Genomic DNA, 46,752 nt, shown 5'->3' with positions numbered 1-46,752 from the left:
TGCAACGGACGGGCCAGTCGAAGCCGGTCGATGTCCGCGTCCAGGGGCCGGACCCGGGCGGGGACGGCCGCCGCCCCGATGTGCAGGACGGGTTCCCGGGGAAGGGCGCCCTCGGGGGCGTCCGTGCGCAGCGACACGTCGATCTCGGCCGCGATCAGCCAGCGGCCCGGGCTGAGCAGGGCGTCCCCCCGGTCGATCGCGGCGCGTTCGACGCCACGCAGGTTGACCGCCACCCGGGCCACCGCGGGCACCGCGTCGACGGTCTCGCCCAGTACCTGCAGGCCGCGTACGCGCACCGGCGTGGTCGCGGGGGTGGGCGTCGGCGTCCCGGCGGAGACCGCGGCCAGTTCGTCGCCCACCCGCAGGGTGCCGGCCGCCAGCGTGCCGGTCACCACCGTGCCGGCCCCGGCGATGGTGAACGACCGGTCCACCCACAGCCGTACGTCCGCCCCGGGCTCGGCCGGAGGCAGGGCCGCGGCCAGCCGCACCAGGGCGGCGCGCAGCCGGTCCGTCCCCTCGCCGGTCCGCCCGCTGACCGTCACCGAGTCGACCGCGCCCAGGCTGGTGGCCGCGAGCCGGGCCAGCGCATCGGCTCTGGCCGGGCCCGGGTCGGCGAGGTCCGACCGGGTGACGGCGAGGAGTCCGTGCTCGACCCCCAGCGCGTCGAGCGCTTCGAGGTGTTCGGTGGACTGCGGCATCCAGCCCTCGTCGGCGGCCACCACGAAGAGAACGGCGGGCACCGGGCCGACACCGGCGAGCATGTTCGGCACGAACCGTTCATGGCCCGGGACGTCGACGAACGCGATCCGCTCGCCCGTGGGCAGGGTCGTCCAGGCGAAGCCGAGGTCGAGGGTGAGGCCGCGGCGGCGCTCCTCGGCCCAGCGGTCGGGCTCCATACCGGTGAGCCGCCGCACGAGGGTCGACTTGCCGTGGTCGACATGTCCCGCCGTGGCGATCACATACATGGCCGGCCGCCACGATCGCTCCCGCCCCGGTCCCTCCCACCGCGGCGCTCTCCGGGTGCCCGCGCCGTACCGGTCGCGCCGTCCCGCCGATGTGTGCCGTGTCCTACGGGTGTGCCCTCGCCTACGGGGGCTCCTTCTTCTACGGCGGCTCCCTCTCTGCCGGGGGCGGCCGGGCCCGGCGGCGTTCCTTCTCGTTGGGGGGCCCCTGCCTCCGGGGGTGTCCCTTCTCGTCCCGGTGCTCCGTCGCGTACGGGGGCCCCTTCCCGCCCCGGCGCGTCCTCGCCCCCGGGTGCCGGGTGCCCCACCGGTCCGGGCGGCCCGGCGCGGCCGCCTCGTGAACCGCCGCCCGTGGACCGGTGCACCGTCAGCACCGCGTCCAGGACGTCCCGCTCCTCGGCGGCGGCGACCGTACGCAGGTCCAGCAAGCACCGTCCGCGCTCCACCCGGCCGATCACCGGGACCGTGGCGGTGCGCAGGGCGGTGGCGTACTCGGCAGGCAGTGCCACGGCCGCGCTCGGCAATCGGACCCCCGGCGCCCCGCCGCCGCCCACGGCCGCTGTCGTGGGCACCACGGTCGCCGGGACGCCCCTGGCCCGCAGTTCCTCGACCAGCAGGGCGGCGCGGCTGCCCAGCTCGCTCTCGTCGGCGGTCAGCGCGGTGACCACCGGCGCTTCCGGCCCGCGCAGGGTCGCCTCCAGCGCGGCCAGCGTGAGCTTGTCCACGCGCAGGGCCCGCGCGGCGGGATGCCGTCGCAACCGTTCCACCAGCCGGCCGTCGCCGAGCAGCAGCCCCGCCTGGGGGCCGCCGAGCAGCTTGTCACCGCTGGCGGTCACCAGAGCGGCGCCGTCCCGTAGGGCTGTGGCGGCGTCCGGCTCGTCGGGAAGCAGGGCGTTCGGGGCCAGCAGCCCGGAGCCGATGTCCACCACCACCGGTGGGCCCAGGGCCGCGAGCTCGGTGACGTCGACGGCCGCGGTGAACCCGGTGACCTGGAAGTTCGATGGGTGGACCTTGAGCAGGAACGCGGTGTCGGGCCCGACGGCCGCGGCGTAGTCCCGCACGGTGGTGCGGTTCGTCGTCCCGACCTCGCGCAGCCGTGCGCCGGCGGCGGCCAGCAGCTCGGGAATGCGGAAACCGTCGCCGATCTCGACCAGCTCACCCCTGCTGATCACGATTTCGCGTCCGTCGCCGGCCATCGCCAGGGCGCACAGCAGCAGCGCGGCCGCGTTGTTGTTCACCACGTGCACCGCGTCCGCGTCGGGCACGGCTTCGGCCAGTGCGGCGAGCGCGCCGCGCCCCCGCCGCGCCCGGCGGCCCTCGGCCAGGTCGTATTCGACGTCGGTCCATCCGGCGGCGGCCAGTACCGCGTCCCGAGCGGCGTCCGACAGCGGTGCCCGGCCGAGGTTCGTGTGGACGAGCACCCCCGTGGCGTTGACCAACGGTCGTAGGCTGCCGACCCGCTCCGGGAGGCCGCGCACCGTCGCCCCGACCACGTCCTCCGGGGCGATCTCCCCGGTCCTGGCCCGGCGTTGGGCCTCGTTGACCGCCTGCTTCACCAGGGGGCGTCCGAGCCTTCGCACCGCCTCGGCCACCCGCGGATCGGCCAGCACCGAGTCGGTCCCGGGAATGCGCCGCCGCGGATCACTCATCACGCCCTCCGGCATCGCGCCCTCCGGCACTGGGCGGCCGTCGCGTCGCACCGCACGGGTCTGCCGGGCGGGCGTGGCGGAGGCGGACGGGAATCGAACCCGCCAACGGCAGCTCCTGCCGTTCAACGGTTTTGAAGACCGCGCCGGTCACCAGGCCGGATACGCCTCCTCGCGCCACGCAGCCATCTTCGCAACGCCGCGGTGGACGTGCGAGCCGCCACGGCGGGGGCATGATGGTGGGCGTGACCGCTGTGAACCCCTCGGAACGGATCCGGCTCACCCAGTACGCCCACGGCGGCGGTTGCGCCTGCAAGATCCCGCCCGGGGAGCTGGAGGACGTACTGCGGGGCCTCGGCCGGGGCGTACGGGTCCGGGACCCCGCCGGTGAACTGCTCGTCGGCCTGGACGACGGCGACGACGCGACGGTCGTCCGGCTCGGCGAGGACCTGGCGGTGCTCGCCACCACCGACTTCTTCACCCCTGTGGTCGACGACCCGTACGACTGGGGCCGGATCGCCGCCGCGAATGCGCTGTCGGATGTGTACGCCACGGGCGGACGTCCGCTGGTGGCCGTGAATCTGCTGGCCTGGCCGCGCGGCGTGCTGCCCTTCGAGCTGGCGCGTGAGGTGCTCCGCGGGGGGCTGGAGCTGGCTGCGGAGGCAGGCTGCCATGTCGCGGGCGGACACAGCGTGGACGACCCGGAGCCCAAGTACGGCATGGCGGTCACCGGTCTGGTCGACCCCGGCCGTGTGCTGCGCAGCGACGCCGGGAAGCCAGGGGTGCCGCTGTCGCTGACGAAACCGCTCGGCATCGGCGTGCTCAACACCAAGCACAAGGCGACCGGAGAGGTGTTCCCGCAGGCCGTGGCGGTGATGACCCGGCTCAACCGGGAAGCTGCCGAGGCGGCGCTCGCCGCCGGTGCGGTCTGCGCGACGGACGTCACCGGGTTCGGGCTGCTCGGCCATGCGTTCAAGCTCGCCCGGGCGAGCGGGGTCACCGCGTCGATCGACTCGGCCGCCGTGCCCTGCCTGGACGGCGCCCGGCAGGCGCTGCGCGAGGGGTACGTGAGCGGGGGCACCCAGCGGAATCTGGAGTGGGTCCGCCCGTACAGCGACCTGTCGGCGGTGACCGAGGAGGAGGCACTGCTGCTGGCCGACGCGCAGACCTCCGGCGGGCTGCTGGTGGCCGGTGAGATTCCCGGCGCGCCGGTCGTGGGGGAGCTCGAGCCCCGGGGGGAGCACGCTCTCGTCGTGCGCTGAGCGGGCCGGGTACGACCAGGGCTTGTTTGCCCAACGGCTTGCTTGCTCAGCGGCCTGCTGTCTCAGCGCATGACCCGGCGGACGTGTGCTGAGCACCGTGCCCGGCCCCGCTGGCCCCGGCACAAGGGGAATCCAGCCGGTGACGGCGGGTGCGGCGCGATGGGCGGACCCTGCCGTGGCACCGGGTGCGGCGCGGGAGCTGCCGGCACCGCCGCGGTGTGCCCGGTCCGTTGCCGCTCGTATCCGGGAACGCGGAGAACCCCGGGCGCACTGCCGGCGTCCGGGGCTCTGGATGGGTGAGCGGTTACGCCTGCGGATGCAGGACAACCTTGGTGTAACCCTCGACGCGCTTGTCGAACTTGTCGTACGCCGTGGGTGCTTCGTCCAGGGGCAGTTCATGGGAGACGACGAAGCTCGGCCGTGCGCGATCTTCGATGATCATGTCGCGCAGCTGCCGGTTGTAGCGCTTCACATTGCACTGCCCGGTGCCCAGGCGCAGCCCCTTCTCGAAGAGCTTGCCGATGGAGACCATCAGCATGCCGCGCTTCGAGTTCTCGTCGGGGCCGCCGGGGTCGGCCGGCACGTAGAGGCCCGGAATGCCCAGCGCTCCGGTCGGCCGTACCGTCCCGACGAGCGAGTTCAGCACGGTCGCCGGTTCCTCGCGATCCTCGGTGTGGGCCTGAGCCTGGTAGCCGACGGCGTCAATGCCCTTGTCCGTGCCTTCGCCGTCGGTCCGCTCCTTGATCTGCTCCACCGGGTTGCCCTCGGCGAAGTTGATCGGAATCGCGCCGATCTCCTCGGCCTTCTGCAGCCGCTCGAGGACCCGGTCGACCACGAACACCTTCTTCGCGCCGCGAATCATGGCGGAGTAGGCCGCCATGAGACCGACCGGCCCGCCGCCGTACACCGCGACGCTCTCGCCCGGCGAGACCTGGGCGAGTTCGTTGCCGTGGTAACCGGTCGGGAAGATGTCGGCGAGCAGAATGAAATCGCTTTCCTTCTCCTTCCCTTCCGGCAGCTTCAGGCAGTTGAAGTCCGCGTAGGGGACCTTGAGATATTCGGCCTGACCACCCGTCCACGGCCCCATGGCGACGTAGCCGTATGCGCCCCCGGCGAAGCCGGGGTTCACGGTGGTGCAGAAACCGGTGAAGCGGGCGACGCAGTTCTTGCAGAACCCGCAGGCGACGTTGAAGGGCATCACGACGCGGTCGCCCCGCTTCAGCGTCGTGACCCCGGCACCGAGCTCCTCGATGACGCCGAGGTTCTCGTGGCCGAAGACGATGCCGGGCTCAGCGGCGGTGCGCCCCTCGTACATGTGCAGGTCGGAGCCGCATATCGCGGTCGATGTCACGCGTACGATCACTTCGTTCGGGTGCTCGATCCGGGGGTTCTCGACCTCTTCGACCGCTACTTCGAACGGTCCTTTGTAGACCACGGCCTTCATTCCCGACCACCTCCGATTCGGCAAGGGAATATGCTGCCGGGAGGCGAACCACGCCATGGCTATGAGGCCTCGTCCGCGCCATCGCGGGCGGGCGGCCACGGGCGATTCGCCTCACGTGACCTATCTCTCATGCTCCACCTGGTTCGGGTTTGAGACAACCCCACTACTGTGGCTCCAAATGTCCGCTTCCGTATGACCTGAGAAGGAGGGCGAGAAAGTGGCGCAGCGCGTCGGGACCCTGCTTGTCTCCGTGCCCGGCTTGTCCGGGACCACGTACCCGCCAGGAACCAAGGTGGCCATCAACGGCCGCGGGGCGTCCGTGGACGCCTTCGTCGACGGTGACTGGCTCCCGCTCGCATGGTGGGAATTCGCCGAAGGGCTCACCGAGGGTGCCGACGGCTGACCGGTCGCGCACAGTGCGCTCGGTTTCATGCGTCATCCGCCGACGGAATGCCTCCTAGGGGTATGCGTTTTCACGGGTACTCCCGCTTTCGGGGGTATTTCGTTCGCCGAACGGTGGTCCGCCGCATCGGCGGCCATCACCGTGAGGGGGGCATGGACGCCCCCCAGAGCTTGATCGCCGACGGGCTGAGCACGCCCGCCGAGCACAGAGGGCACGCCGAGCTGCCGGGAGCGGGCCCGACCCGGGCGCCGGACGGCGTACCGCGGTCCGGCGAGGCCGCACTGCATGACCCGGTGCGCCATCGCGCGAAGGCCCTCGGCGTGATCATCGGCACATCGCTCGGCCTTTCCGCGGCTCTCGCCATCGTCCTCGCCCGCGCACCGGCCTGTGCCCCTGATACGCCCTGACGATGCGGGGGGCGTCCCGCGCACGGGCGTCACGCCGAGGCAGGCAGTCAAGATCGCTCCTGCCGCGTAAAGCCTCTTTCCTTTTCGTCATGGAGATCGCCGGCAACGTCGTCCCGCTCGCCGCCCCCGGCGCCATGGATGCGGGAACGGCCGATGTGCTGGTTCCCGGCCGTCCTCGCCTTCTCCCGTCCATCGCCTTCGTGCTTCACCGTGCCGGTCAACCGCTGAATGATCACTCGCGCCCGAGGCCACGGGGTTCTCCACGCTCGCCACTGACCGCGCTGCCGCACGGCGCAACCCGACGGGCGCCGCCACGGGCCCAGGAGGCTGGGCCGAGCCCCATGCCCGGACCGACACCCCGGCACGATTCCGCAGCCTGGGGCTGTGGCAGCTCCGGTGCTGTCCCCTCCCTTGTCCCCCGCGGAGGTACGGGCTAGTCTCGCCCGAGTCATACCGACTGGTCGGTGTGCACGTGGCCCTGTGACGGGCCGGTGAGGGCGGGCAGGACGTCGGGTCCCGCACCGCTCCGGCACACGGCGCGGCGTCGTCGCTCTCCGCCCGTGTGCCGGGTCCGCTCATGACAGCTGAGGAGTCGTTCACATGTCCAGCACCCAGCACCAGTTCCGTCTGGCGGCCCGCCCCGTGGGGCTGCCCAAGCCCAGTGACTGGGACTACGTCGAGGCGCCCGTCGGCGAGCCGGGCGACGGCGAACTGCTGGTCAAGGTGCTCTATCTCTCGCTCGACCCGGCGATGCGCGGCTGGATGAACGCGGGACGGTCCTACATCCGTCCGGTGGAGATCGGCGAGGTGATGCGCGCGGTGGGCGTGGGCCGGGTCGTGGCCTCCCGGCACCCCGATTTCGCCGTGGGCGACCATGTGTCGGGCATGTTCGGCGTGCAGGAGTACTGCGTCTCCGACGGGCGCGGTGTCACCAAGGCCGATCCGGCGCTGGCGCCGCTCCCGGTCTATCTGGGGACTCTCGGGGGGACGGGGCTGACGGCCTACTTCGGTCTCATCGACATCGGACGCCCCGAGGCCGGACAGACCGTCGTGGTCTCGGGCGCTGCCGGTGCCGTCGGCAGCGTGGTGGGCCAGATCGCGAAGATCCTGGGCTGCCGTGTCGTCGGGATCGCCGGGGGCGAGCGCAAGTGCCGGATGCTCGTGGAGGAGTTCGGCTTCGACGCGGCCATCGACTACCGGGACCAGGACGTCAAGAAGGCGCTGCGCGAGCACGCCCCGGACGGCGTGGACGTCTACTTCGACAACGTCGGCGGAGATGTCCTCGACGCCGTCCTGACCCGGCTGGCGCGGGGCGCCCGCGTCGTCATCTGCGGTGCGATCTCCCAGTACAACAGCGTCGAACCGGCCAAGGGCCCCGCCAACTACATGTCGCTGCTGGTCAACCGCGCCTCGATGACCGGCATGGTGGTCTTCGACTACGTCGACCGCTACGGCGAAGCCATCGAGCAGCTGGCCAAGTGGCTGGCGGACGGGCGGCTCACCTCGAAGGAGGACATCGTCGACGGTGGCGTGAGCGCGTTCCCCGACACCTTGCTGAAGCTCTTCCGCGGCGAGAACACCGGCAAGCTCGTACTGAAGGTCGCCGACGAGTGAACCGGGGAGCCTTCCTCTGAGCCGGGGCGGACGGGACGCAGAGTTCCGTCGGGCCCCCGCGAGAAAGGCAGGGGAGTACCCCTGTGGTGCGGTGGCACGGCGGAGCCAAAGGCTCGGCGCTGCCCGCGCCGGAGGCCGGGGAAGGCCGCTCGGACGCTCCGGCGGACGGAGCAGGGACCGCCCGGCCGAGGTTGTGCGGGTGCATGACTGAGGTCCCCCGGCCATCACCGGGGGACCTCAGCCGGACGGAGTCCGGAAAAAGCGTCGAGGGGCCGGTCCGATTGCGCCGGACCGGCCCCGCGTCGTCATGTCACCTTCACCCAGTCGAGGCTGCGCTCCACGGCCTTCTTCCAGCCGTCATAGCCCTCCTGGCGCTGCCCGGCGCTCCACTGCGGCTGCCAGCGCTTCGACTCGTGCCAGTGCAAGCGCAGTTCGTCCGTGTCCCGCCAGAAGCCCGTGGCCAGCCCCGCCGCGTAGGCGGCGCCGAGTGCGGTGGTCTCGGCGACCACCGGCCGGCTGACCGGTACGCCGAGGATATCGGCCTGGATCTGCATACAGAGGTCGTTCGCGGTCACGCCGCCGTCCACCTTGAGTACGTCGAGGTGGACGCCCGAGTCCTGCTCCATGGCCTCCGCCACGTCGCGGCTCTGATAGCAGATGGCCTCCAGGGTGGCCCGCGCCAGATGCCCGGTGGTGTTGAAGCGGGTGAGGCCCACGATCGCGCCACGGGCGTCGGAGCGCCAGTACGGGGCGAACAGCCCCGAGAACGCCGGCACGAAGTACACCCCGCCGTTGTCCTCGACGGTGAGTGCCAGCCGCTCGCTCTCGGCGGCAGCGCTGATGATCTTCATCTGGTCGCGCAGCCACTGCACGGCGGCGCCGGTGACCGCCATGGAGCCCTCGAGGGCGTAGATCGCGGGGCTGTCACCGAACTGGTACGCCACCGTGGTGAGCAGCCCGTGCTGCGAACGCACCAGCTCCGTCCCGGTGTTGAGGACGAGGAAGTTGCCGGTGCCGTAGGTGTTCTTCGCCTCGCCCGGCGCGAAGCACACCTGTCCCACCGTCGCCGCCTGCTGGTCACCGAGCATGGCGGTGATGGGAATGGGGGCACGCAGTGGCCGGGTGGTCCGGGCCTGGCCGTATGCCTCGGCGTGCGAGGAGGGGTTGATGGTCGGCAGCATCGCGCGCGGGATACCGAAGATCCCCAGCAGCTCGTCGTCCCAGTCCAGCGTCTCCAGGTTCATCAGCATGGTGCGGCTGGCGTTGGTGACATCGGTGGCGTGGATGCCGCCGTCGGGGCCGCCGGTGAGGTTCCACAGGACCCAGCAGTCGGTGTTGCCGAAGATGGCGTGGCCCTGCTCGGCCGCCTCCCGGAGGCCGTCGACGTTCTCCATCAGCCACTTGATCTTGCCGCCGGAGAAGTAGGTGGCGGGCGGGAGGCCCGCCTTGCGGCGGATGACCTCGCCGTGGCCGTCCCGTTCGAGGGCGGCGGCGATGCTGTCGGTGCGGGTGTCCTGCCAGACGATGGCGTTGTAGTAGGGACGGCCCGTACGAGGGTCCCAGACGACTGTCGTCTCGCGCTGGTTGGTGATGCCCACCGCCACCAGATCGGAGGCGGACAGACCGCCCTCGCGGATGGCGTTCTGCATCACCGTGTTGGTGCGCTCCCAGATCTCCACTGGGTCGTGCTCGACCCATCCCGAGCGCGGCAGGATCTGCGCGTGCTCGAGCTGGTGCCTCGCCACTTCGTTGCCGTCGTGGTCGAAGATCATGAAACGGGTACTGGTGGTTCCCTGGTCCACCGCACCGACGAACTCTGGCATCGCTGCCGCCTCTCGTGCTCGTACGGGATGTCCTGTGCTCCGGACGGACGGTCCGGTCAGCCTTCGGGGGTGGGCAGGCGTCCTACTTCCTGCTGTTCCGGTACCGGGAGGAACCGGCCGACGAACAGCTTGTACACAGCCCCGCCGAGCGGACCGCCGAGGAGCGGGCCGACGATGGGGACCCAGAAGTAGAGGTTGCCGTACTGATCTCGCCAGGCGCTGTCGTACCCGGTGATGAAGCTGGCCAGCCGGGGTCCGAAGTCACGGGCGGGGTTGATGGCGTAACCGGCGTCGGTGCCCCACGCCATACCGATCGCCACCACGATGAGGCCGATGATGAACGGGCCCAGGTTGGCCCCCGGCGCCGTGTTCAGCAGGTCGGTGACGGCGAACACCAGCATCACCAGAATCGCGGTGCCGATGATCTGGTCGCGGAAGGCTCCCAGCTCACTCACGGGGAGGCCTCCGTTGCCCGGGAGGGTGGAGAACACCCCCTGCGTCGCGATGGTGTGACCTGGGTCGGCGGCGGCCAGCACCTCGGTGTAGTTCCAGCGCACGAGCAAGGCCGCGACGAACGCACCGGCTGTCTGCGCCAGCATGTAGGGCAGCACCTTGCTCCAGGGGAAGCCCTTGAAGGCCGCCAGGGAGAGGGTGACGGCGGGGTTGATGTGCGCACCGCTGAGCCGTGCGGCGACGTAGATGCCGAGCACCACGCCGAGGCCCCAGGCCCAGGAGATGCTGTCGTGGTCTCCGAGTCCTCCCGGAGGCTCGGTGAGCGCTCCGCCGGCTACGACCTGCGCGACCACGCCGCAACCGAAGAGGATGAGGACCATGGTGCCGGCGAACTCCGAGGATAGTTCTCCGAACAGCCCAGTTCTGTGGAATCTCTCTTTGTTCTCAGCCATGGATTACCCGCTTCCCGGCGGTTCGGCGGACGGCCGTAACGGCCCATATCCCACTCATCGTGTGCGCGGGTCCGGCGAATCCGCCCGCGAAGCGCGTCCGTCCGGAGTACGGGGGCGTGAGGCGCCCGCGGCCCCGGGGGCCGAGAGGGTCGGCGGCGGGGTGTCGGGTGGGCCCGTACGGCGATGGGTGTGGGGTGGGGGGCGAGTCCGTACGGGGATGGGTGTCGGACGGGGGCGAGTCCGTTACGGCGACGGCTGTCGGACGGGGGCGAGTCCGTACAGCGCGGGGTGTCAGGCGGGGGAGAGTCCGTACACCCGGCGCGCGTTGTCCGCCGCCAGCAGAGCCGCGACCCGCTCCGCGTCGGCGGGCGACCAGGCACCGTCGTTCACCCATCCGGTCAGCAGCCGGGTGAGGGCCTCGCGGAAGAGCTGGGCGCCGACGACATAGAGCTCCGGGAGGCCGTAGGCGTCGGTGGAGAAGAGGAGCTTGCCGAAGGGGGCCAGCTCCAGCATCTCCGCGAGAACGGCCTCGGCCCGTGCCCCGGTGTGGGACAGGGCCAGGCCCATGTCGGCGTAGACATGCGGAAAGACATGGGCGAGGTACGCGGCGCCCCGGTGGTACGGATAGCCGTGCAGCAGGACCAGGGAGCAGCCCGTGGGGCGCACGGCTCGTACGAAGTCGGTGAGCAGCAGCGGGTCGCAGCGGTGGAGGCGAAGATCGGGGTCGCCGAAGCCGGTGTGCAGTTGCAGCGGCAGCGCGGTCTCCGCGGCGGACCACAGCAGATGGCGCAGCAGGACCGGGTCGGTCACCCGGTCGCCCGCGGTGCGTCCGGCGAGCCACCGGCCGGTCGCCGTACGGACCTCGCCCGGGTCCGGTGGCTCCGGTGCGAAGTCCAGCCCGTACCGGTACGCGGCCACCGATTTGAAGCCCGCCGCGGTCCGGGCGGCGTCCTGGACCGCGGCGGCCAGGGCGCCGAGGAACGCGTCCGGGCTGTCCGCGCCGTCGGCGGCCCGCTCCGCCAGCCGCTCCAGGCGGACGATCTCGTGCGCGGCGCCGCCGCCGGAGGCCGCCAGCTCCTGGTGGCCCATCAGGTCGCCGGGGAGGCCGGTGTCCACCAGGTACTCCGCGATCCCGGCACCGCGCAGCAGCCGCCGCGTGGTCTCCTGCGGCCCCAGTTCATCCCGCCGTGCGAGGTAACGGGCGGGCGGGCAGTGCGGTTCGAGGTCCAGAAGCGGTGGGCACCAGCGCCGTACGGCGAATCCGAGCTGGGTGTCGAAGAAGGTGGTTCCGGGCGCGGCGGGGGCGTCGGATTCCGTCAGGTACGCCTCGAAGGCGGCGGCGTCGAGACCGGACCGGGCCACACCGTGGCAGTGATGGTCCACCAGGGGTGGCAGCGGCAGCGCCGCCACTCAGTACCGTCCCCGGGTGGCATCCGCGATGGCCTGCGGCTCGGCTCCGTCGAACAGCTCCGCCTCCGCGCGGCGGACGGCGGCGATCGCCTCGAACAGCGGATCGCCGAGCACCTCGCGCAGCAGCGCCGAGCCTTCGAAGTGCTCCAGGGCCTCGGGCAGCGAGGCGGGCAGCCGGGGCTCCTCGCCCGTGGTGGCGGGGTCGCCCGCCACCGGCGGAGGCAGCGACCGCCCCGCGTCGATCCCCGCGAGCCCCGCGGCCGTGACCGCACCCGCGACCAGATAGGGATTGGCCGCCGCGTCAAAGCACTTGACCTCGGCGTTCGCGCCCGAGGGGTCGTCCGGGGCGCCGGTGATGAACCGGAGCGCCGCCTCGCGGTTCTCCAGCCCCCAGCACTGGTAGGCCCCGGCCCAACGCGAGGGACCCAGCCGCAGATAGCTGGCGGGGGAGGGGGCGCCCAGGGCGAGCAGGGCGGGCAGGTGTTCGAGGACTCCGGCGAGGAAGGCCTCGGCGTCCGCCGTCATCCCGTACGGGCCGTCGCCGCCCCGGCACAGGTTCCGGCCGTCCCGCAAGAGGCTGAGATGCAGATGTGCTCCGTTGCCGACACCTCCAGCCTCGATCACGGGTCCGAAGGAGGCGGTGAGTCCGTGCCGCAACGGAGACCGCACGTACCGTCTCCCGGACCAGGACGGCCACATCGGCGGCCCCGACGGGATCCGTGGGGGCGACCGAGACCTCGAACTGCCCCGGTGCGTACTCCGGGTGGAGCTGGAGGACGTCCAGCTGCTGGGCGGTCAGCGCGTCGCAGACATCGCCGAGGTACTCCGACAGCTCGACCAGCCGCGTCATGCCGTAGGCGGGGCCTTCACAGGGGTAGTCCAGCCCCGGGGAGCCGGTCCGGGTGACGACCCATTCAGTCTCGAAGCCCATGCTCAGCTCCAGCCCGCGAGAGGCCGCGCGGTCGGCCATACGGCGGGCGAACTGCCGCTGGCAGCCGGGATACGGGTCGCCATTCTGTTCGTAGCGGTCGACCGGCGCCCAGGCCCAGCCGGGCTGCGCGGCCAGCGGAGTCAGCCGGTCGAGGTCGGGAAAGAGCCGGAGATCCCCGTCGGGCCCGCCGATGTGACTGCTCGTGGTGCTGGAGTCGTCCACGAGATACACATCGAACACCGGGGACATGCCGACGCCCCATCGGGCGGCGCGTGCGAGCCGGGAGGTGGGCACCACCTTGACGCGGGTGATCCCGGCGTTGTCCACCCAGGTGTGGGCGACACCGCGGATACCGTGCGCGGTGAGCTGTGCGGCCTCCTGACGGGCCACCAACTCCGCCTGCTTGCGATCGGGCCTCTCCAACACGCGCTCCTCGCTCGTAGCTTGGAAATCCCACACAAAGGGACTCGGGCGACACGCCTTTCTGTAGCACGCGCCATGAGGAACGGTACAAGGTGGCGTCATGCCGCCGGCCACCGTTGTGAGATCTCCCGGGGCCATACGCCCGGGCGGGGCGTGCTCGTGTGTCGTGATGACGCGCGTTCAGCGCTTGCCGCGCTGGGCCTCGACGATCTGACGCAGCGTCCGGTCTGCCCCAGCCCGTCGCTGGACCCTCGCCGCCAGACCGGGGAACAGCCCGCCGACGGCGCTGCCCAGGCGTAGTTCGAGCGGCGCGACGTTGACCTCCGCCCGGTTGCCCTCGATCGCGCCGATGGTCGCGTCGGCCACCTGGTCGGGGGAGACCGTACGGACGCCTGCGGGCGGTGTCGCGCCGGAGTCGACGAACATCCCCGCGTCACGGACGAACCCGGGCTGCACGATGGAGACGCCGACTCCGGTGCCGTGCAGATCCTGGCGCAGGCCGTGGGCGAACCCCCGGAGTCCGAACTTCGTGGCGTTGTAGAGGGAGGACGCCGGTGAGGCGGTGCGGCCCGATATCGAGCCGATCAGGGCGAGATGGCCGGATCCCGCCGCCACCATGCGGGGTGCGAGCAGCCGCGACAGCATGACCGGCGCGCGGAGGTTCACCTCGAGGGCCCGGTCGAGCTCCTCGGGCGTGTAGTCGAGGACCTCACCGCTGGAGGGAAGCGCGGCATTGGCAATCAGGATGTCCGCGTCGCCCGCCTCCTGGGCCAGCCGCTCGACATCGGCCCGGTCGGCCAGATCGGCGACGATCGGGCGGGCGCCGAGCGTCGCGGCCAGGGACTGGAGCGCCTCTTGGCGCCGCCCGGTGACCAGCAGGGTGGCACCCCTGGCCGCGAGCCGGTGGGCGATGGTGCGTCCGATGCCCCCGGCCGCGCCGGTGAGCAGAACAGTCGAGCCGGCGATACGCATGAGAATCCACCTTGTCGTCGCTGTTTGTTCGTTCGAACGGACACGTTTCTCGAGCGGACCCTAACTGTTCGACAGGCCGGAGTGCACCGCCGGTTCGTAGCTTCGCCGCCAGAGACCTGCTGGACCCGTCCCCACCCGGTGCGGGGGCGACTCGGCGCATGTGCGCGCCAAAATGGACCGCGTTGTCTACGAGGTGGCCGCAGTGACGGCAGGGTGGGTTTCGGGTGGAGGTGGTGTGACGAGGTGGATGTCTCCCGGGTGTGGTCGGCAGGGCTTCTTTGCCCAGACGTAAGCTGTGGGCTGTGCGCGGGCGCAGGTTACGTTGCACTCCACGGGGAGAGGGTTATGACAGGGGAACCGGAAGCGAATCGTCGGCACTTGCGGGGGATTGCGGGGTTTGCCAGAGGGGTGGCCCGCAGCGCGGCCGGCAAGGCTCCAGACGTATGGGCGGAAGCCAAGCGTCAGTGGTCCGGAGCGAGTGCCGACCAGCTGCACCCTCATGTTGGACGGCTTCTTGGGGCGGACGAGCAGTTGCTGTCGCTCCACAGGTTCAGGCCCCATCCTGATGCGCCGGAACCGCCGATGAAGCTCCTTCCCTGGGCGTTTGACGAACGCAAGGGCAATCCACAGAGCAGAGACAGCGCGTTTGCAGTGGCCGCGGTGGCGTCCTACGCGGCCTCGGGCGCGATGGATTGGGTTCCCGATCCGAGCTTTCGCTTCCGTAAGGAGCAGGTGTTTTACGGCGCTTGGGAGAGCCTGGGTGGTCAACTGCTGGTTGCCTTTCATGCGCGGGGAAAGACGAAGCGTGAAACGGTCTTGGTAATCACGGACCGTTCGCTGCTTGTGGTGCGAGTGATGCATGCATACACCAAGCGTGAGTTGGGCCCTTCAGAGGTGGGGTGGGGTGTCCGGCGCGCGGACGTCAAGCAGATCCGTCAAACCGATGAAAAAACGGTGGACTTGCGGTTCGTTGATGATTCGTGGCTGCGCGTATGGGTGGAGGATGGGGACCTGCAGGCCATTTCGGCGAGCTTTCCCTTCGGCAGTGACCAGCGCTGGCCGGGCGAGTAAACCTTTTGCTCCTGCAGGTCTGAAGGGCCTGGGTGACGCCGTTCAATGCGGCCGTAAAGGAAACATCGGTGGGGCGGGGAGGGGCCGTTGTGTTCAATGTTGCCTTCCCCCGAGTAAGTCTGAGTGCTACCCCAATCTTTGGGCAGCCATGTGGCTGCGAAAACGGGAGAACTTGTGGAAAATCAAGGCTTCGATGTACAGAGTGAGGCGCTGCGGCGCTATGCCCAAGCGCTGGGCGACTTCGGAACAGCCCGTCAGATCGAGGAGATCCGACGCCGTACCCAGGGGTACAAGTTGAGCGGTTCCGTGTTCGGCATGCTCCCCGAATCCGACGCGCTGAGGGATGACTACAACGCGCAGTTGGATCGGTCGGGCGAGGACCTCCGCGACGGTGCCGAGTTGCTGCGCAACATTGCTAAGAACTTGAAGGAATCAGCAGACGACTACGATGCCACGGAGGACGGCGCGGCGCATGGTTTCGGGGGAGGCCATTAAATGGGAATGGGAGCTGTCGCCGGCGACGCCCTGAGTCGTGTCAACTACGTGCTGGACTGGAGTAATCCTCTTTCCTCTGTGATCGATGATGCGATCAAGGGGATCATTAGGGAGTTCGAGCTCGACGCCTGGCTGGAGAAAGTCAGCGGTGACAACGAACTGCTTATGCAGAGGGCTGTTGACTGGAAGGCTGCTGCGCGCGACATGCGCTCGGTGGTGGATGACATGGTGGCAGAGCGGCGAATTCTGCAGAGCTCATGGAGCGGGGAGGCTGCTGACGCCTTCGCGAAGCACATGACGGGTGTCGAGGCGGCGCTGCTGGGTGAAGCCGACGATATGGACACCATCGCGGAGTTGCTGGAAGCGGCCGCCGCGGAATGTGCGCTCGCCGAGGAGCTGATGGTCACCCTGATCGTCGAGCTCGTCGAGGCGATCATCGTGTATCTCACGGCGGGAGCGCTGCTGTCGATCCTTACGGCTGGTGCGAGTGCGGCCATCGGTGCAGCCATCTCCGGTGCCAATGTGGCGATGAGGGTCGCGAAGGCGGCGAGGATCACCGCGAAGCTGGCAGACAAGCTCTCCGACTTGGCCAAGAGGATCCAGGCTCTGAAGAAGGCGCGAAAGCTGCAGAAAGAACTCAAGAAGCTGGGTGGCAAGAAGAAGGACCCAGACGCCTACCGGAATGCATTGAATGGCAAGGCGAAGTGGAATGGAAAGGTCAGCGGCCTGCCCAGGACAGCGTTCGATCACTATGTGCGGGATAAGCCATTGGGTTCGGCGGATGAGTACGCGAAGTACGTCGCGTACAAGAAATCGAAGAAGGTGGCCCGGGGCGTCGGCATGGTTGCCGCAGGTGCCGGTGACGTCACAGAGTTGGGCGATCCGCTCTCGGAAGGGGGCGCCAAGGCCACGGAGGAGCGGGTGGAGTACGAGCGACGCCCGGAGAGTCAGAGCCTTGATGAGCGGCTCGGAGAGTCGTCCCAGCATAAGGGCAGGACTGTGGGAGACGTCTTCGGATGAGCCCCACGCCTGACGGTCGTTCCTGATGTCTGCCGTCCCGTGCGTCGCCCGGCGAATAGTCGGAGGACACACGGAAGACGAGTGACCGACAACGTCAAGGATGCTTTCGGATGACGCAGTTTGACATTGCGGCACAGGGCGGGAGCAGCGCACGGAGGCTGGGTGGATGGGTCGCCGTTGTCGGGACTGTGGCTGTTGTGGTGCCGCTGCCGCTCTGGTTGTTTTGGAGCAATGTCGATCAGCGGCGCTGGACGATCGCGGCATGTATGGCCGCAGCCCTGGCCTGCGCTGTGGCGGTCCTGGCCTATCAGAAGAGCGTCGGTCGGCATGGCTTTGCGGCAGCGCTGGCCGCTGTCCGCCCTGCCGGTGGCGGGGCGGATGCCTTCGACGCGGGTATCGAACCGCCCTTGCCCGGACGGCTGCCGTCGAAGCGAACACTGCAAGTACGCGGCGCTGCCGCGGTTTTCTGTGGCGTGACTGCCGTGGTGGCGTTCGTGGCACTGGCAGCAGGAGCTGCCGTACGGCCTGAGCCGGTTGAGAGCATCCATACAGCCGGGGCGGTCATCACGGACGTCGAGGTGACGAAGGTCAGCGGCAGCGTGCGGCACGACCCCAGCCGTGGGCACGATTACTACACGGCGACGTCCGTCGTTGCCTTGCCGAATCAGCGCACAGGGCGGAAGGAATCCGCAACCGTCGCTACGTCGACGGATGCCGAACTGCGACCGGGGTCCCGGGTGACCGTACTGTATGCGCCGTCGGATCCTGGGTTGGGCGCGGTTCAAGGAGACCCTGTGGATCTGCGTAGGTCTCTCAGCGGACTGACTCTGTCCCGGGGACACGCACAGATCGCCCTCATTGCCTGGGTCCTCATCGGAGGCTTCTTGGCGGCCTACAACCTGGTGGAGTCGGGCGGCCTTCGCGGATATGCCGCGTTCAGTCGGCGTGATCGGGCGTTGCGGGGCAGGTGCGTGGGATCCGATACGTCCGGCGCACGTTCCGGCGAGGGCCGGTCGGCGGGCGAGGCGTCTCAGCAGTGCCTGCTGATCGAAACGACCGCCGGGTCAGCCCACTTCCAGGTGGACGTGTCCAGCAAAGCTGTGGCGGAGAACATCGGGGCGGAGCCCGTGTGGCTGGCCTGGGATGCTGAGCGGGGCGAAAAGGCCAGCCGGTTCACCCCCAAGACGACGCCCGCTGTGCTGGTCGGCGACTCGGGGTGGTTGCTGTACGGCCGGATGGTGATCCAGAAGGCGCAACTCCTCAACGAGGCTGCCGCGGTGCCGGGCGGCCCAGCGGCACCGGTGGACGAGAGGCGCAGGACGCGGCTCTGGGACCCGCGGTCTTCCTGGCCGCTACGTACCGGGCCCACGGGCTTGGTTGCTCTCGGGCTGGCGGCGGTCTGCGCTGGTGTCCTGGCGCTGTATGCCGTGGACGGGTGGCGGTGGTGGATTGCCGCCGGCGGCATCGGCTGCATCTTCACCGCAGTGGCGACCTACACCATGGCACTGGCCGGGGACGAGAACAACGAAAAGGCGGTCGCCCCACAGGGATAGTGCTTGCAACCAGGGGCCCGTGGAGCGCAGCCCACGGGCCCCCCTGCATACCCCCGCACCGTGGACAAGTCCCTGCGTCATCCGCCGGACAGCGACCGAAGCGCTGCGAAAGATCGAGCCAGCGGACGTGGCTGTGGTGTTCTCGGTGAGATTTCCGGTCCGGTGGCTTTGTGGCGAACGAATGGTCCGCCTGTGGGAGGCGAGTGCGGACCGGCTCACTTCAACTCAGCGACCACTCGCACCAGACGATCTTGCCGGGGTTGCGCTCGTCGACGCCCCACTTGTCGGCAAGAGCCGACACCAGCGCCAGTCCGCGGCCGTACTCGTCCTCGTCTCGGGCCGTCGTCTCCCGTACGCGGGCCAGTCCGGGCCCGCTGTCGTGTACCTCCACGCGCAGGAGGCCGACGTAGTCCAGAGCCAACTGCAGGCGGTAGCCGCGGCCCGGCGGGACGCCATGGAGGAGCGCATTGGTCGCGAGTTCGCTCACGCACAGGAGCACATCGTCCCTACGGGCCGTCAGGCGCCAGTCGGACAGCACCCGTGTGGTGAATTCCCTGGCAGCGGGCACGGAGCGGCGCTCCCGTCGGAAGAACGCCTCATGGAAGCAGGGGAGTTGGATGTCGTCGTTCATGTGACGACTGTCACAGTGCGTCATTAGGCTTGACCAGTGAGTCAGGCCGTACCGATGCGTCGTACGACGCCGGACCTGCTCACGTACGTCACAGGGCAGGGAACGGAGAAGGTATGCACCCGGCGAAGAAGTCCAAGAAGAACGGCTCCTGGCACCTCATCGGAGCCCAGGTGAGTCATTTCCGCAAGGCCGCGGGCATTACGCAGCCGGAGCTTGCCGAGCGCCTGTGTGTGCACGAGGACACGATCGGCTCGATCGAGCAGGGCCGTCGCCCCCTCAAGCCCGACCTCGCCGAACACCTCGATGCGCTGCTCGACACCAAGGGGGCTCTCGCGGTGGCGGTGTCCAAGGTCCCCGAGCGGGAACGGTTTCCGGCCTTTGCTCAGGACTTCGTGGACTACGAGCGGGAGGCGCTGACGCTCCTCTGGTACGAGAACCAGGTCGTGCCGGGACTCCTCCAGACCGAGGAATACGCTCGGGCGGTCTTCGATTGCCTCTACCCACCGATCACCTTGGAGGAGGCGGAGGAGCGGATCTCGGCGCGGCTCGACCGGCAGCAGCTCATGGAGCGTGAGCCCTGGCCGCCGATGGCGAACTTCCTGCTGGAGGAAGTGATCCTGGACCGTCCCATCGGTGGGCGTGAGGTGCTGCGCGAGCAGATCCGGCATCTGCGGCGCTGTGCCGAACTCCCCTTCATGGGGCTGCAAATCATGCCGACGAACCGCGAGAAGCACGCCGGGCTCGCCGGGCCGATGGTGCTGCTGGAGACCCCGGAGCACGACCACCTCGCCTACCTTGAAGGTCAGCGGGTCAGCTTCCTCGTCGATGACCCAAATGAAGTGAGTATCCTCCAGCAGAAATATGGGATGCTGCGCTCGCAGGCCCTCACCCCCGAGGAGAGCAAGGACCTGCTGGACGATCTTGTAGGAGGGTCATGAACAGCGCAGCGAACTCGCAGCACCCTGACGGCCTCACCTGGTTCAAGTCCAGTTACAGCGCCAGCGAGGGCGGCGCCTGCGTGGAAGTCGCTTTCTTCAAGTCCACTTACAGCAGCGACGAGGGCGGCGCTTGCGTTGAGGTCGGCAGCTGCCCGGATGCCGTCCACGTGCGGGACTCCAAGGACCCCGAGGGTCCCGTTCTCACTGTCACCCCGGCCGCCTGGGCGGACTTCGTCCGCTTCGTCGACAATGGTTCAGTGCAGTGAACCCGCAGCACTCTGACTATCTCGCTTGGTTCAAGTCCAGTTACAGCGGCAGCGAGGGCGGCGACTGCATCGAGGTCGCTTGGTCGAAGTCCAGTTACAGCGGCGATGAGGGCGGCGCTTGCGTTGAGGTCGGTGCCTGCCCGGATGGCGTCCATGTGCGGGATTCCAAGGATCCCGACGGGCCCGTCCTGACCGTCACCCCGGCCGCCTGGGCGGACTTCGTCCGCTTTGTCGACCAGGTGGGCTGACCCCGTACGACCGCCTCTGCGCGCGTGCCTGCCCCCGCCCGCTCGCGGGGGGCGGGCGCCCGGCGGGCGCGGACGGCCGCGGTGCAAGAATGCACGCCATGTCCACAGCGCCCGGCACCCGAGAACGCATCATCCGCGCCGTACTGCGGATCATCGGTGAGCACGGCGTGGCCGGAGTGACCAACCGTCGTATCGCCAGGGAAGCGGGCGTCTCGCTCGGCTCGGTCACCTATCACTTCGCCACCCAGAACGATCTGCTGCGCGAGAGTCTGCGCTCGTTCGTCGCCGAGGAGACGCGCCGGTTCACCGAACTCGCCGCCCGGCACCAGTGCGACGCCATCGATGTGGTGGAGGCGAGCGCGCTGGTCGGGCAGGTGGCCGCGAACACCAGCTTCGACAGCGAGCACATCGCGCCGTTCGAGCTCTATATCCAGGCCGGACGGGACCCCGCCCTCCGTGCCGCGGCCGATGAGTGCTTCGCGGCCTACGACAGGCTCGCCGCCTCGATTCTGAGCGCGCTCGGCGTACCCGACCCCGAGCGGGCGGCCAGGGCGGCGGTGGCGCTGGTCGTCGGCATCCAGCTGCGCCGGCTGGCCACCGGCTCCGCCGTCGACGACCTCGTCGACGCGCTGCTCATGTTCGTCGGCGACAAGCACCGGACGCCGTGACCGGCCGGTTCCCGGCTACCACGAGACGACCAGTCGGCCGCCCTCTTCGACGACATCGGTCCCGAAAGCCTCGCACATCCGGCGGAATCTCCGGGCTGTCCAGCGGTGTTCCTCCCGCTCGGCGAGGCGCGTGTGGCAGTAGTCGAGCGCGAGCGGGAGAGCCTCCAGGCGTACCGGCCGGGGGCCGTCGAAGGTGACGAGGAAGAGCAGGCCCCGGTCGTTGCGGAGCCGGTGGTCGGTGGCGTAGTCGTCGATGAAGTCACCCAGGTCGTACAGGATGTGGTCCTGTACGCCGTGGAAGACATGCGCGGAATGGCCGGCGACGAGTGTGGCCCCCGCATCGCGGAACTGGTGCGCGGCTCCACGGACGTGGGTGACGGGCTTGGCGACCATGTTCGGTCCCCAGTGCGGTGTGACCAGCGTGATGTCGGTGCCGAGGCCGCTGATCTCCTCGAGCAGCCAGTCGGGGGTTCCGGTCTCCAGATCGGCGTAGGCGAGGCCGGGCCGGTCTGGCCCGGCGGCGTAGTCGTGGGGGTGGTCGGTGACCGCGACGATGCCGATGACGGATCCGGCGCGGTCCAGGACGGCCGGTGTGCGCGCGGCTTTCTCGTCGTGTCCGGCACCCGCCCAGGCGATCCCCGCGTCGGACAGATGGCGGATGGTGTCGGTGAGGGCTTGGGCGCCGAAGTCCAGGGCGTGGTTGTTGGCCAGGGTGACGCAGCCGACTCCGAGGTTGCGCAGGACCTCGGTGGCCACGGGCGGGGCGCGGAAGAAGAAACTCTTCCTCGGGTCCGGCCAGGGTTCACCCCGGTCCGAGATGACGCACTCGAGGTTGAGGACGAACAGGTCGGCTTCCCGGGCGGCCGCCACCACCTCGTCCGCGAAGAGGGGATCGGAGGGCGCACGGGCGAGATACCGGCCGACATTGCGTCCCAGCATGGTGTCCCCGGCCAGCGCCAGTTTCATGGCCCGGCCTCCGGCAGAGGCGTGACGACGGCTGGCCTGGCCGTCCTCATCGCGTTGGTGCTGCGCATGGGAAATCGCCTCCCCTGCTCCCGTTCCCCAGCCGCTGAGGCCTACACCGGCCCGCCCTGCCCGCCTGCGAAACGGGGGCGGTCGTCGGGCCCGGGCGTCGACACCGCGGTCGTGGGGGCCGTGCGTCGAGACCGCGCCGGGCCTTGCGGCACCGGCCTGGTCACCGGCCTCGGGTTACTGGTGCTGGTCACCGGCCTGAAGTTGCTGGTTCTGGTCACCGGCCCTGGTTACTGGTTCTGGTCACCGGCCTTCGGCGCCGGACCTCGCCACCGGCCCTGGGTACTGGTGCTGGTCACCGGCATCGGGTACCGGTCCTCGTCATCGGACCTGGGCCGGTCTGCGGGACCTGCCGTCGGCACCGGGCCCGGGAGCGGCCCCGGGCGCTCTACCGCAGCGGTCGTCCGCCCACCGGCCTCCGGTCAGGGAACCAGCACGCCCACGCCGGTGATCCGCCCGGCCGCCAGATCGGCGAGTGCCTGGTCGGCGCGGCGCAGCGGATAGCGGGTCAGCCGGACCCGCGGCCGGAGCCGTGCCGCCTCGGCCAGGCAGGCACGGCCGTCCTCGCGCGTGTTGGCGGTGACACTGCGGAGCGTGCGCTCCTGGAACAGATGGAGCCCGTAGTCCAGGCCGGGGACGGCCGTCAGGTGGACGCCCGCCACCGCGAGTGTCCCGCCCCGGTCCAGCGCCTCCAGCGCGACCGGCACGAGATCACCGACCGGTGCGAAGAGGATGGCGGCGTCCAGCGGTTCGGGGGGAGGGGAAGCTCCGGCGGAGGCCGCTCCCAGATCCAGCGCGAGCCGCTGTGCATCCCGGGACCGGGTGACGACATGCACGGTGGCGCCCCGTCCGATGGCGAACTGGGCGGCGAGGTGAGCGGAGGCCCCGAAGCCGTAGATGCCGAGCCTTCCGCCCTCGGGGAGGACGGCTCGCGACAGCGCCCGGTGGCCGATGATGCCCGCGCAGAGCAGCGGGGCGGCCTCCGCGTCGGTCCACCCGGTCGGCAGCCGGTACACGTACCGTGCGTCGGCCACCGTGTACTGGGCGTATCCGCCGTCGAGGTCCCAGCCCAGGTAGCGCGAGTGCGGGCAGAGATTCTCGCGGCCCGTACGGCAGAAGCGGCACGCGCCGCAGGTGCTCGCCAGCCAGGCCGCGCCCACCCGGTCGCCTGCGGAGAAGCCCTCGACGGCGTACCCGGCGCCGACGATCCGCCCGACCACCTGATGGCCCGGCACGCACTGCTCCTTGTGCGGCGGCAGGTCGCCCTCCGCCACATGCAGGTCCGTACGGCACACTCCGCACGCGAGGACCTCCAGCAGCAGCTCGTACGGCCCCGGCTCGGGAACCGGCCGCTCCCGGTGCCGGAGCGGTGCCGTGGCGACGGGCCCGGGCTGCTCGACCACCCACGCCGCTGCCGTCGGCACGCTCTACCTCCCGTCCAGGACGTCCTCGATCGGAAAAGCGTCGGCATGAGAGGAGGGCCGCGACAGATACAGCTCCGTGTGGTAGTAGCCCTCGGCCTCCTTGCCCTCCGGGGAGTGCCCCGCCGCGGTGACCGCCTCGATGGCGTGCCTGCGCTCGGTCTCGTCGCTGAAGCGGCGTTGGGGGAATGTGTGTGACGTCGCCTTGTGCGTGACGAGGCCGAATCCGGCCAGCGTGTCGACGATCGGCCCGTAATCGACGGTCCTGAGCACGAACGCGGCGACCCACACCGGCGCCCGGACATGGCTGAGCACCTTCTCGAACGTCCGGCTGGTGATGTAGCCGACGCCGCCCGTCACCGTGATCAGCTGGACGGGCTCCAGCGCACGTGCCAGAGCCGGGCCCGGGGCGTGGCGCTCCAGATCCTCGCCGAACCCCTCGTCGAGCAGCCCGGCCGCACGTGCGTACAGCACCGCGTTGCGCGCCGCGTCGAGCCCGATCACCCGGGCGGGGGTCGTCACCGACCGGCGTCCGGCGTAGAAGGCCCGGTCCTCCTCGATCAGTTCCTCCGTGCTCAGCGCGGACACCCGGGGGTCGGTGTAGTGCCGGTACAGGTCGTCCAGGGTCACATCGTGACGGAGCAGCGCGGCATTGATGCCGTACGAGCAGCACACATCCAGCACCGTGACCGGCCCCCCGGGTTCTTTCGGCGCCTCGGGTTCCTCCGGTCCTTCGCGGCCCTCTCCCGCGAAGAGGGTGCGGGCGCCCAGCAGACGGCGGAAGACCGGCTGGGCATGGCGGGGCGTCTGGTACTCCAGCGGCCCCAGCCCACGGCAGTAGGCACGCGGATCGGGCCGGTCGTAGATGTCGTCGAAGGAGGTCTTGCCCCCGTTCCCGGCGCGATGTGTCGTCCTGCCGCCGGCCGGGGGCCGGTCCGTCCTGTCATGGATACCGGTCATCTCAGTCCCTCGCTGTCCCTGGTCAGGCGGTACCCCCGGCTGTCCCCATCGTCGCAGGGACTGCTGGGGAGTGCCGCGCGAGGGAAGCCGAACGGCTGATGGCCGGCCGGGGCTCAGCCGCCTGCCGTGTCCTCGGCGGGGCCGCGGCGCAGCAGATAGGTGTCCATGATCCAGCCCTTGCGCTCCCGGGCCTCGGCCCGTACGGCCCGGATCCGGTCGGCCACCTCCGAGAGCCTGCCCGAAATGAGGATCTCGTCCGCCGTTCCCACGTAGGCGCCCCAGTAGATGTGCAGGTCCTCGTCCTGGTACCGGGCGAACGTCTGGTGCGCGTCGAGCATGACCACGACGTCGTCGACTCCCTCGGGAAGGCCTTCGGCCAGCCGCCGCCCGGTGGTGATCTGTACGGGCCGGGCCACCTGGTTCAGCCCCGTGCGGTGTCCCGCGGCCAGGGCCGAGACGCTGCTGATGCCGGGGACGACGGAGTAGTCGAAGTCCACGGCGCCGCGGGCGAGGATGTCCTCGAGGATGCCCAGGGTGCTGTCGTAGAGCGCCGGGTCGCCCCACACCAGGAACGCCCCGCACTCCCCGTCCGCGAGTCCGTCCCGGATCAGCCGCTCGCAGATGTCGGCACGGCGGCGGCGCCAGTCCCCGACGGCGGGGGAGTACGCCGGCGTGGCGGCCGTACGGTCCCGGTCCGGGTCCTGAGCCTCCATCAGCCGGTAGGGCCGCTGCCCGGCGTGGCGTTCGAGGATCTCGCGCCGCAGCCGCACCAGGTCCGACTTCTCCTCACCCTTGTCCAGGATGAAGAAGACGTCGGCGGTGTTGATGGCTTTCACGGCCTGCAGGGTCAGATGGTCGGGGTCGCCCGCCCCGATGCCGATGACAAGGATCTTTCTCACGGGGCCCGAGTCTGCCTGATGGCGCACGGGCGGCGGACAGCGGTCGGAGAAGCGAAGCGGCCGAAGCGGCCCGAGAGGTCAGGGAACTCGGGGAGTGACGACGGCGAGGGTTCGACCACGGCGAGCGGCCGGGCAGGGGCAGGAGGGACGAGGACAGGTGGCGGAACAGCGGCAGGGGGCGACGACGGGGGCGACGAGGGCGAGCGGCCGGACAGGGGCAGGAGCGACGAGGACAGGTGGCCGAACCGGGCCGGGGTCGACGAGGGTGAGTGTCCGAAGGTGCGACGGTTCGACGAGGTCGCGGGGCCGAAGAGGGCAAGGTCACATCCGAGCGGACTGCTGCTCAGGGGGTCGTTTCGCCTAGCCTTCCCCCATGACGGTCCTGCCTGATGACGGGCTCTCCCTGGCCGCCGAGTTCCCTGACGCGACCCGCGAGCAGTGGCACCGCCTTGTCGAAGGTGTGCTGCGCAAGTCGGGTAAGTCCGACGTCTCGGGTGCGGCAGCCGAGGACGGGCTGGCCACCGAACTCCAGGACGGGCTTGCCACCCGCCCGCTGTACACCGCCGAGAACGGCGCCGACGACCCCGGATACCCGGGCTTCCCCCCGTATCTCCGGGGCGGCAGGCCGGAGGGGACGGCGGTCTCCGGCTGGGACGTGCGCCAGCGCCACGCCCACCCCGACCCCAAGCGGGCGAACGAGGCGCTGCTCTCCGACCTCGAGAACGGCGTGACCTCGGTCTGGCTCGCCGTCGGAGAGGCCGGGGTGCCCGTCGAGGGCATTCCGCAGGCCCTTGACGGTGTCTATCTGGATCTGGCCCCGGTCGTCCTCGAACCCGGTGCGGAATTCGCCGCGGCCGCCCGGCAGTTGTTCCGGCTCTACGAGGAGCGGGACGTGCCGCCCCGGGCCGCGCTCGGCCACCTCGGCGCCGACCCGCTCGGACTGGTCGCCCGTACCGGCCAGGACGCCGCCCTCGCCGGCCACAGGGCGGCCGCCGCCGAACTCGCCGCCCGCTGCCAGGAGAACTACCCCGGGGTGCGTGCCCTCGTGGCCGACGCCCTGCCCTATCACGAGGCCGGTGCCTCGCCCGCCGAGGAGCTGGGCTGCGCCCTCGCCACCGGTGTGGCGTATCTGCGCGATCTGACCGAGGCCGGGCTCACGGTCGACGCGGCCTGCTCCCAGCTGGAGTTCCGCTTCGCCGCGACCGCCGACCAGTTCCTGACGATCGCCAAGCTGCGCGCCGCGCGACGGCTGTGGGCGCGGGTGGCCGAGGTCTGCGGGGCCACACCGGCCGCCGCGGCACAGCGCCAGCACGCCGTCACCTCCCCGGTGATGATGACCCGTCGCGACCCGTGGGTGAACATGCTCCGCACGACCGTCGCCTCTCTGGGCGCCGGAGTGGGCGGGGCCGACGCCGTGACCGTGCTGCCCTTCGACAGCGCCCTCGGCCTGCCGGACGCCTTCGCCCGCCGGATCGCCCGCAACACCTCCTCGATCCTGCTGGAGGAATCCCACCTGGCGCGGGTCATCGACCCCGCGGGAGGGTCCTGGTACGTGGAGCGGCTGACCGACGAACTCGCCCACGCCGCCTGGTCCTGGTTCCAGGAGATCGAACGGGCCGGGGGACAGGCGTCGGCGCTGCGCTCCGGACTGATCGCCGACCGTCTCGAGCGCACGTGGGCGCGGCGTACCGAGGATCTCGCGAAGCGCCGTGAACCGATCACCGGTGTCAGCGAGTTCCCGCTGCTGACCGAGGCCCCGCTGGAGCGCGAGGCGGCGCCCGCCGCGCTGTCCGGGGGCCTGCCGCGGGTCCGCCGCGACGAGGCGTACGAGGCGCTGCGGGCCCGCTCCGACGCGCATCTGGCCGCCACCGGCACCCGTCCCCGGGTGTTCCTGGCCGCTCTCGGCTCCGCCGCCGCGCACACCGCACGGGTCACCTTCGCCGCCAACCTCTTCCAGGCGGGCGGTGTCGAACCGGTCCACGACCCCGTATCCGTGGACGCCGGCACGGCCGCGGAGGCCTTCGCCCGGAGCGGCGCGGGCGTCGCCTGCCTGTGTTCCAGCGACCCCGTCTACGCCGAGCAGGCCGAGGCCGTGGCCGCGGCTCTGAAGTCGGCGGGCGCACGGCGGGTGTTCCTCGCGGGCCGGCCGGGCGAGCAGCGGGATGTGTATCTGCGGGCGGGAGTCGACGCGTTCGTCGTCGCGGGCGGCGACGCGGTCGCCGTTCTCTCCTCCGTACTCGACGACCTGGGAGTGGCGTGATGCAGGGCAGCACGGGACAGCGGGGACCGATCCCGGACTTCGCCGGCGTCGACCTGGGAACGGCCGCGGCGTCCGGAGTCACCGCCGGCCAGTGGCGCGCGGCGGTCCAGGAGAGCACCGGCAAGGGCGATGACGACCTGGTGTGGGAGACCCCGGAGGGCATCGGCGTCAAGCCGCTCTACACCTCCGAGGACCTGGCCGGGGTGGACTTCCTCTCGACCTACCCGGGCATCGCGCCGTATCTGCGCGGCCCGTACCCCACGATGTACGTCAACCAGCCGTGGACGATCCGCCAGTACGCCGGGTTCTCCACCGCCGAGGAGTCCAACGCCTTCTACCGCCGCAATCTCGCCGCGGGCCAGAAGGGCCTCTCCGTCGCCTTCGACCTGCCGACCCACCGCGGCTACGACAGCGACCACCCGCGGGTGACCGGTGACGTCGGCATGGCGGGTGTGGCCATCGACTCCATCTACGACATGCGGCAGCTCTTCGACGGCATCCCGCTGGACAGGATGAGCGTGTCGATGACGATGAACGGCGCGGTGCTGCCCGTTCTCGCCCTCTACATCGTCGCCGCGGAGGAGCAGGGCGTACCGCCCGAGAAGCTGGCCGGGACCATCCAGAACGACATCCTCAAGGAGTTCATGGTCCGTAACACCTACATCTACCCTCCGCAGCCGTCGATGCGGATCATCTCCGACATCTTCGCGTACACCTCGCAGAAGATGCCGCGCTACAACTCCATCTCCATCTCCGGCTACCACATCCAGGAGGCCGGGGCCACGGCCGACCTGGAGCTGGCCTACACCCTCGCCGACGGAGTGGAGTATCTGCGCGCGGGGCTGGGCGCCGGGCTGGATGTGGACGCCTTCGCGCCGCGGCTGTCCTTCTTCTGGGCGATCGGCATGAACTTCTTCATGGAGATCGCCAAGTTGCGCGCGGCCCGGCTGCTGTGGTCCAAGCTCGTCAAGCGCTTCGACCCGCAGAACGCCAAGTCGCTCTCGCTGCGCACCCATTCGCAGACCTCCGGCTGGTCGCTGACCGCGCAGGACGTCTTCAACAACGTGACCCGTACCTGTGTCGAGGCCATGGCCGCGACCCAGGGGCACACCCAGTCGCTGCACACCAACGCCCTCGATGAGGCGCTGGCCCTGCCGACCGACTTCTCGGCGCGCATCGCCCGTAACACCCAGCTCCTGCTCCAGCAGGAGTCGGGCACCAACCGGGTGATCGACCCCTGGGGCGGCAGCGCGTACGTCGAGCGGCTCACGTACGACCTCGCGCGCCGCGCCTGGCAGCACATCGAGGAGGTCGAGGCCGCGGGCGGGATGGCGAAGGCCATCGACGCCGGTATCCCCAAGCTGCGTGTGGAGGAGGCCGCGGCCCGCACCCAGGCCCGTATCGACTCCGGGCGGCAGCCCGTGATCGGGGTCAACAAGTACCGGGTCGGCGGCGACGAGCAGATCGAGGTGCTCAAGGTCGACAACTCCTCGGTGCGGTCCCAGCAGATCGAGAAGCTGCGGCGGCTGCGCGAGGAGCGCGACGAGGCGGTCTGCCAGGACGCGCTGCGGGCCCTCACCGCGGCCGCCGAGGCGGGTGCGGGCAGCGGCCTCGAGGGGAACCTGCTCGCCCTGGCCGTGAACGCGGCCCGGGCCATGGCCACGGTCGGGGAGATCTCGGACGCTCTGGAGAAGGTGTACGGGCGGCACTCCGGCCAGATCCGTACCATCTCCGGTGTGTACAGGGAGGAAGCGGGGATGTCGTCCGGGGTGGAGCGCACCCGTGCGCTGGTGGAGGCGTTCGAGCGCGAGGAGGGCCGGCGGCCCCGCATCCTGGTCGCCAAGATGGGCCAGGACGGGCACGACCGCGGCCAGAAGGTGATCGCCACGGCCTTCGCCGACCTCGGCTTCGACGTCGACGTCGGCCCGCTGTTCCAGACCCCGGCGGAGGTGGCCCGCCAGGCGGTGGAGGCCGATGTGCACATCATCGGGGTGAACTCCCTCGCGGCCGGTCATCTCACCCTCGTGCCCGCTCTGCGCGAGGAGCTGGCAGCGCAGGGCCGGGAGGACATCACCATCGTGGTCGGTGGCGTCATCCCGCCCCAGGACGTCGAGCCGCTGCGGGAGATGGGCGCGGCCGCGGTCTTCCTGCCCGGCACGGTCATCCCGGATGCCGCCCACGATCTGCTGACGTCCCTCGCCGGGACGCTCGGCCACGAGCTGTGAGCCCATGACTGCTCGTAAGGGCCGGAACATCGACATCGACGGGTACGCCAAGGGGGTCCTCGACGGCTCCCGCGCCCATGTCGCCCGGGCGATCACCCTCGTGGAGTCCACCCGGCGCGACCACCGGGAGCTCGCACAGCGGCTGCTGATCGAACTGCTGCCGCACACGGGCTCGGCGCGCCGGGTCGGTATCAGCGGGGTGCCGGGGGTCGGCAAGTCGACCTTCATCGACGCGCTCGGCACCCTGCTCACCGGACTCGGCCACCGGGTCGCCGTACTCGCCGTCGACCCGTCCTCCACGCGGACGGGCGGCAGCATCCTCGGCGACAAGACGCGGATGGAGCGGCTGTCCACCGATCCGGCGGCCTTCGTCCGGCCGTCGCCGAGCGCGGGCACCCTCGGCGGGGTGGCCCGGGCGACCCGCGAGTCGATGGTGGTCATGGAGGCGGCCGGGTACGACGTGGTGCTGGTGGAGACGGTCGGCGTCGGCCAGTCCGAGACCGCCGTCGCCAATATGGTCGACACCTTCCTGCTGCTCTCCCTGGCCCGCACCGGCGACCAGCTGCAGGGCATCAAGAAAGGTGTGCTGGAGCTCGCCGACGTCGTCGCCATCAACAAGGCCGACGGTCCGCACGAGCGGGACGCCCGGTCCGCCGCCCGTGAACTGGCGGGGGCCCTAAGGCTGTTGCAGCCCGCCGACGCCGAGTGGAACCCGCCCGTGCTCACCTGCAGCGCCCGCGAGAGCACGGGGCTCGACACCCTGTGGGAGCGGCTGGAGCAGCACCGGAAGGTTCTCGAGGCCACGGGGCGCCTCGCGGCGAAGCGGCGCGACCAGCAGGTCGACTGGACCTGGTCGATGGTGCACGACCAGCTGCTGGCCCGGCTGCGTGAGCATCCGGAGGTGCGACGGCTGACGCCGGAGCTCGAACAGCAGGTCCGCGACGGCACGCTGACCGCCACCTTGGCCGCCGAGCGGCTGCTGACGGCGTTCGGCAGCTGACCGGCTGAGCAGTTGGCCGCCGGCCAACTGCTCAGCCAGTTGGCCGCTGATCGCTGACCGCTGCCCCGAGCAGTCGGGCTGCCTGCCTGCCTTCCCGCCTGCCCGTCGGCTCGCCTGCCGCCCGTCGGCTCGAGCGGCCTGCGCCCTTGCCCCCGCACCGATGGCCGCGGCACCACCCGGGCCTGGTCGCGGCGTGCCGTCGTACGGGTGCCCCGGCCGTCGTCCGGCGGCCGTGCCCCGCAGGTCCCGGCTTCCGGGGTGGCGCCGCGTGGGGCGGTGGACTAGAGGGGCGCGGGCCGGGCCCCGCGCGCCGGACCGTTGGCTGAAAGAAGACGGCCGAGCGGGCCCATACGGTAAGGCCGCGGGGGCCGTCGAGTGAGCGGTGCGTTCCGGTGCGCCACACCCTCGTCGGGGGCCGGGAGCTGCCCGGGGCGCCGACTGCGCGGCGCTGTCCACATCGGCCGCTCCGTGGCCCTGAGCGGAGGGTTCGCGCTCGCACGGGCCGCCTTGTCCGTGGGGATACCCGGGGAGCACCGGCCGCGGGCGGACGGAAGAGGTTCGGTCAGAAGAAGTTCAGTCAGAACATCTGAAGGGCCAGGCTGGCCAAAGGCAGCCCGAGCTGCCACGCAGGGGTCCACACGGTGGCGGGCCGGTGTTCGTCGACGTCGGCGCCCGCCCAGGTGTCGTCGTAGTCCTCGTCCGCCGAGAGCAGCTCCGTCTCGACCAGCCGCCGCCAGGCCGCCCGGGCGAACGGCAGATCCGGGCTGGTGTGCCCGAGGGCCCGCTCCTCCCGGTCGAGGCACTGGAGCCGCCTGGAGCACCAGCTGTGCCAGGGCCCGGCCGCCGCCGTCAGATCGCACCAGTGCTCCAGCTGCGACACCACCCCCGCACCCGACAGCTGCGCCCCGCCCGACAGAAAGGCCGTCAGGGCGAGAGCGTCCCGCCCGGCCCGGAACTCCAGACTCATCGGCTGCATGAGCTCGGCCTGCCTGAGCACCTCCTCGGCGACGTACTCGGCGTACAGCCATGCCATTGGCACGGCCAGCTCATCTCCACTGGCACTGTTCGCCCGCTCCGGCAACATGCCGCTCACCCTCGCTCCGCTTCTACGACGTCCCGGTCATCACCGCCCACCCTCAATCACGGACGGGACCCGCCGACTGCTCAATCGGAGTCCGGACAGCCCTGCCCCACGTCGCATCGATCCCCCACGGGGCCGCCGGGCGCTCACCCGGGTGCCCGCGGCACGTCCCCATTGCGCCGTCCCCCGGCCGTGTCGCCGGCCTCCGCGGCACAGCCCGGTCCGCCGTGCCGCGTCCCGTATTACGCCCCGGGGGCCGCGGCGGTTCCTCTCAGGCCTCGCCAGGGTGCCACTTCGGCCATTCGCCGGGCCGGTCCGTCCAGTGCACCTGCTCCGGATCGTCGAGGTCGACGCCGGGGAACACCTGCCGGATCCGTGGCTCGAACTCCTCGCGCTCCAGGGGCTCCCAGCCCACGCCCCGCAGATGCACCAGCCGGTAGCGGGCGTCGGTCTCGAACGGCGCCACCACGACCGGAGCGTCCGGCTCGGGCGCGCCCTTGGCGTTCTCCATGCCTCCAGGGTGCTCCCCGGCGACCCGCCCGGCGAGCGGGACGAAAGTGCGGCGGCGCGGCGGCGCGGAGGGTTGACTGGGGAGCGTGAACTGCGTCTTCTGTGCAATCGTCGCCGGCGAGGTGCCGAGCCACCGGGTCTTCGAGGACGGGACGGCGGTGGCGTTCCTCGATGCCAGACCCCTTTTCCCGGGCCATGTGCTGGTGGTGCCGCGGCGGCACACCGAGACGCTCGGCGACCTCCCGTCGCCCGATGTGGGGCCCTTCTTCCTCCGGGTCCAGCGGATCGCGGGCGCCGTGGAGCGGGGGATGGAAGCCGCGGGCTCGTTCGTGGGCGCGAACAACCGGATCAGCCAGTCCGTGCCGCACTTCCACGTCCATGTCGTACCGCGCAACCCCAAGGACGGCCTCCGCGGCTTCTTCTGGCCGCGCACCCGCTACGCCGACGAGGCGCAGGCGGAGGACGCCGCGGCGCGGGTGCGGGCGGCTCTGGACACCTGAGGCCGCGCCCGTGTGCACGTACGAGGGCGCAGCGGGACGCCCCGAGGCTGTTCCCCCATCCGTCCCCGAGGCCGTGGTCCCCGTCCGTCCCCGAGGCCGTGGTCCCCGTCCGTCCCCGAGGCCGTGGTCCCCGTCCGTCCCCGGGGCCGTGGTCCGTGGACGCATCCGGGGCGGCGGCCCCTGCACGTACGAGGTCACAGGCCCGCAGTTGCGGAATCCGCGCTTTTCAGATTGATTCAGTACATACCAGTCTTGTGGGCTTCTTCGTCCCCCCGGGCTGGGGGTGCATCATGCGGTTCACCGACCGCGCGGACGCCGGCCGCCGCCTTGCCGCAGGGCTTGAGCATCTGCGCACCGAACACCCGGTCGTTCTCGGCCTTCCCCGCGGTGGAGTACCGGTGGCCGCCCAGGTCGCCGACGCCCTCGGCGCACCGTTGGATGTCATCCTCGTCCGCAAGCTCGGCGTGCCGTACCACCGGGAGCTCGGCTTCGGGGCCATCGGCGAGGGCGGGGTGCGGGTCGTGCACGACAACATCGTCCGGATGAGCCGGGTCGGCGAGGACGATCTCGCCGAGGTCGAGCGGACCGAGGAAGCGGAACTCCGGCGGCAGGCCGAGCGGTTCCGCGGCGGCCGTCAGCGGATCCCGCTCGCGGGGCGTACGGCGGTCGTCGTCGACGACGGCATCGCGACCGGCGCGACGGCGGCGGCTGCCTGCCGGGTCGCAAAGGCCCAGGGAGCCGCGCGCGTGGTGCTCGCCGTTCCCGTGGCACCCCCCGACGCCGCCGCGGCCCTGCGCTCCGAGGTGGACGAAGTGGTCTGCCTCTCGACACCGTCCGCGTTCTACGCCGTCGGAGAGTGGTACGAGGACTTCTCCCAGACCGAGGACCGGGAGGTCATCGATCTGCTGGCCCGGTCCGTGCCGGAGCCCACGACGCCGTCCGGGCCGGACGACCCGCCCGAGGTCACCGAGAGGGAGATCCCGGTGGAGGCGGACGGTGTGCGGCTGAGCGGCGACCTCCGGATGCCCGACGGCGCGCTCGGCGTCGTCGTCTTCGCCCCTGGCGGCGGCAGCAGCCGCCGCAGCCCGCGCAACCGTTTCGTCGGGGAGGCCCTCAACGAGGCAGGCCTCGGCACCCTGCTCCTCGACCTGCTCACGCGCGAGGAGGAGCTCGACCGGGCCAATCCGTTCGCCATCGAGACCCTGTCCGGCCGGCTCACCGAGGCGATCCGGCTGCTCCGCCGTGACCTCGGCACCCTGCCGATCGGCTGCTTCGGGACCGGTACGGGCGCCGCCGCCGCCCTCCGGGCCGCCGCCGACGACGATGCGGAGATCGCGGCCGTGGTCTCCCGGAGTGGGCGGCCCGACCTCGCGGGGCCCCGGCTCGCGGACGTACGAGCCCCCACACTGCTCATCGTCGGGGGAGGCGACGAGACCCTGCTGGATCTCAACCGCCAGGCCCAGAACCGGATGAACTGCGAGCACCGGCTCGTCGTGGTCCCGGACGTCACCCACCTCTTCGAGGAGCCCGGGGCCATGAACACCGTGTCGGCCCTCGCCCGGGACTGGTTCCTGGAACACCTGGTCCCGTCCGGCCCGGAAACGAACGGGAACCGCACCGGTACGGCGTCGACTCGGAGGCATCCCGAGGCGCATTCTGGAAGGTGACGCTGGGAGGTGACCGTCATGCAGACCATCACCGGATGGCATGTGGACATGGAGTTCCGCGAGATCGACAACAAGACCGAGGCGGCCGCGCTGCTGAGACTCCAGGATGGTACGGAACTGCGGGCGCATGGGCGCGCCAACCGCCACCCGGACGACCCGGAGCAGCCCAAGGTCGGCGAGGAGATCGCCGCGGCCCGGGCGCTCAACGAACTCGCCCGGCAACTGCTGGCGAAGGCTGGGGTGGAGATCGAGGAGGTCACGCACCTGCGGGCGCATCTGGCCATGTGAGCCGCCTGTTCACGACATGTGAGCCCCCCCGTCCAGGGCCAGGTGAGCCGCCCGTTCCAGGGCCGGGTGAGCCTCCTGTTCCGGTCATGTGAGCCATACGCCGTGGCCAGGTGAGGCAGGCGCCAGGGGGGCCGTGCGCACCGCCGCGGGAAGGCCCGCGGTGGCCCTGTCGGTGTGCGCCCGGACCGTCGCGTCCTGCTCGGTCCACGACGTCGCGGGCCGAGCAGGATGTGCCGGTCCGGGCCTAAACTTGGGACGTGGCCCGACCCAACAAGGAGGTCGAGGCTCTGCTCCAGGAGTACGCGGACCTCGTCCTGATCACCGGTGGAGACGCGTTCAAAGCCCGCGCCTACGAGAAGGCCGCGCGTGCGATCGGCGGCCACCACGCGGATGTCTCCCAACTCGATGCCAAGGGCCTGCGGGACATCCCCAATGTCGGCAAGTCCATCGCCGACAAGGTGATCGAGTATCTGCGCACCGGCCGGATGCCCGCGGTCGAGGACGTCCGCGCCAAGATCCCCGCCGGCGTACGGCAGCTCATGGCCATCCCCACCCTCGGCCCCAAGAAGGCCATGACGCTGTACGAGGATCTGCACATCGCCTCGGTCGCCGAACTGCTCGACGCCATCGAGGAGGAGCGGCTGCGCGACCTCAAGGGCTTCGGGCCCAAGACCGAGGAGAACATCCTCCACGGCATCTCGCTGATGCAGGCGGCCGGTGACCGGGTCCCGCTCAATGTCGCCATGGAGGTCGCCGAGGAGATCGTGGCCGCGCTGTCCGCGGTGACCGGCTGCGAGCGGTGCGGCTACGCCGGTTCCCTGCGGCGGATGCGCGAGACCATCGGGGACGTCGACATCCTGGTCGCGGCGGACCTCTCCGAGCCCTTCATGGACGAGTTCACCCGGCTGCCGTACGCCATGGAGGTCATCGCCCACGGCGCGAAGAAGACCTCCATCCGCACCACCAAGGGGCTCCAGGTCGACCTGCGCGTCGTACCGCCGGACTCCTGGGGAGCCGGACTCCAGTATTTCACCGGCTCGAAGGCCCACAACATCCGCACCCGCGAGATGGCCGTGCGCCACCAGCTGAAGCTCTCCGAGTACGGCCTGTTCCATGTGAAGAGCGGACGGAAGGTGGTCTCCGAGACCGAGGAGGAGGTCTACGCCCGCCTCGGGCTGCCCTGGATCCCCCCGACGCTGCGCGAGGACCGCGGCGAGGTCGCCGCCGGCCTGCGCGGCGAGCTGCCGGACCTGGTGACGGAGGCCGACATCAAAGGCGATCTGCACACCCATACCGACCTCACGGACGGGCTCTCCACGCTGGAGGACATGGTCGCCGCAGCCGCCCGCCGCGGCTACCGCTACTACGCCGTGACCGACCACGCGCCGAACCTCTACATGCAGCAGATGACCGACGAGAAGATGCTCGCGCAGCGGGAACGGGTACGGGCCCTCGACGGCAAGCACCGCGGGATGCGTCTGCTGCACGGCACCGAACTCAACATCGACCCGGACGGGAACGTGGACTGGCCGGAGGAGTTCCTGGAGGACTTCGACCTCTGCGTGGCCTCCGTGCACTCGCACTTCAACCAGGGGCGGGACGCCCTGACCCAACGGCTCGTCAGGGCCTGCGAGAACCGCCACGTCGACATCATCGGGCATCCCACCACCCGCATCCTCGGGAAGCGGCCCGGTCTCGACGCCGACCTCGACGCGGTGTTCGCCGCCTGCGCCCGCACCGGCACAGCCCTGGAGATCAACGCCCACCCCGACCGTCTCGACCTGTCCGACGAGCACATCCTGCGGGCCAAACGGCACGGCGCGAAGTTCGCGGTGAACACCGACGCCCACTCCACCATCCACCTCGACTACCTGCGCTACGGAGTGGGCACCGCCCAGCGCGGCTGGCTCACCGCGGAGGATGTGATCAACACCTGGCCCCTCGCACGGCTGCGCCGGTTTCTCCGCCAGGGCAGCCGGGCACACGCACCGTCCTAGGGCAGCTCTAGGCTGATAGCAACCACCTGTCCCCGAGCCTGGGGGAGATCATGGAACTCGGTTTTCTCAAACCGCTCTTCGACCGTCCGGGCCCATGGGCGTCGGTGTACATCGACACCACGTGGGCGAGTGAGGACACCGCTCACCAGTGGCTTCTGCGGCAGCGCGCCGTCGCGGCGCAACTCATCGACGAGGGCGCCGACGCGTACACCGTGAAGGCGGTCATGGACACGCTCTCCGAAGAGCCCATCTCCGGAACACCCCCGGGACGCGCGCTCTTCGCGGCAGGAGCCGAGGTCGTGCTCGACCTTCCGCTCGCCGTCGCGCCGTACATCGGGGAGGCCGGCTGGTCGACGCTGCCGCACACCGCGCCGCTCGCCGGCCTCCACGACGACCAGCCGCCGTGCCTGGTGGCGTTCATCGACCACCTCGGCGCCGATCTGGAGCTGCGGGACGCGCTCCGGCAGGAACCGGCAGGCCAGGCGAAGGGCAAGCGGTGGCGCGGGCACCGAACCGTCCCCGACGACCGGCACGAATGGCACTTCCGGAACAAGACGGAGAACACCTGGAAGCAGAACGCGGAGATCATCGCGGATGAGATCGCCCGCACCTGGCCCGACTGCGGTGCCGGGCTCCTCGTCCTGGCCGGTGACGCGCGCGAACGCAAAGCGGTGTACGAGCGGCTGCCCCACCAGCTACGGGCTGTCAGTGCCGAGACCGAACACGGCGGCAGGTCCTCCGGACGCGCGAACGGCCGGCTCGATCAGGAGGTGGCCCGGATCCGGCAGGAACACGCGCGAACACGCCTCCAGAGCGCCCTCGACCACTTCCGCGCGGGCCGCGGCCGGGGCGGGGAGCACCGTCCGGGGAGCTCCGAGGCGGGCCCGGGCGAGGCGGCCGAAGGGGTGCCCGCCGTCCTGGACGCGGCCCGCGCCCACCAGGTGGCCACGCTGCTGATGGCACAGATCGCCCCCGACGGGGGCCGGGACGTCTGGATCGGCCCCGGGGCCGACCAGGTCGCGGTGCAGCGCGGCGAGGTCCAGGCCATGGGTGTCGCCAAGCCGCAGCGCGCCCGCGCGGACGACGCGCTGATGCGGTCCGCCGCCGCGGGCGACGCCGAGGTCATGCTGGTCCCCGACGGAATGCCGGGCCCGGCGGGCGGTTTCGGCGCGGTGCTGCGCTGGGCCGCCTGAGCGGTGGCGGGCGGCATGGGACCGACCGGTACGGCCCTCCGCACGGGGGCCGAACCCTCCCGCGCGGAGGGCTCGATCGCCCGTCGGCTCATCGCCGGCCATCTCGTGGAGGGCCGGATGGAGCCCGGCGAGGAGATCGGTCTGCGGATCGACCAGACCCTGACCCAGGACGCCACCGGCACCCTCGTGATGCAGGAACTGGAAGCCCTGGGCCTGGACCGGGTCCGGACCGAGGTGAGTGTGCAGTATGTCGACCACAACATCCTGCAGACCGACGAGCGCAACGCCGAGGACCACATCTTTCTCCGGTCGGCCTGCCGCCGCTTCGGGCTCTGGTACTCCCAGCCCGGTAACGGCGTCTCGCACCCCACCCATATGCAGCGCTTCGGCGTCCCGGGCAGGACGCTCGCGGGCTCCGACTCCCACACCTGCGCCGCCGGATCGCTCGGCATGCTCGCGATCGGCGTCGGCGGGCTGGAGGTGGCGCTGGCCATGGCGGGGCGGCCGCTGTATCTGCGGATGCCCCGCATCTGGGGCATCCGGCTCACCGGGGTGCTGCCGCCCTGGGTCAGTGCCAAGGACGTCATTCTGGAGATGCTGCGCCGGCACGGTGTGAGCGGCGCCGTCGACCGGATCCTGGAGTACTACGGCCCCGGACTGAGCGGCCTCTCCGCCATGGACCGTCATGTCATCGCCAACATGGGAGCCGAGCTGGGCGCCACCACCAGCGTTTTCCCCGCGGACGACGCCGTCCGGGCCTTTCTGCGCTCCGCGGGGCGCGAGGAGGACTTCACCGAGATCACCGGCGAGCCGGGGGACCGCTACGACCTGTACGAGGAGATCGATCTCTCGGGGCTGGAGCCGCTGATCTCCCGGCCCGGCTCGCCCGACCGTGTCGTACCCGTACGGGAAGTGGCGGGTGACCCGGTCTCCCAGGTCGTCATCGGGTCGTCGGCCAACCCGGGACTGCACGATTTCGCGGTCGCCGCCGCCATGGTCAAGGGAGGCCGGACCGCCCGGGGGATGAGCCTCGACATCAATCCGACGTCGCGGGAGATCCTCCAGGACCTCACTCTGCTCGGGGCCACCTCCGACCTGATCGCCGCCGGAGCGCGGATCCACCAGCCCGGCTGTCTGGGCTGCATCGGAATGGGCCAGGCGCCGGCCGCCGGCCGCAACTCCCTGCGGACCTTTCCGCGTAACTTCCCCGGGCGCTCCGGCACCGCGCAGGACGCGGTCTGGCTGTGCTCCCCGGAGACGGCCGCGGCCTCGGCGCTGACCGGACGGATCACCGACCCCCGGGAGTGGGCCGCCGAGACGGGCACCCGCCGGCCGGAGCTCCGCCTGCCCGAGCGCGCCACGGTCGACACGGGGGCGATGGAGGCGCCCCCACCGCCGGAGCAGGCCCGGGACATCGCCCTGGAACGCGGCCCCAACATCTCCGCGCTCCCCGAGCTGGACCCCCTGCCGGACACCCTGGAAGGGCCGGTCCTGCTGAAGGCGGACGACAACGTCTCCACCGACGAGATCTCGCCCGCCGGGGCGGAGGCGCTGCCCTTCCGCTCCAACATCCCCGAACTCGCCGCCTTCACCTTCAGCCGTATCGACCCCGACTACGCCCGGCTCGCCGCCCGGACCGAGGGGCCGCACGTCGTCGTGGCCGGTGACAACTACGGGCAGGGCTCCTCCCGGGAACACGCCGCGATCACCCCCCGCCATCTGGGGCTGCGGGCCGTCCTGGCCAAGTCCTTCGCCCGGATCCACTGGCAGAACCTGGCGAACTTCGGAGTCCTCGCGCTGGAATTCGACGACCCCGGAGACTGGGACCGCGTCGTGGCCGGGGACCGGCTGAGAATGGAGGGCCTGCACGCCTCCCTGGCCCCGGACGCGCGACCGGGGCTGCGGGTGCACAACACCACCAGAGGCGAGCACTACGCCGTACGCCACCGGCTCTCACCGCGGCAGCGCCGGTCCGTCCTCGCGGGCGGTGTGATCCCCGCCCTGGCTGCGGAAGCGCTTTCCCCGCCGCGGGAGTAGAACAGGGAGCAACGGGCACCCGCGTGTCCGTACCTCGCGTCCCGAGGAGGGATTCCCGTGCCGATCGCGACCGTCAACCCCACCACCGGGGAAACACTCAAGACTTTCGACGCACTCGGCAAGGCGGAGATCGAGGAACGGCTGGTACGTGCCGAGGCGGCCTTCCGGGAGTACCGGACGAGTACCTTCCCGCGGCGGGCGGAGCTGCTGCGCGCCGCCGCCGACCTGCTGGAGGCGGACCGGGACGACATCGCGCGCACCATGACGATCGAGATGGGCAAGCCGATCGCCCAGGCCCGCGCGGAGGCGGCCAAGTGTGTCAAGGCCATGCGCTGGTACGCCGAGCACGCCGAGCTGCTGCTGGCGGACGAACACCCCTTCCCGGCCGACGTCGAGGACTCCGGCGGCGCCCACGCCGTCGTGCGCTACCGCCCGCTGGGGCCCGTCCTCGCCGTCATGCCGTGGAACTTTCCGCTCTGGCAGGTCGTCCGGTTCGCCGCGCCGACGCTGATGGCGGGCAACGTGGGCCTGCTCAAGCACGCCTCGAACGTCCCGCAGACCGCGCTGTACCTCGAGGACCTGTTCCGCCGGGCCGGCTTTCCCGTGGGCTGCTTCCAGACGCTGCTGGTCGGCTCGGGCGCCATCGCCGACATCCTGCGTGACCCGAGGATCGTGGCGGCGACGCTCACCGGCAGCGAGCCCGCCGGCCGCTCCGTCGCCTCGATCGCGGGCGATGTGATCAAGAAGACGGTGCTCGAACTGGGCGGCAGCGACCCGTATGTGGTGATGCCCTCGGCCGACCTCGACAAGGCCGTGCCGACGGCGGTGACCGCGCGGGTGCAGAACAACGGGCAGTCCTGCATCGCGGCCAAACGCTTCATCGTGCACACGGACGTGTACGACGCCTTCGTGGCCGCCTTCGTCCAGCGCATGTCCGCGCTGACGGTCGGCGACCCGATGGAGGAGCCGACCGAGGTCGGTCCGCTCTCCAGCGAGCAGGGCAGGCGCGATCTGGAGGAGCTGGTCGACGACGCGCGGGGGCGGGGCGCGGCGGTGCTGTGCGGCGGCGGCCGGCCCGAAGGGCAGCCGGTGGGCTGGTTCTACGAGCCGACCGTGCTGGCGGACATCACCCCGGACATGCGCATCCACGACGAGGAGGCGTTCGGCCCCGTCGCGTCCGTCTACCGGGTGGCGGACCTGGACGAGGCGGTACGGGTGGCCAATGACACCCCGTTCGGCCTCAGCTCCAACGTCTGGACGCGGGACGCGGACGAACAGGAGAGGTGCGCCAGGGACCTGGAGGCCGGGTGCGTGTACTTCAACGGCATGACGGCCTCCCACCCCGGATTCCCCTTCGGCGGTACGAAGCGCTCCGGCTACGGGCGCGAGCTGTCCGGCCACGGTCTCCGCGAGTTCTGCGATGCGACGACGATCTGGCACGGCGTGCCGCCCGCCGGGGCCTAGGGCGTGTTTCGAAAGTCCCTCCCCCAGACTTCGTCCGGGTGGGGGTGCCCCCGGCCGAAGGCTGGGGGAGTGCCCCCACGCTGCGTTGTCGGGCTCGTCCGAGTACCTCCCTGGCCTTCGGCATGGGGGACCCCAGTACGAGGACGACCTTCCCCAGCCTCCGGCCGGGGGTACCCCCACCGCCTTGCGATCGCACGCACCTGGGGGCACCGCCCAGCGGTAGCTGGGGGAGCCGCGACCCCGCCCTTCGGGCGGACGGCGCTACTTTCGAAACACGCCCTAGGTGTATTGATCACGAGCGTTGTTGACACTCGCGGGGTCCTGATCCCGCGGGGCCGGCTGCCCTACCGGGCGTCGGCGGCGCCCGCCCGGCGAGCGCCGTCACGGGTCCACACTCCGACGTGGTCGACGAGCATCGGGCGGCCCGGGACGGTGTCGGCGGTCGGGGTCCTGCCGGCCGCCACGGCGTCGGGGAAGGCCCCGCCGACGGCGACGTTGAGCAGCAGGTAGTAGCCCGCGTGTTCGGTCATCCTCGACCAGGTGGCGGCGTCGACGCGGTCCTGCCGGACGCTGTGGAACAGCTGGTCGTCGACGTACCAGCGGAGCTCCTCGGGCGAGGTGGCGCGGTCCCATTCGAAGCGGTAGGTGTGGAACGCCGCCTGGCAGGTCGCCCCGGGGCAGGCCCGGTCGGCGCCGATGCCGGTCGTCTCGTTGCAGGGGCCGCCGGGGTTCACACCGCAGTGGAGCACGCCCCAGACGGAGTTGATCCCGTTGACGTTCTCCATGATGTCGAACTCGCCGATGCCGGGCCAGTTCCAGTAGTTGCCCCGGTAGGGGGAGCCGAGCGCCCAGAAGGCAGGCCAGTAGCCGAGCGCGGCGCTGCCGGTGACGTCGGGCATCCGGATGCGGCTCTCGATGCGCAGAACGCCGCCCGCGGGGGCTTTGAAGTCCGCACGGCGGGTCTCGACGCGGCCCGAGGTCCAGTTGCCGGAGCTGTCGCGGAGCGGGGTGATCCGCAGATGGCCGGAGCCGTCGAGGCTCACGTTGTCCGGGGAGTCGGTGTAGCTCTGGATCTCACCGGTGCCCCAGTTGCCGGGGCCGCCGGGGTAGCCGTGGCCCGTGTCGATCTGCCAGTGGGCGGATGAGGGCGGGGTCCGGTCGGGGCCGGTGAAGTCATCGCTCCACCGCAGAGTCCAGCCGGGGGCCGGGGGTACGGCGCCCCGCGCCGGTGCGGCCGTGAGCGCCGCGAGGAGGCCGGCCAGGGCGAGGGCCGCGGCGGTCAGGGCGGCGGGAACGGCTCTGCGCCGGCGGGGTGGTGCCTGGGGCGCTTGGGCGACGCTGCTCGTGCTCATGGGGGAGTGCCTCCTGGGGAGGGAGGGGGAAGGCATCGCGAAGCGCGGTTCGCGATGCCCTGAATGAGAGCGCTCTCAGGATGGTGTAGAGGAAGACCCCCACCCCGTCAATGAGGGGCGCACATCAGCCTGGTGACGGTCCGTCACCCATGGGCCGTACCTCCGCGACGAGCAGAGCCACGTCATCGTGCCCGTCGGGGTCGCGCAGGGAGTGCAGCAGGAGGTCGCAGGTCCGCTCCAGGGAGCGCCGCGGGCCGGACAGCATGCGGACGAGGGCGGTGAGGCGCGCGTCGATGGGCTCGTCCCGGGTCTCGACGAGACCGTCGGTGTAGAAGACCAGCCGGCTGCCCGGGGTCAGTCGGAGGTCGGTGGTGCCGAAGGGTATGTCCCCCACGCCGAGGGGCACTCCGTTGGGGACGTCGATGAGCTCGGCGGTGCCGTCCGGGCGGACGAGGACGGGCGGAAGGTGGCCCGCGGAGGAGATCCGGCAGTGGGCGGTCCGCGGGTCGTAGCTGGCGTAGACGCAGGTGGCGAAGGCCTGGTCCAGGCCGTTGGTGACATCGTCGAGGTGTCTGAGCAGCTCCGCCGGCTCCAGGTCGAGCCGGGTGAGGGTACGCGTGGCGGTACGGAGCTGGCCCATGGTCGCGGCGGCCGTGATGCCGCTGCCCATCACATCGCCGACGACGAGCGCGGTGTTGCCGTCCGACAGCGGCAGGACGTCGAACCAGTCCCCGCCGACCTCGTGCGTGGACCCCGCGGGCTGGTAGCGATAAGCGAGTTCCAGACCGGGCTGGCGCGGGGGCCGCTGGGGCAGCAGGCTGCGCTGCAGGGCCAGAGTCGTACGGCGCTCGTTCCGGTACAGCCGCGCGTTGTCGATGCTGATGGCGGCGCGGGCGGCGAGCTCCCAGGCCAGCAGCTGATCGTCCTCGTCGAACGGGGTGGGCGTCCGGGCCCGGATCAGGCTCAGCGTCCCGATGACATTGCCGCGGGCTATCAGCGGCACCCCGAGATAGGAGTGGGCCCCGGCGCGGGCCAGCAGGACGGCGGACTCGTCGTCCCGGGCGACGCGGCGCAGCGTCTCGTCGTCGACATGCGGTACGAGGATGGGTTCGCCGGAGTCCACGACCTGGGTGATCAGCCGGTCGCCGGCGTACTGGGCGACATCACCGGCGGGGTCGGGGGCGCGCGAGGCCTCGGTGCGGTAGGCGGCCTTCACCGCGAGCGCGCGGAAGACCGCGGGCCCATTGCCGGTGACCGGCCCGGAGACGTCCTGCCGGTCGCTGAGGATGGAGTCGAGGATGTCCACCGCGGCCAGGTCGGCGAGGTCGGGTACGACCACCTCGACCAGCTCCCGGGCGGTGTGGCGGAGGTCGAGCGTGGTGCCGATGCGGACCCCCGCGTCCGCGATCAGGGCGAGACGTTTCCGCGCCCTGATCATCTCCTTGGTGGCGCTGTGCCGCTCGGTCACGTCGATGACCGAGATCGCCACCCCCAGGACCTGCCCGCCGGTGTCCTCCAGCCGGTAGTACGAGACCGACCACGCGTGATCCCGTCCGGGGTCGACGGGGGTGCGTCCGACCGCGTACTGGTCGAGCAGCGGCGCGCCGGTGGCCAGCACCTGGCGTGTCGCGGACTCGATGGCGTCCACATCCAGGAAGGGCAGGGCGTCCGTCACATTCCGGCCGAGGTGCTCGGCCGCCGGCAGGCCGTTGATCCGCTCCAGCGCCGGGTTGACCAGGACGTAGCGGAGATCGGTGTCGAGGACGGCCAGCCCGATCGGCGACTGGCTGATCAGCCGCATGGACAGCGCCAGATCGGTCTCCATCGTGCGGAGGGTGGCCCGGTCGGTGGCGATGCCCAGCGCGTAGGGGTTCTTCTTCTCGTCGAACATCCGCATATTGCGGAACTCGATCATCCGGCTGCTGCCGTCCTTGACCCGGACCGGGAAGCCGCCCGCCCAGCTGGCCCCTTCGAGTACCTCTCTGAACAGCTCCTTCACCAGGTGATGATGCTGTGGGTCGATCATCAGCGCGGCGGCAGGCTGCCCGAGTGCCTCCTCCGCGGTGTAGCCGAAGAGCTGCTCGGCCGATGGGCTCCACAGAGCGATTTCGCCCTTGGCGTTGAGGACGACCGCGGCGACCCCCAGGGCATCGAGCAGACCCCCGGGCGCGGAAGGCTCAGGGGCAGCGCTATGACCTGTGCCGGCCCTCCGAGGATCGTTCTGGCTCATCCCGGGCACCTCTTTCGGTTGCCCCGTGCTGTCGCCGCAATGCCTCCATGGTCCCTTGGATATGCGCGATGCGCAGGTGTCTTCACGTGATCGTTCCCCTGCGTGCCGTGTGCGGTGAGGTCCTCGTGTTTTCCGTGACGGAGCCCAGGTCACCGGGGCGCGCCTGTCGGGGTCGGGGCACCGGCGGGGCGGAGTACGAGGGGTGTCCCCGTCCTCCCGCGGCCGGCGTCCACTCGTACAGGTCGCTTCATTTCTTTATCGATTCTGAGCAGATTCCGCTTCGGCTCCGTTCTCCAGGGCAACACGGTTCGATCCCGACCGTGGTTCCACGTTCGAGGACGGGAGTTGCGAGTGTCACGCAAGAAGACGGTCAGCGGTAAGAAGAAGATCGTCGTGGCGGTCAGCGCCGCCGCGCTGGTCGGTGGCATCGCGGTCGTGATGACCGGCACGAGCCAGGCATCGGTGACCTGTGACGGGCTGGCGAAGGCGTTGGCCAACAACCAGGATTTCATCGCCAAGCAGCAAGCGAACCCGGACGCCAACTCGGCTGCGAAGATCGCGAACCGTGAGGCGGTGATCAAACAGATCGGAGTGCAACAGGAGGCGGCCGGGTGCAGTGACGCCGGCGGCGACGCGGCCGCACAGGGAGACGACGCGGCGTCGCAGGAGGCGGGTCAGGAGGGAGCCGACGCCCAGGCCGGTGCGGAGGAGGGAGCCGAGGCGGGGGCGGGGGCCGAGCAGGGTGCTGAGGCGGGGGCCGCGGCGGGCGCTGAGGCGGGGGCTGAGGAGGGCGCGGACGCGCAGGCCGGTGCCGATGAGCAGGCCGGTGCCGCGGAAGGCGCCGAGGCGCAGGCCGGCGAGGTGGTCTGCCAGGGATCGACGGTCACGGTGTCCGGTGAGGGCGGCGCTCCGGCGGCCTCCAGTGGCGAGTTCCCCGTCGGCACCCAGCTCAAGGTCACCAACCTCGACAACGACAAGTCGACCACCGTGGAGGTGAAGTCGACGTCGGGGAGCTGCGCGCTCCTGAACAACGCCGCGTTCGAGGAAGTCCGCGAGGCCGGGAAGTTCCTCATCCGCAACGCGCGGATCGAGAAGGTCGGCTAGGGCGCGTTTCGAAAGTCCCTCCCCCAGACTCCGTCCGGGAGGGGGTGCCCCCGGCCGAAGGCTGGGGGAGTGCCCCCAGGTCCGCGACGTCTGGCACGCACTCCCCCAGCTGCCGCTGGGCGGTGCCCCCACGCTGCGTTGTCGGGCTCGTCCGAGTACTCCCCTGGCCTTCGGCATGGGGGACCCCAGTACGAGGACGACCTCCCCCAGCCTCCGGCCGGGGGTACCCCCACCGCCTTGCGATCGTACGCACCAGCCGCCGCGACCCCCGCCCTTCGGGCGGACGGCGCTACTTTCGAAACACGCCCTAGGTCCAATGCCGTTGCGTTACGGGTCTGGCGCCCTTGGTGCGCTGATCAGGACGGCTTCGGTGGAGGTCCGGGTGGGTTGAGGCCAGTGCCGGTGCTCGGCTCTCTTGAGCCGGTAGTTGGACATCTTGC

At 70.8% G+C, this 46,752-nt stretch carries 37 protein-coding genes, 1 tRNA gene and 3 pseudogenes; 23 read left to right on the top strand and 18 right to left on the bottom strand.

The features are described from left to right. From ACTWQE_RS20710 to ACTWQE_RS20700, 3 genes and pseudogenes are all read right to left on the bottom strand, one after another. The coding region (locus ACTWQE_RS20710; RefSeq protein WP_443330483.1) for a GTP-binding protein at positions 1–965 on the bottom strand (965 nt) is incomplete at its 3' end. A gap of 365 nt (positions 966–1,330) precedes the next feature. Further along, a pseudogene (gene selA / locus ACTWQE_RS20705) lies at positions 1,331–2,611 on the bottom strand (L-seryl-tRNA(Sec) selenium transferase); the annotation flags it as partial. A gap of 74 nt (positions 2,612–2,685) precedes the next feature. Continuing rightward, positions 2,686–2,780: transfer RNA gene (locus tag ACTWQE_RS20700), tRNA-Sec, on the bottom strand. Between the two features lie 82 nt (positions 2,781–2,862). Between ACTWQE_RS20700 and selD the strand changes: the two genes are divergently transcribed. After that, entirely contained in the window at positions 2,863–3,870 is a 1,008-nt protein-coding gene (selD, locus tag ACTWQE_RS20695; protein ID WP_443330485.1) for a selenide, water dikinase SelD, read from the top strand. Between the two features lie 304 nt (positions 3,871–4,174). Here selD and ACTWQE_RS20690 read toward each other — a convergent pair whose 3' ends face one another. Further along, positions 4,175–5,314, bottom strand: coding sequence for a glutathione-independent formaldehyde dehydrogenase (locus ACTWQE_RS20690; RefSeq protein WP_443330482.1), 1,140 nt, complete (start codon positions 5,312–5,314; stop codon positions 4,175–4,177). A 217-nt stretch (positions 5,315–5,531) separates the two neighbouring features. On the opposite strand from ACTWQE_RS20690, the gene ACTWQE_RS20685 reads away from it, so the two are divergent. From ACTWQE_RS20685 to ACTWQE_RS20675, 3 genes are all read left to right on the top strand, one after another. Beyond that, positions 5,532–5,717, top strand: coding sequence for a hypothetical protein (locus ACTWQE_RS20685; RefSeq protein WP_443330481.1), 186 nt, complete (start codon positions 5,532–5,534; stop codon positions 5,715–5,717). 152 nt (positions 5,718–5,869) lie between these two features. Then, positions 5,870–6,124, top strand: a complete 255-nt coding sequence (locus tag ACTWQE_RS20680) for a hypothetical protein (RefSeq protein ID WP_443330480.1) — start codon at positions 5,870–5,872, stop codon at positions 6,122–6,124. 600 nt (positions 6,125–6,724) lie between these two features. Beyond that, a complete protein-coding gene (locus ACTWQE_RS20675) occupies positions 6,725–7,738 on the top strand; it encodes an NADP-dependent oxidoreductase (protein WP_443330479.1) in 1,014 nt (337 codons plus the stop codon). Between the two features lie 305 nt (positions 7,739–8,043). Here the strand turns inward: ACTWQE_RS20675 and glpK are convergent, their stop codons facing one another. From glpK to ACTWQE_RS20650, 5 genes and pseudogenes are all read right to left on the bottom strand, one after another. Continuing rightward, the gene (gene glpK, locus ACTWQE_RS20670) at positions 8,044–9,561 is read right to left on the bottom strand and encodes a glycerol kinase GlpK (protein ID WP_443330478.1); all 1,518 of its coding nucleotides are present in this window, start codon (positions 9,559–9,561) and stop codon (positions 8,044–8,046) included. Positions 9,562–9,617: 56 nt separating this feature from the next. Then, entirely contained in the window at positions 9,618–10,466 is an 849-nt protein-coding gene (locus tag ACTWQE_RS20665) for an MIP/aquaporin family protein (protein ID WP_443330477.1), read from the bottom strand. A 291-nt stretch (positions 10,467–10,757) separates the two neighbouring features. Beyond that, positions 10,758–11,876, bottom strand: coding sequence for an amidohydrolase family protein (locus tag ACTWQE_RS20660; RefSeq protein WP_443330476.1), 1,119 nt, complete (start codon positions 11,874–11,876; stop codon positions 10,758–10,760). Then, a pseudogene (locus tag ACTWQE_RS20655) lies at positions 11,877–13,158 on the bottom strand (glutamine synthetase family protein). Positions 13,159–13,410: 252 nt separating this feature from the next. Next, positions 13,411–14,202, bottom strand: a complete 792-nt coding sequence (locus tag ACTWQE_RS20650) for an SDR family NAD(P)-dependent oxidoreductase (protein WP_443330475.1) — start codon at positions 14,200–14,202, stop codon at positions 13,411–13,413. A gap of 345 nt (positions 14,203–14,547) precedes the next feature. Here ACTWQE_RS20650 and ACTWQE_RS20645 point away from each other — a divergent pair, with 345 nt between their 5' ends. The 4 genes from ACTWQE_RS20645 (at position 14,548) to ACTWQE_RS20630 (ending at position 18,341) form a co-directional block, all read left to right on the top strand. Continuing rightward, positions 14,548–15,273: a hypothetical protein gene (locus ACTWQE_RS20645; protein WP_443330474.1), complete on the top strand. Its 726-nt coding sequence runs from the start codon at positions 14,548–14,550 to the stop codon at positions 15,271–15,273. Between the two features lie 174 nt (positions 15,274–15,447). Then, positions 15,448–15,768, top strand: coding sequence for a hypothetical protein (locus ACTWQE_RS20640; RefSeq protein ID WP_443330473.1), 321 nt, complete (start codon positions 15,448–15,450; stop codon positions 15,766–15,768). Further along, a complete protein-coding gene (locus tag ACTWQE_RS20635; RefSeq protein ID WP_443330472.1) occupies positions 15,769–16,788 on the top strand; it encodes a WXG100 family type VII secretion target in 1,020 nt (339 codons plus the stop codon). A 110-nt stretch (positions 16,789–16,898) separates the two neighbouring features. Beyond that, positions 16,899–18,341 (top strand): hypothetical protein, encoded by a 1,443-nt coding sequence (locus ACTWQE_RS20630; protein ID WP_443330471.1) that lies wholly within the window; start codon positions 16,899–16,901, stop codon positions 18,339–18,341. A gap of 220 nt (positions 18,342–18,561) precedes the next feature. Here the strand turns inward: ACTWQE_RS20630 and ACTWQE_RS20625 are convergent, their stop codons facing one another. Further along, positions 18,562–18,972 carry an ATP-binding protein gene (locus ACTWQE_RS20625; RefSeq protein WP_443330470.1) on the bottom strand — a complete coding sequence of 137 codons (411 nt, stop codon included), beginning with the start codon at positions 18,970–18,972 and terminating at the stop codon, positions 18,562–18,564. Between the two features lie 113 nt (positions 18,973–19,085). On the opposite strand from ACTWQE_RS20625, the gene ACTWQE_RS20620 reads away from it, so the two are divergent. The 4 genes from ACTWQE_RS20620 (at position 19,086) to ACTWQE_RS20605 (ending at position 21,092) form a co-directional block, all read left to right on the top strand. Further along, positions 19,086–19,910 (top strand): helix-turn-helix domain-containing protein, encoded by an 825-nt coding sequence (locus tag ACTWQE_RS20620; RefSeq protein WP_443330469.1) that lies wholly within the window; start codon positions 19,086–19,088, stop codon positions 19,908–19,910. Then, a complete protein-coding gene (locus ACTWQE_RS20615) occupies positions 19,907–20,176 on the top strand; it encodes a DUF397 domain-containing protein (protein ID WP_443330468.1) in 270 nt (89 codons plus the stop codon). The genes ACTWQE_RS20620 and ACTWQE_RS20615 overlap by 4 nt, the downstream gene beginning before the upstream one ends. Further along, positions 20,173–20,424, top strand: a complete 252-nt coding sequence (locus ACTWQE_RS20610; protein ID WP_443330467.1) for a DUF397 domain-containing protein — start codon at positions 20,173–20,175, stop codon at positions 20,422–20,424. The genes ACTWQE_RS20615 and ACTWQE_RS20610 overlap by 4 nt, the downstream gene beginning before the upstream one ends. Before the next feature lie 98 nt (positions 20,425–20,522). Further along, a complete protein-coding gene (locus tag ACTWQE_RS20605; protein ID WP_443330466.1) occupies positions 20,523–21,092 on the top strand; it encodes a TetR/AcrR family transcriptional regulator in 570 nt (189 codons plus the stop codon). A gap of 15 nt (positions 21,093–21,107) precedes the next feature. Here the strand turns inward: ACTWQE_RS20605 and ACTWQE_RS20600 are convergent, their stop codons facing one another. From ACTWQE_RS20600 to cobF, 4 genes are all read right to left on the bottom strand, one after another. Then, complete coding sequence (locus ACTWQE_RS20600; protein ID WP_443330465.1) at positions 21,108–22,058, bottom strand: CapA family protein; 951 nt, start codon at positions 22,056–22,058, stop codon at positions 21,108–21,110. Between the two features lie 488 nt (positions 22,059–22,546). Continuing rightward, positions 22,547–23,548, bottom strand: a complete 1,002-nt coding sequence (locus ACTWQE_RS20595) for a zinc-dependent alcohol dehydrogenase family protein (RefSeq protein ID WP_443330464.1) — start codon at positions 23,546–23,548, stop codon at positions 22,547–22,549. Positions 23,549–23,551: 3 nt separating this feature from the next. Continuing rightward, on the bottom strand, positions 23,552–24,505 hold the full coding sequence (locus ACTWQE_RS20590) for a hypothetical protein (protein ID WP_443330463.1): 954 nt from the start codon (positions 24,503–24,505) through the stop codon (positions 23,552–23,554). Between the two features lie 113 nt (positions 24,506–24,618). Then, positions 24,619–25,404, bottom strand: a complete 786-nt coding sequence (cobF, locus tag ACTWQE_RS20585; RefSeq protein WP_443330462.1) for a precorrin-6A synthase (deacetylating) — start codon at positions 25,402–25,404, stop codon at positions 24,619–24,621. Positions 25,405–25,777: 373 nt separating this feature from the next. Here cobF and mutA point away from each other — a divergent pair, with 373 nt between their 5' ends. From mutA to meaB, 3 genes are read left to right on the top strand one after another with little or no spacing between them, the layout of a single operon-like run. Next, entirely contained in the window at positions 25,778–27,664 is a 1,887-nt protein-coding gene (mutA, locus tag ACTWQE_RS20580) for a methylmalonyl-CoA mutase small subunit (protein WP_443330461.1), read from the top strand. After that, on the top strand, positions 27,664–29,889 hold the full coding sequence (scpA, locus tag ACTWQE_RS20575; RefSeq protein WP_443330460.1) for a methylmalonyl-CoA mutase: 2,226 nt from the start codon (positions 27,664–27,666) through the stop codon (positions 29,887–29,889). The genes mutA and scpA overlap by 1 nt, the downstream gene beginning before the upstream one ends. A gap of 4 nt (positions 29,890–29,893) precedes the next feature. Then, complete coding sequence (gene meaB / locus ACTWQE_RS20570) at positions 29,894–30,889, top strand: methylmalonyl Co-A mutase-associated GTPase MeaB (RefSeq protein WP_443330459.1); 996 nt, start codon at positions 29,894–29,896, stop codon at positions 30,887–30,889. A 577-nt stretch (positions 30,890–31,466) separates the two neighbouring features. Here the strand turns inward: meaB and ACTWQE_RS20565 are convergent. Together ACTWQE_RS20565 and ACTWQE_RS20560 are read right to left on the bottom strand one after the other, a co-directional pair. Beyond that, on the bottom strand, positions 31,467–31,973 hold the full coding sequence (locus ACTWQE_RS20565) for a hypothetical protein (RefSeq protein ID WP_443330484.1): 507 nt from the start codon (positions 31,971–31,973) through the stop codon (positions 31,467–31,469). 268 nt (positions 31,974–32,241) lie between these two features. After that, positions 32,242–32,481: a hypothetical protein gene (locus ACTWQE_RS20560; protein WP_443330458.1), complete on the bottom strand. Its 240-nt coding sequence runs from the start codon at positions 32,479–32,481 to the stop codon at positions 32,242–32,244. An 85-nt stretch (positions 32,482–32,566) separates the two neighbouring features. Between ACTWQE_RS20560 and ACTWQE_RS20555 the strand changes: the two genes are divergently transcribed. The 7 genes from ACTWQE_RS20555 to ACTWQE_RS20525 all read left to right on the top strand — a co-directional run bounded on the left by ACTWQE_RS20555 (position 32,567) and on the right by ACTWQE_RS20525 (position 41,626). Then, positions 32,567–32,980, top strand: a complete 414-nt coding sequence (locus ACTWQE_RS20555; RefSeq protein ID WP_443330457.1) for an HIT family protein — start codon at positions 32,567–32,569, stop codon at positions 32,978–32,980. Positions 32,981–33,270: 290 nt separating this feature from the next. Continuing rightward, positions 33,271–34,647 (top strand): phosphoribosyltransferase family protein, encoded by a 1,377-nt coding sequence (locus ACTWQE_RS20550; protein ID WP_443330456.1) that lies wholly within the window; start codon positions 33,271–33,273, stop codon positions 34,645–34,647. Positions 34,648–34,665: 18 nt separating this feature from the next. Continuing rightward, on the top strand, positions 34,666–34,935 hold the full coding sequence (locus ACTWQE_RS20545) for a DUF1876 domain-containing protein (RefSeq protein WP_443330455.1): 270 nt from the start codon (positions 34,666–34,668) through the stop codon (positions 34,933–34,935). Positions 34,936–35,192: 257 nt separating this feature from the next. Beyond that, entirely contained in the window at positions 35,193–36,932 is a 1,740-nt protein-coding gene (polX, locus tag ACTWQE_RS20540) for a DNA polymerase/3'-5' exonuclease PolX (protein WP_443330454.1), read from the top strand. Positions 36,933–36,982: 50 nt separating this feature from the next. Further along, on the top strand, positions 36,983–38,125 hold the full coding sequence (locus ACTWQE_RS20535) for a baeRF2 domain-containing protein (protein WP_443330453.1): 1,143 nt from the start codon (positions 36,983–36,985) through the stop codon (positions 38,123–38,125). 15 nt (positions 38,126–38,140) lie between these two features. After that, positions 38,141–40,162 carry an aconitate hydratase gene (locus ACTWQE_RS20530; protein WP_443330452.1) on the top strand — a complete coding sequence of 674 codons (2,022 nt, stop codon included), beginning with the start codon at positions 38,141–38,143 and terminating at the stop codon, positions 40,160–40,162. Between the two features lie 57 nt (positions 40,163–40,219). Next, complete coding sequence (locus ACTWQE_RS20525) at positions 40,220–41,626, top strand: NADP-dependent succinic semialdehyde dehydrogenase (RefSeq protein WP_443330451.1); 1,407 nt, start codon at positions 40,220–40,222, stop codon at positions 41,624–41,626. A 377-nt stretch (positions 41,627–42,003) separates the two neighbouring features. Here ACTWQE_RS20525 and ACTWQE_RS20520 read toward each other — a convergent pair. Continuing rightward, a pseudogene (locus ACTWQE_RS20520) lies at positions 42,004–42,978 on the bottom strand (glycoside hydrolase family 16 protein); the annotation flags it as partial. 124 nt (positions 42,979–43,102) lie between these two features. After that, positions 43,103–45,208 (bottom strand): SpoIIE family protein phosphatase, encoded by a 2,106-nt coding sequence (locus ACTWQE_RS20515; protein ID WP_443330450.1) that lies wholly within the window; start codon positions 45,206–45,208, stop codon positions 43,103–43,105. Positions 45,209–45,559: 351 nt separating this feature from the next. Between ACTWQE_RS20515 and ACTWQE_RS20510 the strand changes: the two genes are divergently transcribed. Further along, entirely contained in the window at positions 45,560–46,312 is a 753-nt protein-coding gene (locus ACTWQE_RS20510; protein ID WP_443330449.1) for a hypothetical protein, read from the top strand. Positions 46,313–46,752: the final 440 nt, after the last annotated feature.

It is taken from the genome of Streptomyces sp. 8N706 (assembly GCF_052245415.1).
Taxonomy (GTDB): domain Bacteria; phylum Actinomycetota; class Actinomycetes; order Streptomycetales; family Streptomycetaceae; genus Streptomyces.
Note: the sequence above shows the minus strand (reverse complement) of the source record. Positions and strands in the feature narration are given on the sequence as shown.

Bases quoted from the DNA above. Each gene is read 5' to 3' on its own strand.
- ACTWQE_RS20690 (WP_443330482.1), bottom strand. From the start codon at position 5,314: ATGAAGGCCGTGGTCTACAAAGGACCGTTCGAAGTAGCGGTCGAAGAG.
- ACTWQE_RS20680 (WP_443330480.1), top strand. From the start codon at position 5,870: ATGGACGCCCCCCAGAGCTTGATCGCCGACGGGCTGAGCACGCCCGCC.
- ACTWQE_RS20675 (WP_443330479.1), top strand. From the start codon at position 6,725: ATGTCCAGCACCCAGCACCAGTTCCGTCTGGCGGCCCGCCCCGTGGGG.
- glpK (WP_443330478.1), bottom strand. From the start codon at position 9,561: ATGCCAGAGTTCGTCGGTGCGGTGGACCAGGGAACCACCAGTACCCGT.
- ACTWQE_RS20665 (WP_443330477.1), bottom strand. From the start codon at position 10,466: ATGGCTGAGAACAAAGAGAGATTCCACAGAACTGGGCTGTTCGGAGAA.
- ACTWQE_RS20650 (WP_443330475.1), bottom strand. From the start codon at position 14,202: ATGCGTATCGCCGGCTCGACTGTTCTGCTCACCGGCGCGGCCGGGGGC.
- ACTWQE_RS20645 (WP_443330474.1), top strand. From the start codon at position 14,548: ATGACAGGGGAACCGGAAGCGAATCGTCGGCACTTGCGGGGGATTGCG.
- ACTWQE_RS20635 (WP_443330472.1), top strand. From the start codon at position 15,769: ATGGGAATGGGAGCTGTCGCCGGCGACGCCCTGAGTCGTGTCAACTAC.
- ACTWQE_RS20630 (WP_443330471.1), top strand. From the start codon at position 16,899: ATGACGCAGTTTGACATTGCGGCACAGGGCGGGAGCAGCGCACGGAGG.
- ACTWQE_RS20625 (WP_443330470.1), bottom strand. From the start codon at position 18,972: ATGAACGACGACATCCAACTCCCCTGCTTCCATGAGGCGTTCTTCCGA.
- ACTWQE_RS20620 (WP_443330469.1), top strand. From the start codon at position 19,086: ATGCACCCGGCGAAGAAGTCCAAGAAGAACGGCTCCTGGCACCTCATC.
- ACTWQE_RS20615 (WP_443330468.1), top strand. From the start codon at position 19,907: ATGAACAGCGCAGCGAACTCGCAGCACCCTGACGGCCTCACCTGGTTC.
- ACTWQE_RS20605 (WP_443330466.1), top strand. From the start codon at position 20,523: ATGTCCACAGCGCCCGGCACCCGAGAACGCATCATCCGCGCCGTACTG.
- ACTWQE_RS20600 (WP_443330465.1), bottom strand. From the start codon at position 22,058: ATGAAACTGGCGCTGGCCGGGGACACCATGCTGGGACGCAATGTCGGC.
- ACTWQE_RS20590 (WP_443330463.1), bottom strand. From the start codon at position 24,505: ATGACCGGTATCCATGACAGGACGGACCGGCCCCCGGCCGGCGGCAGG.
- mutA (WP_443330461.1), top strand. From the start codon at position 25,778: ATGACGGTCCTGCCTGATGACGGGCTCTCCCTGGCCGCCGAGTTCCCT.
- scpA (WP_443330460.1), top strand. From the start codon at position 27,664: ATGCAGGGCAGCACGGGACAGCGGGGACCGATCCCGGACTTCGCCGGC.
- meaB (WP_443330459.1), top strand. From the start codon at position 29,894: ATGACTGCTCGTAAGGGCCGGAACATCGACATCGACGGGTACGCCAAG.
- ACTWQE_RS20565 (WP_443330484.1), bottom strand. From the start codon at position 31,973: ATGTTGCCGGAGCGGGCGAACAGTGCCAGTGGAGATGAGCTGGCCGTG.
- ACTWQE_RS20560 (WP_443330458.1), bottom strand. From the start codon at position 32,481: ATGGAGAACGCCAAGGGCGCGCCCGAGCCGGACGCTCCGGTCGTGGTG.
- ACTWQE_RS20550 (WP_443330456.1), top strand. From the start codon at position 33,271: ATGCGGTTCACCGACCGCGCGGACGCCGGCCGCCGCCTTGCCGCAGGG.
- ACTWQE_RS20545 (WP_443330455.1), top strand. From the start codon at position 34,666: ATGCAGACCATCACCGGATGGCATGTGGACATGGAGTTCCGCGAGATC.
- ACTWQE_RS20535 (WP_443330453.1), top strand. From the start codon at position 36,983: ATGGAACTCGGTTTTCTCAAACCGCTCTTCGACCGTCCGGGCCCATGG.
- ACTWQE_RS20530 (WP_443330452.1), top strand. From the start codon at position 38,141: ATGGGACCGACCGGTACGGCCCTCCGCACGGGGGCCGAACCCTCCCGC.
- ACTWQE_RS20515 (WP_443330450.1), bottom strand. From the start codon at position 45,208: ATGAGCCAGAACGATCCTCGGAGGGCCGGCACAGGTCATAGCGCTGCC.